The following is a 56,470-nucleotide window of genomic DNA, read 5'->3' as shown; positions in this document are numbered from 1 at the left end:
GCCATCCTGATCGCCGACAATTTCTGGTCGGACACGGTCATCCAGTGGGCCGCCGTCGTCTACGTCCTCGCCATGGGTCTCGTCTCGACGATCTGGTTCATGACCAAGGTCAACACCGCTCGCGGCGGCGATCGTCAGTAAGGCGTGCCGTCCTTGCGGGTAAAGGCGATGCGGCCATCGCCCGGCGTGTTGGGCAGGTGCATGTCCACATCGGAATAATGCACCGCGTCCTCCGCCTCGCGGCTTGAACCGACGACGAGGAAGACCGCATCCCGGTCCGAGCGATTGATCAGGTGGTGACCATCTCCCGAGCCGGCCGGAAAGCCGGCGAAATCACCCGGCCGCATCGTCTCCTCGCCCGCATCGGTCACCAGCACAACCTCGCCCTCGACGAGATAGACGAACTCGTCCTCGTGGCTGTGCCAGTGCCGCTGCGACGACCATACACCCGGCTTCAGCCGTACCAGATTCACGCCGAATTGGGTCAGCCCGGCGGCCTCGGCCAGACCCTGCCACTCGCGCGCCTTGCAAGGCTGGTCATAGGGCACGGGATAGCTCGATCCGGATTTCACCTCGACGTCGCTCACACTCGAACGGGGCATGGCGTTGCTCTTTCAACCGGGGAATTCCAAGACTGGAAACCTAGCCGCCCGCCATATCCGGTCATCCAGGATCCGAGGCGCATCGCGAAGCCCCGCCCACGGCTCATAGCTGAGGACCCACGCCCCGCCCCACGCCTGCCGCCCGACGACCACCGCCCCACGACCACCGCCCCACGACCGCCGCCTCAGGACTGCCGCCTCAGGACTGCCACCCACGTCACACGATCCTCTGCGGAACTTTACGATAACCTTATAAGGCTTATAAGGCATCCGGAGGCACAGTGTGCAAAACCCGGGCTGTGATGAACCGGGGCTGTGGGCTGTGATGAACCCGGGCCGTGATGAACCCGGGCGGTGCAGAACCCCGGCCGTGATGAACCCGGCACTCGAGATCGGGGCGCGCAACTCGGAGGCGGCTTGAGCCAGCGCACGCCGCGCATCGGCCCATTCGCGCGAACAGGATCGTGAGGACCTCGCCATGACCCGCGTCATCGAGATCGATCTGGAAACCCACCAGCTGATCGAGGCCCAGCGCCAGACGCTGGAGGAGAAGCAGCTGGACATTATCAAGCGCGCCCTGCGCGCGGCGGCCCGGGAAGCCCTGTCCTCCGGCACAGGATCACCGCGCCCGAACGGTCCCGCGCGCGAGCGGCGAACCGGCAACTACCCCGTGTTTCTGGACGGGAGACGCTGGCTCGCCGGCAGTCAGAAGGCCGCCTACAAGCAGGCCCTCATCTGGCTCGCCGAACGCGATCCCTCCCTCCTGCCCCGCCTCTCCCGGGAGATGGCCGGCGCCCGCCGCATCGTCGCGCGCAGCCATGCCGCGCTCTATCCGCGCAAACCCGGCCTCGCCGCGACGCTTGTGCCGGAAATTCTGTGCGACGGATGGTATGTCGACCTCAACCTGTCTAAGGATCAGAAGGTCAAGCGGTTAATGACCGCGTGCGCGCTGGCGGGACTGGAGTACGGCAAGGATGTCGTCGTCGAATTCGATTGAGCAGCTTTCCGATCCGATCCCGCTCGCCCGTGCGCTGATCCGCGCGCCGTCCGTGACGCCGAAGGACGAGGGCGCGCTCGACCGGCTGCAGGCCGCGCTCGAAGCGCTCGGCTTTACCTGCCGGCGCTATCCCTTCGGCGATGTCGACAATCTCTATGCCAGGCGCGGCACGGCGCGTCCGGTGATCGCCTTTGCCGGCCATACCGACGTCGTCCCCGCCGGACGGGAAGCCGCCTGGACCAACCCGCCCTTCGAGGCGACCGTACGCGACGACATGCTGTGGGGGCGCGGCGCGGCGGACATGAAGGGGGCCATCGCTGCCTTCACCGCCGCCATTGCCCGCTTCGATACGGCGGGCGGTGACGCCAGGGGCTCGATCGCCTTCATCATCACCGGCGACGAGGAAGGCCCGGCCATAAACGGCACCAAGCCGCTGCTTGAGGCGCTCCACGCCGAAGGCGAACGCTTCGACCATGTGATCGTGGGCGAACCGACCAATCCGCACACGATCGGCGACACGATCAAGATCGGCCGCCGCGGCAGCCTCAACGGCGTCATCACCGTGACCGGACGGCAGGGCCATGTCGCCTATCCGGAAAAGGCCGAGAATCCGATCCCGGTGCTGATGGATCTGCTCGCGCGGCTGAAGGCGCGCACGCTCGACAATGGCGCGCCGCATTTCCAGGCGAGCAATCTCGAAATCACCTCCGTCGATGTCGGCAATCCGGCGCACAACGTGATCCCGGAGACCGCGACGGCGAAGTTCAACATCCGCTTCAACACGGCTCACAAGGGCGACGATCTGAAACGCTGGATCGAAGACGAGGCCAAGGCCGCCGGGCTCGGCTGGCGCGGTCAGATCGCGCTCGACCTGAAAGTCACGGGCGACGCCTTCCTGTCGACGCCGGACTGGTTCACCGACCTGTTGTCCGACGCGGTCGAGGCCGAGACCGGGCATCGCCCGGCGCGCACGACCGGCGGCGGAACGTCGGATGCCCGCTTCATCAAGGACTATGCAGCAGTGTGCGAGTTCGGCCTCGTCGGCGCGACCATGCACCAGGTCGACGAGCGCGTTCCGGTCGCCGATGTCGAGACGCTGACGCGAATCTATACGCGCCTGCTGGAGGGCTATCTGCGCGGAGGCAAGGCATGATCCGCCTCCTCGCCGAAGCCGCCTTCGCCATGGCCGGGATCGGCCGCATCCTCCTGTTCCGCCCGGACTGGCACGAACGCTTCAACCTCACCGAGGCGGGCCTCTACCGCAGCTTCGGCGCCATCCTGATCGGTCTGCCGGTCTACGTTCTGATGCAGGCCTTCTTCGCCCGTCTGACAGCAGCGGCCCAGATCGATCTGCCCTTCTGGTATTACCTTGTCGATCTCGCCAGGCTCTGGCTCGTCTTCCCGCTGGTCGCCGCCATCGCGGTATCCGTCACGGGCACGAAGCAGCATTTCGCCGCCTGGCTGACCGTGCGGAACTGGTCGGTTCTGGCGCAGACCATCCTTGTCATGCTCATCGCAGCGAGTGCCGTCGCCGGAATCACCGACCAGACCTTCCTCGGCATCTTCTTCCTGATCTTCTACCCGGCCTTCCTGACGGCCCTGCATCTCGCGATCGCGTTTGCGGTTCTGAAAGGCCCATGGGAACGCGTGGCCGGAGCCGGCGTCATCGTGGTGCTGGCGGATTTCCTCAGCCGCGAAGGCGTTCAGGCCCTGGCCCAGGCCCTCGCCACGTCTCAGGCCTCGTAATCCACCTTCGTCAGGTAGAGCCCGTCGGGCGGGGCGACCGGGCCGCAGCGCTGGCGGTCGGCAGCGTCGAGCACGGCCCTGAGGTCGCGCGCCGACCACTTGCCGCTGCCGACCTCGACGAGACTGCCCGTCATCGAGCGCACCTGCCGGTGCAGGAAGGAAATGGCGCGGCAGGTCAGGTGAATCTCCGCGCCTACCCGGCTCACCGAAATGGCTTCCAGCGTCTTCACCGGGCTGTCGGCCTGGCACTGGCTGTCGCGGAAGGTGGTGAAGTCGTGCTGGCCCACGAGAACCTGCGCCGCCTGGTGCATCGCCTCGGCGTCGAGCCGGTAGGGCACGCGCCAGACATGACCCTTGTCGAGCGTCAGCGGCGGCCGCCGGTCGACCAGACGATAGAGATAATGCCGCTTCTTCGCGGAAAAGCGGGCGTGGAAATCCTCGCCGACGCGTTCCGCCTCCAGCACCGCAACCGGATGGGGGCGCATATGCTGGTTCAGCGCATCGCGCACCGTATGGGTCGGGAAATCCTTCTCCAGATCGAGATGCGCGACCTGCCCCAGCGCGTGGACGCCTGCATCTGTGCGACCGGCCGAATGAGCGGTCACCGGCGCGCCATTGATCGCCTCCGCCGCGGCCTCGAGCACGCCCTGCACGGTCGGCACGTCGTCCTGACGCTGCCAGCCGGCGAACGGTCCGCCGTCATATTCGAGGGTCAGCTTGTAGCGGGGCATCAGTGCGCCCCTCGCTCACGAACGCGCTCATGACTCCCTCCCCCTCCGGGGGAGGGTCGGGGTGGGGGGGGGGAGTTGACGAGGTGCGCACCCCACCCCTGCCCTCCCCTCAAGGGGAGGGAGAAGGAATGCGTGCTGGTTTCAACGATCAGAGGCATCAGCCCAATACCGTCCCGGCGGGGATCGTCGTACCGCGCAGGAAGTCCGCCGCGTCTATCGCGCCCCTGCCCTCGCGCTGCAGCCGGGTCAGACGCACCGCGCCCTCGCCGCAGGCGATCAGCAGCGTGTCGTCGAGCGCCGTGCCGGGCACGCCCTCGCCCTCCTCGGCCTTGGCGTTCAGCACCTTCACCCGCACCGGCTTGCCGCCGGCATCCAGCGTGAACCACGCCCCCGGGAAGGGCGACAGGCCGCGAATGTGACAGCTGAGTTCGTCGGCCGGGCGGGTCCAGTCGATCCGCGCCTCTTCCGGCGTGATCTTGGCGGCATAGGTGACCCCGTCCTCGCTCTGGGGCTGGGCTTCCAGAGATCCGCGTTCGAGCGCGGCGAGCGCGCGCGGCCACATCTGCGCGCCCGTCGCCATCATCCGGTCGTGCAGGCTGCCCGCCGTGTCGGTGGGGAAGATGCGCAAGGTTTCGCTCAGGAGGATCGGCCCGGTATCGAGCCCGGCCTCCATCTGCATCACCTGCACGCCCGTGCGTTCGTCCCCAGCCATGATGGCGCGCTGGATCGGCGCCGCGCCGCGCCAGCGCGGCAGGAGCGAACCGTGCAGGTTGAGACAGCCGAAACGCGGCGCGTCGAGCGCCGCCTGCGGCAGGATCTGGCCGTAGGCGACCACGACCGCGGCATCGAGGTCGAGTGCGGCGAAGTCCGCCAGCACGCCGGGGTCCTTGAAGCTTTTCGGCGTCTCCACCGGAAGCCCCAGCGTTTCGGCCAGTTCGTGGACCGGCGTCTTCCTCTCCTCATGTCCCCGGCCCTTCGGACGCGGCGGCTGGGTGTAGACGCGGACGATGTCATGGCCCGCCGCAGCGATCTCGGCGAGCGAGGCAGCGGCGAAGTCGGGCGTTCCGAGAAAGGCGAGGCGCAATGTCATGAGCGGGTTTGAGCGCGAAGCCGCGCGCCGATCAAGCCCCCAAAGCGTGCCCTTGCGCTCGTCGTTGCCGGTTAGTCCTCGAACCCCCAGGGCGCGGGCGGCGGGTCGACCGGTTCGCTGAGGTCGAACACGGCCCGGAAATTCCGGTCCGGACGGGTCAGGCCATAGGTGAAGGTCTCGCCCTCGATCTGCATCAGCCAGACATTGTCGGCCGAGACCGGAATGTCTTCGCGCACGAAAAGGTCGCGACTGAATTCATCGGCGGGGAATTCTGCCATCAGGCCGGTGACCGCGCCTTCCGTGTCGCCGCCATACTGGGTCAGCACGTCCTCGCTGCCGTCTTCGTGGCGGTGGTCATGCTTCAGGCGCAGCCCCTCGCCCTGCCGCGTCACCACCCAGGTGCGCGAGCGGTTCTCCCCGACATGCAGCGGGATGCGGATCTCGTCATCGCCGCATTCGCGGATGTGCATGACCAGCGTTTCCGACCGCCAGTCGGCGTCGCGAGGATCGTCGCCGAGCACCCGGCCCTCATAGGCCTGGCCGCAGCGCGCGCTGAGTGCGGAGAACAGGTCGGTCCCGGCGGCGGCTTCGGGAGCGGGTTCGGAATTGCCGCAGGCCGCGAGCGCGGCGGCGGCAAGAAGGGGAGCGAGAGCTTTCATGGACCGTACTCGACCCCGGTCCGGGCAGGCGGTCAAGCGGCGGATTGGTCCGCCGTGTCGACAATCACGGCGCAGGCCCGCAATTCCGCGATCCAGCGGCCGCCATCAGCCGCGCATTCCCGCGCGGCAAACCATGCCTCGATATGCGGTTGCAGGATGACGAGCGTCGTGAACAGCAAGAGCGCCGCGGTCGCGGCGCGAATCAGGACGGCGTTGCGGCTCACCCGGCCGCCGGGACCTTTTCCAGCCCCAGCTTCTTCACCCGCTTCACCGCCCGGTCACGCTTCAGGCGCGAGAGGTGGTCGATGAACAGCACGCCTTCGAGGTGATCCATCTCGTGCTGGATGCAGACCGCGTAGAGGCCCTCGGCGTCCTCAATCACTTCCTTGCCGTTGTAGTCGAGATATTTCAGGCGGACGTGATCCGGGCGCTCGACCTCGTCATAGACGGACGGCACCGACAGGCAGCCCTCCTCGTAGGGCAGCTTCGATTCCGACGCGTCGAGGATTTCCGGGTTCACGAAATAGCGCGGCTTGCGCTCGCCCTTGCCCCAGTCGAGGTCCATCACGATGACGCGCACCGGCTCGCCGATCTGGATTGCGGCGAGGCCGATCCCGTCGGCGGCATACATGCTCTCCAGCATGTCATCCATCAGATCGCGAAGCGCGTCGTCGACCTTGTCGACGGGCTTCGACACCTGTTTCAGGCGCGGATCGGGAATGGTGAGGATGTCTCGGACTGCCATGGGGTTCAGCTAGGGTCAGCGCTCTCTCGCGTCAAGCATGCCGAATCGGTGATACAAGGGGTTTGACTGCGGAACAATTAAGGAACCCCGCCCGATGGACGGCCTCGATACGACAACTCTCGCCATCATTGCCGGTATCGTGATTCTCGGCATCCTGGCCGGCCTTGGCCTCGGTGCTCTTCTGCTTCGCCGCAAGCCCGACACCAGCGAGAGTGCAGCCATTGCCGCGCAACTCTCGCAACTGCAGGGCCGCCTCGACCAGTTTGCCAGCTCTGCCACCTCGGGTCAGGAAGGGCTCCGCAAGGCGATGGATGAACGCCTCGATGCGGTGACCAAGCGGGTCGGGGATTCGCTGGGCGAAAGCGTCGAGAAGACCCAGGGCGCGCTGCGCCATCTTTATGAGCGTCTCGCCCTGATCGACAGCGCGCAGAAGAACATTTCCGAACTATCAGGCGAGGTAACCGGCCTGAAGGCGATCCTGTCGAACAAGCAGGCACGCGGAGCTTTCGGCGAAGTGCAGCTGAAAGACGTTGTCTCCAGCCTGCTTCCTCCCTCGGCGTATGATTTTCAGGCGACGCTATCTTCCGGTGTTCGCCCGGACGCCCTGATCCGGATGCCGAATCCTCCCGGCTCGGTCGCCGTCGACGCGAAATTCCCGCTCGAAGCCTATCGCGCGCTGGTCGATGCCAGCGACGACGCGGCGAAACTGACCGCTCAACGTGCCTTTGTTTCCGACGTGAAGAAGCATCTGAGCGCGATCTCTGAAAAATATCTGATTCCGGGTGAGACCGCCGAACACGCATTGATGTTCGTCCCGTCCGAGGCCGTCTATGCGACGATCCATGCCGACTTCCCGGACCTTGTCGATGTCAGCCTGTCGAAGAAGGTTCTGATCGTTTCACCGACCACGTTGATGGCGATCCTCAACACGGTTCGCGCCGTTCTCCGCGATGCGGAGATGCACAAGCAGGCCGCGGAAATCCAGAAGGCAGTCGGGCTGATGCTGCGGGATGTCGAATTGCTCGGAACGCGGGTCGACAAACTGCGAACGCACTTCAATCAGGCCAACAAGGATATCGACGACATCGAGACATCCGCGAAGCGGATTACGTCACGCGGCGAACGTATCGCCGAAGTCGAACTTGAAGACGAGTCCTCCGCGCCCCGCGCTCTCCCTGGTGGGGAAAATTAACCCTCGATCAACTCTCAAGGGAAACTGGCCCGGCCATTGCTCGGTCTCGTCTCCGAACAGGGAGACCGGCAGTGATGCGTACGGAAACCGTTTCGATCCGGGACTTGACCCAAGCCGATGTGCGGCGCTGGAACGCCTGGGCCGCACCGGGCGGTCAGCTGACCAGCCCCTATCTGCTGCATGATTTCGCCGAGGCCGTGGACCGGGTCCGCCGCGATGTCCGCGTGACGGTGATCCGCGATGGCGGCGAGGCTGTCGGCTTCTTCGCACACCATACGCCCAAGGGCGGCGTCGTCCGCCCGGTCGGCTCACCGATGTCGGACTATCAGGGGGTCGTCTCGGCCCCGGGGGTCCGCATCCATCCGCGCGACGTGCTGTCCGGAGCCGGTGCTTGCGCGCTGGTCTACGACAACTGGCTGACCAGCGGCCTCAACCTGATCCGCGAATGCCGCGAACGCGACGGCTCGGTGATCTGCGATGTCAGCGAGGGCGGTGACGCCTGGTTCGCCGCGCAGAGCCTTCTGCACCGCGATCATTTCAAGAAGATGGCGCGCCGCTTGCGCAAGGCGGAACGCGACTTCGGTCCGGCTCAGTTCGTCTTCGGCGATCCGACCGGCGACCACTATGCCGCGCTCAAGGCCTGGAAGGGCCAGCAATACCGCGCCACTGGCAAGCTCGACGTGCTGTCTGTCGGTTGGGCCGACCAGCTGCTGGCCGATCTGCGCCGCCGTGAGGGCAGCCCCTTCGGCACGCTGACCGCCGCGCTCTATTTCGGAGACCAGCTCGCCGCGGTGGAAATCGGCCTGATGGCCGGCGGCGTCTACCATTCCTGGTTCCCCGCCTATGACGCGAAATTCGCCTGCGCTTCGCCGGGCCTTTTGCTGATCCACGGCCTGATCGAGAACGCGCAACGTCTCGGCATGTCGCGGATCGATCTCGGCCGCGGGCACGGCCAGTACAAGAAATATTACGGCAATTACGAGGTGCCGCTCGATACCGGCCGCGTGCTGGATGCGGGCCTTGCCGCCTTCATGATCCGAGGCTGGGAAACCGCCGAGGCCTGCGCCCGCATCCTGCCGCCCAATGTCGCCGAACTCCCGGCCCGGGTGCGCCGCCGCTGGGCCCAGATCAGCGCCTTCGAACCGCACCTGCCGGCGCGTCTCGGCACGCTGGCGAAATCGCTGCGCTCCGACCCGCAGGTCGCCTGAAGCAGGACCACGCCCCAACGGAACTTGCCGCCGGACAGGCGCGTACTAACCTCGTTCCCGTATCCGGATTCGAGGTTGTCCATGCTCCGCGCCCTGCCCGCCCTGCTTCTCCTCTCCGCCGCGCCTGCCATGGCGCAGGACTATGCGATTGAAGCCGAGACCGTCGTCGACGGTCTCGACCATCCCTGGTCGCTGACTTTCCTGCCCGACGGGGCGATGCTGGTCACGGAGCGCGCCGGACGCCTGCGCCTCGTCCGTGATGGCGCGCTGGCCGACGCACCGATCGGCGGCGTGCCGAACGTCTTCAACAACCGCCAGGCCGGCCTGTTCGACGTCGTCCTGCACCCGGATTTCGCCGAGAACCGCCTCGTCTATCTGTCCTTCGCGCAGGGCAATACCGTGATGAACCGGACCGCCATCGCGCGCGGCCGGCTGAGCGAGGACGCGACACAGCTTGAAGACACGGACGTCATCTTCCGCGCCGAAGCGGCAAAGCCCGGCGGCGCGCACTATGGCGGGCGGATGATCTTTCTCGACGACGGCACGCTGCTCCTCACCATCGGCGAGGGCTTCATCCGCATGGACCAGGCCCAGGACCCGACCAATCATTTCGGCACGATCGTGCGCCTGACCGAAGACGGCGAACCCGCTCCCGGCAATCCCTTCGCCGATGGCGAGGAGGGGGACGAGGCGGTGTGGAGCTATGGTCACCGCAATCCGCAGGCGATCGCCATCGAACCCTTCAGCGGCGATGTCTGGGAGATCGAGCACGGCCCGCGCGGCGGCGACGAGATCAACCGCATCGTGGCCGGGGCCAATTATGGCTGGCCGCTTGCCTCCAACGGCGACCACTATGACGGCGAGGTGATCCCGGACCACGCCGAGGGCGACGGCTTCGAGGCGCCGCTGCTGCACTGGACCCCGTCAATCGCTCCGTCCGGCATGGCTTTTTATGACGGCGCGGATTTCCCGGACTGGCAGGGCGATCTGTTCGTCGGCGCGCTCGCCGGGTCGCATCTGCGCCGGGTCGATCTCGAAGACGGTGAAATCGCCGGCGAAGAGGAATTGCTCGGCGAGCTAGGCGTGCGCATCCGCGATGTGCGGATGGGGCCGGACGGGTCGCTCTATATCCTGACCGACGAGCCGGAACCCGATGGCGCGCTGATGCGGATCGTTCCGGCCCGGTAGGCCGCGGAAGCTAGCCCCGGAAGTCGAGCAGTTTCCGGCCCGTTGCCAGGTTGCGCAGGACATAGACGAGCGGCGTGTCGAGCCACGCCGTCAGGATCTTGAATGCCACCTGGCCGAGGATCAGGCTGAACAGCGCCGCCATCGACACGACACCGCCGAAGGCGACCGTGATGAACAGCACCGAGTTCACGATCTGCGCGATGATGGTCGAGACATTGTTGCGCCACCACAGCCGGTTCTTGCCGCGGTCGCGCTCGCGGAAATAGTGATAGATGAAGACGTCGGTCAGCGCCGACAGGCCGAAGGCCACCATGCCGGCGAAATTGATCCGGTTCGATCCGGCCAGCACGAATTCGAACGCCGCATCATTCTCCGCCGTCCAGTAATCCGCAGGCCCGGCCCAGGGCACCCAGGTCTCGATCGTCATCCCCATCGCGAAGAGGCCGAACACGATGACACGGATCAGAAGGCCGGAGACGACGACATGGGTCGCCATCGTCCGCCCCCAGACTTCGCTGATCACGTCGGTAGCCGTGAAGGTCAGCGCGAAGGCGAACGTCCCCACCGGCACGAGCAGTCCGAAACCCAGCAGGTTGAACGCGATCGGCTTCACCGCGAGCACCGCCGCGCTGATCAGGCAGGCGATGAACAGGCTGACGCAGAAAATGAAGACGAAGGCCGCTCGCCCGCTTCCAGGCAGGACCGGATTGTCCGCGGGCCGCGAACCGTCACTCATCGATAATCTCGAACGGACAGCACCACCACATCCCCCAAGGCCCTGCAGAAGGAAGTGAATCGGGAATTATTGCAAGGCGATGCCCGGTCAAGCCGGGCGCCGGCTCCGGAAGGCGGCGGCCAGCGTGCCGTCATCGAGATAGTCGAGCTCGCCGCCCACCGGCACGCCGCGCGCCAGCGAGGTGACCGACACGCCGAGCGGGGTCAGCTTGTCGGCGAGATAGTGGGCGGTCGTCTGGCCATCGACCGTGGCGTTGAGGGCGAGGACGATCTCCTTCGCCTCCTCGCCCGACGCGCGTTCCAGCAGTCCGGATATGTTCAGGTCTTCCGGGCGGATCCCGTCGAGCGCCGACAATGTCCCGCCGAGCACGTGATACCGCCCGCGGAAGGCGCTGGCGCGTTCCAGCGCCCAGAGATCGCCGACCGTTTCCACCACGCAGATCACCGACGGGTCGCGGCCCGGCGCGGCGCAGATGGCGCACGGATCGGTGACGTCGAGATTGCCACAGGTCGAGCAGGCGCGGATCTTGTCCGCCGCATCGGCCAGCGCCTCGGCCAGCGGCCCCATCAGCGCCTCGCGCTTCTTCAGGAGGTGCAGCACCGCGCGGCGCGCCGAGCGCGGCCCCAGCCCCGGCAGCTTGGCCAGAAGCGAGATCAGGCGCTCGATTTCGGGTCCGGCAGTGGCTCGGCTCAAGATTTCAGCTCACGCGAATCGGCGGCAGGGACACGCAGCATAGCCGCGCTTCACATCCCCGGCAGGCTCATGCCCGGCGGCAGTTGCAGCCCGCCGGCGGCTTCCTTCATCACGCGCTGCTGCACGGCTTCGGCCTTGCGGCGCGCATCGGCGCTCGCCGCGACGATCAGGTCTTCCACGACTTCGACTTCAGATGGCACCATCATCGAGGGATCGAGCTTCACCGACTTGATTTCGCCCTTCGCCGTCATCGTGACGGTGACGAGACCCGCGCCGGATTCGCCCGTGACCTCTTCGCGGTCGAGCTTTTCCTGCGCCTCGGTCATCTTCTGCTGCATTTCGCGGGCCTGTTTCATCAGCCCCATCAGATCGGCCATGTCAGGACCTTTCCTGTCTCTTTTCGCCATTGCCGGCGAAGTCTTCCTCATCTTCCGAAGCGCTGCGCACATCGACGAGTTCTGCGTCCGGGAAATGCTTCAGCACCTCGGCCACGGACGGGTCGCGGCGGGTCACTTCGAACAATTCGCGGCGTTCGCGCTTGCGCCGTTCGGACCAGGTCTCCCCGCCGCGCGAATCCTTCGACGGCAGCACCGCCCAGGTCGACCCGGTCCACTCCGTCAGCGCGCGTGCGAGACGCTGCGCCAGGTCCGGCGGGCAATGCGCCTCCGGCTCGAACACCAGACTGCCGGGCTTGTAGCTGACCGGACGCACGAAACGCTCGACATCGGATTTCAGACGGATATCGCGCTTGCGCTCAAGAAGGCCGATCAGCGCCTCGAAATCCTTCGGCCCTTCGACCGGGGCTTCGGCCTCTGCAGGCGCGTCAGCTTCCGGGTCCGGTAGATCGTCCTCATAGGCGGACAGCGGGGGCGCATCATCACGAACGTCGTCGCGAACGTCGTCGCCAATGTCCCCGTACGCGTCGTCCTGCTCCGCGCCCGAACTCTCCGACCTGGGAGCTTCCGCCCCCTTCGGGGCGTCAGGCTTTGGGGCGGGCGTTGTCTCCTTCGCGGGACCGCCTTCGGCGATCATCCGCGCCGCATCTTCCGGCGAGGGCAGCGAGGCTGCCGAGGACAGGCGCAGCAGCGTCATCTCCGCCGCCGACAGCGGCTCGGGCGCCTGACGCACATCGTCGAGCCCGGTGAGCAATATCTTGAACAGCCGCGTCAATTGGGCGAGCGACAGGCCCTCGGCGATCGAGGCCAGACGGGCGACCGTCTCCTTCGCCTCGGCCAGATCGGCGTCCTCGCCAACCACCTTCACCCGCGTGATGGCGTGCACGAAATCGAGGCAGTCGCGCGTGATGACGGCGGGATCGGCCCCGGCATCGTAGAGCTCGGCAATCTCGGCCAGCGCCTTGGCGTGATCGCCCGACAGCGCCGCTTCGAGCAGGTCCAGCACCCGCGCCCGGTCCGCGAGGCCCAGCATGTCGCGCACCTGCAGCGCACTGACCGGCGCATCGCTGTCGCCACCCTGAACAATGGCCTGGTCGAGCAGGGACAGCGCATCACGCACCGAGCCTTCCGCCGCGCGGGCGATCAGGGCGAGGCCGTCGTCCTCGATCTTCGCGCCTTCCTTCTCGGCAATGCCTTTCAGGTGCGCGGCGAGTTCGTCGCGGTCGACACGCTTCAGGTCGAAGCGCTGGCAGCGCGACAGCACGGTGACCGGAACCTTCCGGATCTCCGTCGTCGCGAAGATGAATTTCACATGCGGAGGCGGTTCTTCGAGCGTCTTCAGGAGCGCATTGAACGCCGAGGTGGACAGCATGTGAACCTCGTCGATCACATAGACCTTGTAGCGCGCCGAGACCGGCGCATAGCGCACGCCGTCGAGAATCTCGCGGATATCGCCCACGCCGGTGCGCGACGCGGCGTCCATTTCCATGATGTCGACATGCGCGGATTTCTGGATCGCGGCGCAATGTTCGCCCGGCGGGTCCAGCACGATGGACGGCTGGTCGACCTCGGCCGTCTTGTAGTTGAGCGCCCGCGCGATCAGGCGCGCCGTCGTGGTCTTCCCGACCCCGCGAACCCCGGTCAGCATGTAGGCATGGGCGATCCGGCCCGAGGCGAAGGCATTGGTGAGCGTTCTCACCATCGCCTCCTGGCCGATCAGGTCTTCAAAACGCGACGGACGGTATTTGCGGGCGAGCACCGTGTAGCCGGCCCTGGAGGACGGCGTGTCCAGTCCAAGGGGCGGGCCTTCCGCATTTTCCGGCATGTCGGGCGGAGCGTCGTCCATGGACCTTTAGGGAGCTGGTGCGGCGTTAGGTGGAAGACCGGACAGCGACCCGGAGCGAAACTCGTTACGGCTGCTTCCTTCCGGACCTGACCGGGTTGGCGAGGGCTCCGTCCGCGCCGGCCTTCCACCCCCAATATCGCGTGCCGGGGCGGCGGGTGCAAGGCGCAGGAGTCAGCCGTCCTGCGCTTCGCGGTCCGCGACGGCCTGTGCATGCGCCAGCACCGCGCCGCACGGCGCATCCTCGCCGAGGCCGGGCTGGGTGAAGGGCAAGGCCGCCAGCGGCCCGGCCACGCCGGACAGGAGCGCCGCCGCTCCGCCCTGCAGAACCGTTGCCACCGCATTGATGTCGACGGAGGGGTCGCGCAGCGTGCCGCCAATGCTGACGCCACCGAGAAGACTGCCCCAGGACACGTCCTTGGCGTCGGCATCCACGTCGAGCGTGATGATCTCGGTTTCCAGCGAAACCTCGCCGTCCATACGGATCAGGCTGTCCTCGGTGTCGAGCACGACCGGGCGGGCATGCGCGACCCCGTCCGCGACCTCGAACCGCGCCGCGCCGCAGCGCACCGGCACGTATTCCGCATTCTCGTTGTCCTCGGTGAGGATCAGCAGAAAGACCTCCCCGAGATCGAGCCCGGCGCCTTCGACCGCGAGACTGCGCAATTCGGCGTCCGCACCGGTCCAGAGGGAAATCTCGCCATCCGCCGAGGCGAAGGCGGAGCGCAGGTCCGATCCGGTCAGGTTCAGCAGGAATTCGCTGGTCATCGGCCCGCGTGCCAGCCTCCCTTGCGCGATCTCGCGCAGGTCGAAGCCCTCCAGCCGGCCCTCCGCGCGGCTGCGCACCGTGTCGGACCGCGCGTCGATATCGATCCGCCCGTCGAGCGTACCGCCGAGCGGCGCTTCGAACACAAGGGGATCGATCGTCATCACGGCTTCTCGCAGGACGAGATCGAAGCTGATCGACCGCAGGGGGAAGGGACCGGCCTTCACTTCGCCCGCCTCGAAATGCACTTCGGCGTCGGCGGCCCGGAAACGGGTGAAGTCGAGCTCGGCATCGGGGATCAGGCGCGGGCTGGCGGCATAGGCAGCGTTGATCGCCGCCTGCTGTGCATTCTCCTCGCCGGTCTGCACGTCCGATGGCGCACCGATGATCACGCCGAGATCGTCGAGATCGAGAAGATCGGAACGCAGATCGGCGGTCAGCAGAGGACGGTTTCCCGAAAAGTCCGCCGCCATCTCGCCCGACAGATCGCTGTCGCCCACCGTCCCGTCGAACGGGGCGAACCGCCAGACATCGCTGTCATGGCTCAGCCCGCCCGACAGGGTGAAGGGCGGCGTGTCGGGGGCGGACAGGCCGAACAGGGCCGCGAAGTCGGCGAAATTGTCGCCCGAGACCATCATCTCGCCCTCGAACCCGTCAAGCGACAGGCTGGCCGCACGGCCGGACAGGGTCAGGTCGGCCCCTCCGCCGCGCCCCTCGGCTTCGAAATCGCCGCTGCGCAGATCGCCCGTTCCGCGCGTGATGTACAGGCGCGAGACGGGCCGGTTCGGGCGCGCAATGTCGAGCCGGACCTGCCGCATCTCGACCGACGCCACCTGGTCCAGAAACCCGGGCGGTCCGGACCCGCCGCTGCCGAGCGTCGTGCTGTAGGCGGCCGCCTCGATATCGGCGTGCTCCACCACGCGTTGCCCGACAAGAAAGCCGAAGGGATCAAGCCGCAGGTCGAGAATGCCGGCATCGGCCTTGCCCTCGAGCCCAACGGCGCGCAGCCGCAGCACCGGCTTCCAACCCCAATCGACCCAGCCGGCAGAGAGCGACACCTCGCGCTCGGTCCGCAAAGCGATCTGATTCCGGATGAAGCCGGTCGCCCGGTCCGGGCTCGAGAGATACCACATGAAGGCCGCCGCGCCGGTGATCAGCCCGGCGAGCACGACCCCGGTCGCGGCCAGGCTCCAGACGGTTCGACGCTTCACGGCCACTTGTGGATCTCGACTATCGGCACGGGGTCGGAACGCCGGGCATTCGATGCGGTTCCCTCGATCGGGACTTCGACCCCGATCACCCGGGTCGAGGCCGGAATGTGGAGTAGCAGCGCCCTACCCTCCCCTTGAGGGGGAGGGACGCGAGCGGCTTGCGTCAGCAAGACGGGAGCGGGGTGGGGTGACGTTCAGCGACTGATTGACGTTTCCCGGACGGCGACCTCCGCCTCCGCGAGGGCAGGCGCCGATCCGGGATCCAGGCTGGACCCCGGTCTTCGCTGCGCGAAACCGGGGAGCGTCGGAGTAAATCGAGCCGCCCTTCGAGACGGCCGCTTTCGCGCCCTCCTCAGGACAGGCTCGAACTCAATGACCTGTCCTGAGGAGCGACCGAAAGATCGCGTCTCGAAGAGCGGTTATTGAGATTCGAATTTACCCCGCCGACGCGCCCCGCAGGAATGCCGCATGGTCGTCGAGCGCTGCGACGAGGTCGGGGTCACCACCCGACTCAACCAGCAGATCGCGCCACCAGGTCACCACGCGCGACTGGGTTTCCAACCAGTCGCGCACCGCGCGGTCGGAGGCGCTTTCCTGCACGGAATTCAGTGACAGTGTCTCGCTGAAAGCATCAAGATCATTGGCGGCCCATCGCATCGCTCACTCCCCGGATTACGGCCTCGCCCGCAATGAAACGGCGACACCACAATCCGAGTTTATGCGACTCGTTCTTAATTGCAATAACTGAAGATCGTCTCACCGCCCCCAGCGGACGTTGAAGCCGCGCTCGTCGATATGGACATAGGGACCGTGATAGCCATTGGCCCGGTATTCGCCGAGCCCGCCTGCGAGACCGTTTGCCTCGTCTTCCATCAGGGTATGGATGAAGTCGAACAGGACGGCGGCGTCTTCCTGGTTCTGCTGGCCGTCGCCATTGAGATCGTCCATCACCTTGTCGCCGTCCTCATCGATGAAGATGTCCGCCGCGCCGCCATAGACGTGGCGCGAATGCTCGCCATTCCTGAGGTTGCGATTGTAGTCCGGCGTGCGATAGCCGCTCATCACGACGAAGCCGTCCGTACGCCAGCCGTTCTCGTTGACGCGTTCGAGGATGTGTTCGAGCGACAGGAGCAGGTCTTCACGCACCACCGCGTAGCGCGGCCAGTCCGCGTCCTGCTTGCACAGGAACTGGCCCAGCGTGAAATGCGGTGCCACCTCGATCTCCAGCATGTCCTGGGTGACTTCGATATAGCCCTCGGGTGCGCGGTAGGTGTCGAGCCCGCGATAGGGTTCGCGCGGATAGTCGCCGATCCGGTAGCCGGACAGGTGGCCATCGCGCATCTCGTTCGCCGGACGAAGGACAAAGACGTTCAGACGAATGGTTTCGCCGTTCTCGGCGACCGCCTCGATCACGTGATGTCCGGGCTGCTCGGGCGCGAGCCAGATCGCGCGCTCGCCCAGACCTTCCGCAAAGGGACGCTCGGACCGCCAGTCGACCGCCCGGTCGGCGGACAGCATCAGCATCTCGCCCGGCATGACCGACAGCGCGAACACCCGGTAATCGACAGACAGGCCGTCATTCACCGAAACCGTCAGGCTGGTGCGGCCATTGTCATAGGCCTGGATATCGACCGGCTCGCGAACCGGTGCCATGTCAGAGGCCGAGGCCGCACTCGCTGCTGCCGTCAGCCAGAATAAACCCGTCAGTATCGACTTCATCGTCAGGACTTTCCGTTTCAGGCACACCCCCGAGTGCCTCGATCAGTCTCTCGTCGAGACCATACACATCCGGCACGAAACGCACGCCGCCCGCCCCGTCTGCGACGGCGGTGAGATAGAGGAAACGCACATCGATCGGCCGGTTCAGATCGATGCGGGTTTCCGCCCCGCTGTCGAGGGCGTCGTGCAAACGCTCGTTGTCGGTATCGCTCGCGAGTGCGGCGACCCATTCCGCCAGTGCCACAGCATCGCGCACCCGGACGCAGCCGGAGGAGAAGGCCCGCGACGGCCGGTTGAACAGCGCGCGGGCGGACGTGTCGTGCAGGAAGGTCGAGAACGGGTTGGGAAAGATGAATTTCACCACGCCCAGCGCGTTGAGCGGGCCGGGGCGCTGGCGGAGGCGGTAGGGAAAGTCGCGCGCGCTGACCGTGGTCCAGTCGATCTCCGACGCGTCCACGGCCTCACCCGTCTCCCGGTTGAGCACGACGAAGCCGAGCCGCTCGACAGCTTCCGGATCGCGCCGGAACAGCGGCAGCTCGTCGAGGACGGCCAGACGGTGCGGCGTCTCCCACCACGGATTGAGGATCATGTAGCGCATCTGCGCGTGCAGCTGCGGCGACGGCCGGCTCGGCCGCCCGACGATCACGTCGTAGCTCCGGACCAGGCCTGCGTCTCCGTACACTGCGAGGCGGTAATCGGGCAGATTGACCTCCACCCGCGGCGAGGCGGGCTCACGCGGCAGCCAGCGCAGTCGCTCCAGATTCGCCTCTATCTGCGCAATGCGGTGTTCCACGGGAATGTTGAGCCACTCGATCGTGTCTGCCCCGGCGACACCGTCTGCCTCCATGTGCCCGGAACGCTGCACGTCCATGACAGCGGCCTCGACCGCCTCGTCATAGGTCATCATGGCGTCGATGAAGTCGGGAAACGCTTCGGGCACAGGCCAGGGGAGGGCCGGCATCAGGCCTTCCGCCTGCAACCGGTCGCGCAGATAGAGCACCCGGACATCGCGGTCACCGGGATGCAGGGCGGGGCCAGCCTCGATCGCGCGCCAACCGCCCTGTTTTGCGATCTCGCGATAGCGCTGCAGCGCAGCTTGCAGCGCCCGGTAGTCGGGGCGCCGCGGCGCCAGCGCCTCAAGGCTTGTGGCAACCTCGCCCGCCGCGATCATCAATGCCAGCGCGTCTGCGGGATTGGCCAGCGGTTCGGGGGCATCGAATTCCGCCCCGTAGTCGCGCGGATGGACCCGCCCTGTGGCCAGATCGTCGGCCAGCGACATCCAGCCTTCGGTGGCCAGGCGCTCAAGCGCCGGATCAACCTCGCCCGGACCAGCAACCAGCAATGCATCATAGCCATAGTCGGCGGGATCGAGACCGTGGTGAGACGCCGACGCGAGCGCAGCGAGCAAGTCGGCGCGGTTCTCCCGGTTGGCGTCCCCGGTCCAGACCGGCGCACCGGCGCGCGCAGCGTAAAATGCCTCGACCGGGTCGGCCTCGATGGGCGTCCCGGCGAGTTGAAGCGACATCGCGATGGCGAACAGCGTGTTCAGAACCGATCCCAGTTTGTTCAGCTTTTCCTTAAATAGAGTGTGGGCATCACCCGGCCGGGTTTCAAGTCCGGTTGGCAACGCCGCCGACTGGCAGTAGCACGGCACCAACGCTTGAAGGATGGCGACCATGCCCGATACCGGCCTCCCGCCCCTCGCCTTTTCGGCCTGTCCGCTGGATCGCGGCGAGGCGGTGCGACGTGATGCCACCACGCTGGCGGCCTTGCAGGCGGATCCCGCCGGCCGGCGCATCGTGCTGCGCGGCGGCGAGCCGCTGATCTCGCACAATGGCCAGCTGATCCGCTTCCCGCTGAACGATCCCCGTTTCGCCCCGGACCGCGAGCTGATCTTCCTCGGCTTCGAGGACGGTACCGCACTGTTCGCCGGCGAGACGGCGGATTCCAGCGACCCGTTCGAGGATTCCCGCTTCTCCGATCCGCGCGCCGCCGGGATGCGGCTGGAGATGGGTGAAGCGGGGATTTTCGCCTTCGCCCGCTCGCTGCTGCTGTGGCGCGAGCGGCGCAGCTTCTGTTCGAGTTGCGGGGACCGGCTGAAAGACGGCTGCGGCGGGTTGAAGCGCGATTGCATCGCGTGCGGCGCGGAGCATTTCCCGCGCACTGATCCGGTCGTTATCATGCTGCCGGTCGACGGAGACCGCTGCCTCCTGGGCCGTCAGGCCGCCTGGCCGCCCCGCATGTGGTCGGCACTGGCAGGCTTCATGGAGCCCGGCGAGACGATCGAGGAGGCCTGCGCCCGCGAAACCGCCGAGGAAACCGGCATCAAGGTCGATCATGCCCGGGCCGAATATATCGCCTCCCAGCCCTGGCCCTTCCCGTCCTCGCTGATGATCGGGCTGATCGTTCCGGCGATCTCGCGCGACGTGACGATCGACACCGCCGAGCTGGAAACCGCCCGCTGGTTCACGAAGGCCGAAATCGCCGCCATGCTGGCCGGTGAACATCCCGACGCCGATGTGCCACCGAAGATCGCCATCGCCCGGCGGTTGCTGGAAGTCTGGGCGGCGCGCTGACCCTTACGCCAAAGAAAAAGGGCCCCGCCGGAAGCGGAGCCCTCTTCTTTTCGTTCAGTCGACGCGATCAGCGCGTGCCGAAACGGCGGACGTAGGAGATGCCGACGGCGTCGGACTCGCCTGCGTTGTCGAATTCGGTGCGGGTGATGTCGAAACGGACACCGTTCACACCATCGAAGAACCATTCGCCACCGACGCCGTAGGACCAGCCATCGTCATCGTCACCGAAGGTCACGCCAGCGGCCGACGCTTCCGCGGAAGCCGAGGTGTAACCGGCACGGGCGAACAGGTTCGCGTTTTCGGCGACCGGCAGACGGCCGACCACGAAACCGCCGATGGAATAGTCGAGTTCGACATTCACCGGGGTCGCACCGACAAAGACGGTATCGTCGTTAACACCGATATTGCCTTCGCCTTCGATGCCGAAATAGTTGGTGAAGTCGTAACCGGCACGGAGCGTCACCGCGCCGAGGTCGACCCCTTCTGCGTCGAAGTGCGTGTAACCGCCCGACAGGCGGACATCGCCGGCATCGGCGGCAGCGACGGATGCGAACGCCAGCGTCGCGGCGGAAGCGGAGAGGAGCATACGGATCATTTTTGAACCCTCTTTCTTGTTAGTTGACCAACCTGCGGGACGCTTCGTGCCGCCCGCGTTGCCGATCTGAGCAGGCCCGGAACCCGCCGCAAGAGGGATGTTTCCGTGAAAACAGCAGTTCGCTGTGCCGCAATCTGCGGGTGAGGCCATTGCGCAACGCTGTTTGACCGCGAGGTGTCCCGACTGTGGCGGCGATGTGGCGAAGACCGCAGACCGCGACCCTTCGCCGCTGGACGCAGGCGCATACGCAGCGTAAGTGACGGTCAGAACTGCCGCCTTGCGCGGTTGCCACTCCCGTTGGCGCGTGCCAAACACGCTCGCGCTCTCAATAGCATTGCCTGGGGACGAGAATGGGCGATCTCTTCTGGAACAAAATTGCAGGCGTGGTGATTGGCACCATCCTGGCGGTCATGGTCATCGGCATCATCGCCGAGGGCCTTTTCCCGAAACACGGGGAAGAAACCGAATTTGCCTACCCGCTGGACCTGGCATCGCTGGGCACCGGATCGGGCCCTGCCGAGGAAGAGCCGGAGATCGATCTCGGCACGCTGCTCGCCAATGCGAGCGCGGAAGCCGGCGAACGCATCGCCCGCCGCTGCGTCTCCTGCCACACTTTCGAGCAAGGCGGTGCCAATGGCACCGGCCCGAACCTCTGGGGCGTGGTCGGCGCGCCGAAGGCAGCCCATGCGGGCTTCAGCTACTCCGCTGCGCTGAGCAGCATGGAAGGCAGCTGGACCTACGAGAATCTCGACGCCTTCATCGAGAATCCGCGTGGTTACGTGCCGGGCACGAACATGTCCTTTGCCGGTCTGCGCGGCGAGGAAGACCGGGCCAACCTGCTCGCCTACCTCCAGACGCTGTCGGACAACCCGGTTCCCTTCCCCGCTCCGGCCCCGGCCGAAGTGGAAGCTGTTGAGGGCGAAGCGGACGTGAACGGCGATGTCGGCCTGGAATCGCTCGACGATGCCGTTTCCTCCGGCGTAATTGAAGATGCCGCACCGACTCCGGAAGTGGGGATCGAATCGGAAGCGGCTGCCGGTGATGAGGACCTGTCCGAAGAACCCGAGGGTTCCGATCCGGCGGTCGATCCGGCCGAAACCGCTCCGGGTACGCCCGATCCGGTAACCCCCGAAGACGAAGACAATGGAGACGGCGAGGAATAATCCTCGCCGAAACTCCCTAGCGTGATCGCCGCAGGACCGATGTCACCGGTCCTGCGGTTTTTTCTATCCGCTCGACCGCGTCGGCGAGGGTCTCCAGCTCCACAGCCATGTGATACGCGTTGGCGTGCAGCAGCTGTTCGCCATCGGTCATGATGCCGACATGGCCCTTCCAGAAGACGAGATCGCCGCGCCGTTTCGGGGCGTCCGCCTCGACATGCCGCCAGCGCCCGCCAAGCTCGGCCTCCTGCAAATCGGTGTCACGCGGTGCGGGAATGCCCGCCGCTTCGAGCGACAGCTGCACCAGCGCCGAACAGTCGAGCCCGACGCTCGTCTTGCCGCCCCACAGATAGGGTACGGCATAGAAGCGTTCGGCGACGGCAACAAAGTCGGGTTCGGTCGCGCTGACCGGCGCGATATGGAATTGCGGCACCCAGCCGGTTCCGATCACCTCGACATAATTGCCCTCGCGGCGGCCCGCGGCGATACGCGAATTGAGGCTGATCAGTTCGGCCGGAGGTGATTTGAGATCCGGCTTCGACAGCACATAGGTCCGGAGCGCCGACACGCGGTGACTGGCCATGTGGACCTCGTCATCGAGCGCGTCGGATGGCACATAGCCGGTATAGCCGTCATTGCGGGCAAAGCCCCACGCCCAGCCATCCTTTTCCTCCAGTACGGCAAAGACTTCGCCGAACAGAAGCTCGGTATCGACCGGTGCGTCGTCGCGCGGGCCGGACCGCAGCCAGACATTGGCGTGCCCGACCTGCTTGTCGACGGGTTCGACGAAGCGCTCCGCCTCGACCTGGCCTTCGAGATGCGCGGCGGCGAGATCCGGACGCGCGGGTGTGGTGCGGCGATCCATGATCTACTTCCCCTTGCCGTATTGCTCTTTCAGCATCGCCCAGGCCGCGCGCGAGCCGAGCATCTCGCCGCCCTTGGGCCGGGCGGGCCGGTCTTCCGGATTCCAGGCGAAGATGTCGAAATGCGCCCAGCGCGTCTTGCCGACGAAGCGCCGCAGGAAGAGCGCGGCCGTGATCGAACCGGCAAATCCGCCTGACGCGGCATTCTTCAGGTCCGAGATATTGCCGTCGAGCCAGCTGTCGTAATTGTCCCAGAGCGGCATCTGCCAAACCGGGTCGTTGGCCGTGACCCCGCCGCGCGAGATCGCTTCGGCCAGTTCCATATTGTTGGAGTAGAAGGGCGCGAGATCGGGGCCCAGCGCGACGCGCGCCGCCCCGGTCAGCGTCGCGAAATCGAGCAGCAGGTCCGGCTCGTCCTCGACCGCGCGGGCGATCGCATCGCCCAGAACCAGGCGGCCTTCGGCATCGGTATTGTCGATCTCGACCGTCAGCCCCTTTCGCGAAGGCAGGATATCGCCCGGGCGGAAGGCTCCCGGGCCGATCGCATTCTCCGCCGCGGCGACATAGAGCTTCAGATGCACTGGCAGTTTCGCGTCCATGATCAGGCGCGCCAGGCCGATCGCATTGGCCGCGCCGCCCATATCCTTCTTCATCAGGCGCATGCCGACCGCGCCCTTGATGTCGAGTCCGCCGCTGTCGAACGTGATACCCTTGCCGACCAGCGCGACCAGCGGATGGGACGGGTCGCCCCATTCCAGCTCGATCAGGCGTGGCGCCTCGTGCGCGGCCCGGCCAACCGCATGAATCATCGGGTAGTTGTCTTTCAGAAGCTTGTCGCCCGTGGTCGATTTCGACTTCGCGCCGAATTCCTTGGCCAGCGCCGTGACCGCATCCTGCAGCGCGTGCGGCCCCATGTCCTGCGCCGGCGTATTCACCAGATCGCGCACCAGATGGATCGACTTGGCGACGCGTTTGGCTTCGGCCATGTCCGCCCCGTCGACGGGCATCAGCTTCGCGGGCTTGCGCGGCCAGGTCTTGTAGCGCGCGAACTGATAGCCGCCCATCGCCCAGGAAATCGCCAGCAGGGTCGGGTCGAGACCGTGCAGCGGCCCTTCGAGCCGCCACGTCCCTTCCGCGAGGCCCAGCGCCGCCGGGCCAAAGGCCTGCGGGTCGTTGGCCAGACCAACCCCGGCGACGGCATCCGCACCGGAACCTTCCGGCAAGGACGCGATCTGTCCCGGCCGGCCGGAAAAGCCGCCACGCTTCAACAGGTCGCGCGCGCCTTCGCCAAGCGCGGACAGATCGTCCTCGAGATGGCTGGCGCGGATCAGGCGGACGCTTCGATGCTTGGACTCGCGCGACGTCGCGAACAATTCGGACACGGATGGCTCCCTTCAGGGGCGGGTGAATACCGGAAAGGCTTTGTTAAGGCATTTTTGACGGGCTGGCCCGACGATCAAGGGCCTGAATGGCGCGATTCGCACCTCCGAAAGAGGAAAGCCCATGCTTCGCTTCTTTTCCGTTACCCGTTTCAGCGTCTTGACGCTCGCCGGTCTGACCCTCACCGCCTGCGCGACCTCGCGCACCGCAGAAGAGCAGGAATTGGCCACGGCGATGGAGGCCCGGGCGACGATCGTGCCCGCCGGCCAGGCCGAACGCGAGGCGATCCGCACGCAGGACCTCCTGACCCAGGCCGCCTTCTGGGCAGAACAGCACGACCTCAATCCCGGCGACCGCGAAGCCGCCGTCGAATTCGTCCGTGTCCTGCGCACGCTCGGAAACGACCAGCGCGCCGCGGAAGTCGCGCGCCAGTCGATGGCGCTCTACCCCGACGACGCCGACCTTCTCTATCTCTACGGCCTGTCTCTGACGACGTCCGGCCGCGGCGGCGCGGCGATCGAGCCCCTGTCGCGTGCCCGCGCGGCGCGGCCTGGCGACTGGCGGATCATCAATGCACTTGGCGTCGCCTATGAGGTCGCCGGCCTGTCCGAGGAAGCACGCAACCGCTTCCGCGAAGCGCTGTCCGTCGCGCCCGGTGAAGCCGCCATCCTGTCCAATCTCGCCCTGTCCTACGCCATGAATGGCGAGGCCGAGCAGGCCGAACGCATGCTGCGTGAAGCCATCGCGCGGCCCGGCGCGGGGGCTCAGGTGCGCCAGAATCTGGCGCTGGTGATCGCGCTTCAGGGACGCTTCGACGAGGCCGAACGTCTCGCCCGCACCGATGTCAGCGAGGAAACTGCCGAGGCCAACATGGCCTATGTTCGCTCCATGCTGACCACCCAGCGCCGCTGGGATGCCCTCCGGGGTGATGGCGCGCGGTAGAGCTTCGCTCTGCAAGATTGAGATCGACTACATCTACCGGGGTTCCCGCGAACGCGGGAATCCGAAACCGGCCTCAAGCTTCGGGTCCCGATTTTCATGGGGACCCCAGAGAAATCTCGGCTGACGCTTCCCGGACGGCGCAGCCGATCCGGGATCCAAGTTTTCCGACTTTGGGCCCCGGTCTTCGCTCCGCGAAACCGGGGAGCGTCTCTCTAGCTTGATACCCCCACCCCGGTCGGCTGGCTGACGCTCAGCCTCCCGGCCCTCCCCTCAAGGGGGAGGGCTAGATGCTTTTCCCTCCCCTTGAGGGGGAGGGACGCGAGTGGCTTGCGCCAGCATCACAGGAGCGGGGTGGGGTGAACCCCGAACAGTCTAAAACTCGATCTCGCCGGACGAGCGCGGAGGTGGCGGCGGGTCGATCGGTTTGTCCTCGACCTTTTTCAGCGGGAAGTCGGCCTTGATCTCCGGATCGATCAGCGTCTGGTCGAAGCGGAAATGCTCGACCCGTTCGCGCAACGAGGCCGGTGCGCGCTTGTCCTTCGAGGCTTCCGACGCCCGGTACAGCGCGAACAGCCTGAGATAGCCCTTGTCGTCGCGGCTGAGGTCGGTCTCGTCGAGCCGGTCGATGACCTTTTCCAGCGCCGTGACGCCGGACTTCACCTTGCCGAGCTTCAGGTCCACCAGCGCCGAGACCAGCGCCACGCGCCAGCCGATTTCGGCGAAATCGAGCTTCTTCGGCGCCGCCGTGAGCTCGGTCTTCGCCCGTTTGGCATCATCCTCCCACAGGGCACGCATGGCCTCCTGAGAGGCGCGGCGCGCCGTCTCCACCGTTTCCCTGTGCTTGTCTGGCGATGAGCGCCGGAGGATCATGAATACCTTCTCCTGCGGCCGGATTGGCCGCCTGACCTGTCTGTCTAACCCGAATGTGAGGCGACGTCACAGACCTTGGTAACGAAGATAGGCCGGTCCGAGAATGACGACGAACAGTACCGGCAGGAAGAAGACAATCATCGGGACTGTCAGCTTGGCTGGCAGCGAGGCGGCTTTCTTCTCGGCATTGGCAAGGCGCATGTCGCGGTTTTCCTTGGCCATCACACGCAGCGCCTGACCCAGCGGCGTACCATAACGTTCCGCCTGGATGAGCGCCGTCGCGACCGCCTTCACGCCGGGGTGGTTGGTCCGCTTGGCGAGATTTTCGTACGCCATGCGGCGGTCCTGGAGATAGGACAGCTCGGCCGTCGTCAGCGACAATTCCTCGGCCAGTTCGATCGACTGACTGCCGATCTCGCCCGCCACCTTCTGGAAGGCCGCTTCGATCGACATGCCTGATTCCACGCAGATCAGCAGAAGGTCGAGCGCGTCCGGAAACGAGGTCATGATGGAATCGCGGCGTTTCTGGGCGGCGTTGGTCACATAGAGGTTCGGCGCGTAATAGCCGAGCATCCCGAGGCCCAGTGCGGCGCACCAGCGGGTGATGTTCGGCAGGCCGAAATCGTTGACGAACATCAGGTAGAGCGCGGCCCCGATGAACAGGAGGATCGGCGCAGCCAGCCGGAAGAAATAGAAGGTCATGACCGGCCCGTTGCCGCGGAAACCGGCCTGGGTCAGCTTCTCCTTGATCGCCGGATCCTCGAACAGCTTCTGCAGGTTCAGGCTTTCCACGACCTGCCGCGTCAGCGTCCGCTTTTCCTGACCGCGAAGTTTGGACGAGCCCTTCTCGATCGCCTCGCGCGACTTGCGGCGCAATTCCTCTCGGCGATTCTGGACAGACTTGATCCGCTTGTCGAGCTTGTCCGCGCCCATCATCGGCACGGTCAGCGTCACGATCGTGGCGAACACCATGATCGCGGCAATCGACGCCCACAGGAAGCTGGGATCGGTGACGAGTTCGGCAATGTCGTCCATGGCCCCCTCGTCAGTGCTTGAAGTTGATCATGCCGCGCATCATCAGGATGCCGAGGCCCATCCATAGCGCCCCGCCCAGCAGCATCAGTTGCCCCTTCGGCTCGACGAACATCGCATTCATGTAGGACGGCGTCGTGAAATAGACGATGCCGAGAACACCCGGCGGCAGCGCGCCGATGATCATCGCCGAGGCCTTCGCCTCAGACGACAGCGCGCCGATCTTCTCGCGCATCATCTTCCGCGCGCGCAGCACGGCCGACAGGTTCGACAGGGCTTCGGCGAGATTGCCGCCCGACTTCTGCTGGATCAGCAAGACGGTGGCGAAGAAGTTCAGTTCCGGCAGCGGCATGCGCTCGACCATCTTCTTCATGCCGTCCTCGATCGAAACGCCCATCGACTGGGCCTCGACGAGGCGCGCGAATTCCGGCCCGATCGGATCGGGGGATTCGCGGGCGATGATCTTCAGACACTCGTTCAGCGGCAGGCCGGACTTCACGCCGCGCACGATGATGTCGAGCGCATTGGCAAACTCGGCGGTGAATTTCTTCTGCCGGCCCTTGCAGCGCATGCCGAGAAACCAGCGCGGCATGCCGAGACCACTGCCCACGCCGGACGCGAGCGACACCAGCAGGGACTGGCCGAAATAGAGCGAAACGCCGACACCCACGACGCCGACCACGAGCGAGGCGATCCAGAACGTCGTCGGCGTGAAGCTCATCCCCGCCTGCTCGATCTTCGCCTTCAGGCTCAACGTCTTCTTGCGCTGGTCCTTCTGGCGTTTCTCGAGCTCCTTGAGGCTGTCCTGGACCTGCTTGCGGCGCTGCTGCGTCTGGTCGACGACCGTCGCCCGGCGCACGCCGCCGCGTCCCGCCGCTCCGCCGATCGCGACGGCCTTGCGTTGACGCGCCGTCCGGCTGTCGCCCATGGCGCCGGTCGCGACCCAGCCGAAGCCCCCGACCGCGATGAAGGCGGCGATGGCGGCGGCGATGAGGATGGGATCGGGACCCATCTCTAGCCCTCCGACTCGTCGAGAGCCTGCGCCAGTTCGCGTTCCAGACCGTAATAGCGGGCGCGGTCCCAGAATTTCGGACGCGCGATACCGGTCGAGACGTGCTTGCCCTTGATCTTGCCGTGCTCATCCTCGCCCTCGATCTCGTAGACGAAGAGATCCTGGGTCACGATGACGTCGCCTTCCATGCCCATCACCTCGGTGATGTGCGTGATCTTTCTGGTGCCGTCGCGCATGCGCGCGGCCTGCACGATCACGTCGATCGAGCCGGAGATCATCTCCCGGATCGTCTTGGACGGCAGGTTGTACCCGCCCATCGTGATCATGGATTCGATACGCGACAGGGCTTCGCGCGGGCTGTTGGCGTGCAGCGTGCCCATCGAACCGTCGTGACCGGTATTCATCGCCTGCAACAGGTCGAACGCTTCCGGTCCGCGCACCTCGCCGACGATGATGCGTTCGGGGCGCATCCGCAGACAGTTCTTCACGAGATCGCGCATCGTGACCTGGCCGGAGCCTTCAAGGTTCGGCGGCCGGGTTTCGAGGCGCACCACGTGCGGCTGCTGCAGCTGCAGTTCCGCCGCGTCCTCGCAGGTGATGATCCGCTCGTCTTCCTCGATGAAGGCGGTCATCGTGTTGAGGAGCGTGGTTTTACCGGAACCGGTGCCGCCGGAGATCAGCACATTGCAGCGCGACCGGCCGATCACGCCCAGAACGCGCGCGCCGGCGGGGGTGATCGAGCCGAACTCGACGAGATTGTCCATGCGCAGCTTGTCGCGCTTGAACTTGCGGATGGTCAGGGTCGGACCATCGAGCGCCAGCGGCGGGGCGATGACGTTCACACGGCTGCCGTCGGCGAGACGCGCGTCGCAGATCGGGCTCGATTCATCGACCCGGCGGCCGACCTGGCTCACGATCCGCTGACAGATATTCATCAGCTGGCCGTTGTCGCGGAAACGGATATTGGTCTTCTCGACCTTGCCGTTCACTTCGATGAAAACGTCGCCCGCGCCATTGACCATGATGTCGGCGATGTCGTCGCGCGCCAGCAACGGCTCGAGCGGGCCATAGCCCAGAACGTCGTTGCAGATGTCCTGGAGCAGCTGTTCCTGCTCAGCGATCGACATCGCGACATTCTTGATCGAGATGATTTCGGTGACGATGTCGCGGATTTCCTCCGCCGCGGTCTCGGCATCGAGCTGCGCCAGCGCGCCGAGATCGATCGTGTCGATCAGCGCGTTGAAGATCGTCGTCTTGATGGCGTAATATTGCTCGCTCGGCCCGCTGACCTTGCCCGCCTTCGCCGGAGCGGTCCGGCTCGCAGGCGCGGCAGCAACCGCCGGCTTGGGAGCCGGTTTCGGGGCAGGCGCGGCAGGCTTCGGCGCCGGCCGGGGTGCGGGCTTTGGCGCGGGCGCAGCCGCCCGGGGCGCCTCGTCCTTCGGGGCAGGCGTCGTCGGCGCGGGGGCCGGGGCGGGCCGCTGGATCGTCGAAGCGTCGCGTTTACCGAACATGGTCCGGGTCTATCTCCCGAACAGTTTCGAAATCATGGATTTGCGCGGCGGCGTGGAAACGCGCCCGGAAATCAGCGAGGCCAGGTGGGCAAAGCCCTCTGCCGCCTTCGACTTCGGGTCCACTTCCGCGATCATCTGGCCGTTATTGGCCGCCTTGCCGAACAATTGCGGCTCGAAGGGCAGGACCAGGGCCGGCGGCGTACCGAGCGCTTCGGCGAAATCCTTGATCGGGATTTCGGGCCGCTTCGGCACGCCGGCCATGTTCACCACGACCTTGGGCAATTCGTCATTCGGCCGCGCGGCCGCAACAAGATCGAACAAATTCTTGGCATTGCGCAACGAGGCGAGATCCGGCGTCACCGTGACCACGACCTGATCGGCACCCAGCAGCGTGTGACGCACCCAGGGCGACCAGGTGTGTGGCAGGTCGAGCGCCATGAAAGGCGCCTGACGGCGCACTTTGTCCAGTACCATGTCGTAGACGTCGGGCGTGAAATCCCAGTCCTTGTCGAGCGTCGCGGGCGCCGAGAACAGCGACAGCTTGTCGGTACAGCGCACCAGCAGCCGGTCGAGCAGCGCATCGTCGAGACGATCGGGCTCCAGGAGGGCATCGCCGAGCGTTTGCGCCGGGTCCTGGTTGAAATCGAGACCGGCCGTGCCGAAGGACAGGTCGAGATCGACCAGCACGCAATCGCTGTCGAGCCCTTCCGACACGCACCAGGCGGTATTGTGCGCCACCGTCGAGGCTCCGACCCCGCCCTTGGCGCCGATGAAGGCGACCGACTTGCCGGCGAACGGCGCTTCGGGATCGAGATAGAGCGAGGAGATCGCCCGGATCACGTGCAGCGGCGTCATCGGCGGGACGAGATACTCGCTGACCCCGCGCTTCATCAGCTCGCGGTAGAGCGCGATGTCGTTCGCCGCACCGATGATGATGACCTTGGTATCGGGGTCGCAGACGCTGGCAAGTTCTTCCAGCTGGTCAAACAGGCCCTGTCCGCGCATGCCGGATTCGACGATCAGCAGGTTCGGCGTCGAGGCATCGTGGAAGCGTTCGATCGCCGCCGGCAGACCGCCCAACTCGACCTCGACATGCGCCTTCTGCATCCGGCGGTCCCCCGCCGCGTGATGCATCAGCGCGCCGGTTTCGGGGCGCTCGCAAAAGGCGTGGATCGCGATCCGCGGAACGGGCTGATCCGAAATCGAGGCATCGATCTCGCCATAGGCCGCATCGCCGGCCACCGGCGACAGCGGCACATCCATCTCGTATTCGCTGGCGTCGAAGGCGCGCGACGGGCGAGCGGGTTCTTCGCGCACCGGTTCGGCCCGCGTGTCGTCGAACTCGAAATCGTCATAGCGCTCGGCTTCGCGGCCGCCAGTTTTGGGGGCCTGCGCCGCACCGAAGGGGCGCTGGCCGCCGGACGGGCGCGCCGGTTCGGCGAAGTCGTCCTCGGCCGGGCTGGAATCGAGCTCACCCAGAATGCGGCGCTCGATATCCTCCGCGTCGACGAATTCGTCGTCGCCGCCCAGGAAATCGTCCTCGTCTTCGTATGCGTATGATTCAGCCATCCGATTGCCTGCCATCAACCTATTCCGCCACCTGGCTGACCGCGCCGCTTTCGTCTTCGCTCCGCTGCGACGAGGTCGGCTGCCCGGCCCGCCAGCGGTCCATGATCGTTGCATTGCGCCCGGCATCGGCCGGGGCCGAGCTCGACGGTCCCACGAGATCGTAGGCATGGCCGACCATCGCGGCATAATTCGCCGCCGTGGCGCAGCCGAAGCGCGGATAGGCGCGGTTGTCGAACTCTCCGGCCAGGTTGGACCAGCCGAGATTCTCGCATTCGCGCGGCGCATGGGCCGCATAGACCATGTAGCTGACGATGATCGGCGCGACCGGAGAACCTTGCGCGTCATATTCACCAAGCGCGACAGCGTGGGAGGCAATCCCCCGCCCGTCGAGATAGGCGAAGAGCTCGCTCATCGCGCTGTCGGCCATGTCCATGTCCGCGACCCGGTCGGGAACGGTGACGGCCAGCCGGCTGGCGCCATCCGACCGGTAGCCATCAATGAAGGCCGAGAAGGCGCCCATTTGCGACCAGGCCAGACCGCCTTCGTCCGGGTTCATCGCCAGCTCGAAGCGCGCGGTTTCCTGCGTCACATAGGGCTGGGGACGGTCGCCGGCGCGATCGCTCGGCATGGTGTAACAGCCCGACAGGGCCAGACCGGCGGCTGACAGAAGCAGCATCGTGATGCGGGTCATCCTTGTCTCTCCCTAGTCGAGAATGAAGCCGATCGGACCGCGCCAGGAGCGCCCGTCCGTGTCGGCGCCGGGCACGCCGTAGGCGCGATTGATGTGGCCGAAGAACATGGTCTCGATCTCGCTCGCCGTGGCGTATCCGTCCGCCGGGGTCGAGATCGCCGCGTCATTGGTCGGATCGACCAGATACGGTGTGACGATGATGACCAGTTCGGTTTCCTGGTTCTCGAAGTCACGGGACCGGGCGAGCGCGCCCAGCACCGGAATGTTCTGGATGCCCGGAATGCCGTTCAGATTCTGCCTCGTTTCTTCCTGGATCAGGCCGGCGAGGACGAGGCTGCCGCCCGACGGCAGTTCCACCGTGGTTTCCGCCCGCGTCACGTTCAGCGCGGGAATGGTGACGCCCGGAACCGTGCCGATCACATTGCCCTCGTCGTCGCGGACGACGGTCTCGCCGAGCGACAGCGCGCCCTGGCTGGACAGTTCGGACACCTCGGTCGAGATGCGCAGCGAGATGCGGCCTTCTGACAGGACCAGCGGCGTGAAGCCGAGCCCGACACCGAATTGCTTGTACTCGACCATGATATTGCCGTCGCGGTCGCGCCCGGTCGGGACCGGGAATTCGCCGCCGCCGGCGAGGAAGTTTGCCGCTTCGCCCGACGTCGCGGTCAGGTTCGGTTCGGCCAGCGTGCGCACGAGGCCAATCTGTTCGAGCGCACGGATCAGGCCGCCGGCGCTGGAAATGTCACCGCCGCCGCTATTCGTGTAGTCGAGATTCGCAGAGAAGCCGCCGAGCGAGCGTCCGACCAGCGAGAATTCGTTCGCCGTCGCAACCGAAACCGCGAGATCGTCGAGCTGGGCGACCGCCGACAGATCGATGCCGAGCTGGCGCACGATGGTGCGCTGCATTTCCACGATGCGGACGCGCAGCATCACCTGCTGACGGCCTTCGACCGCGATCATCGACAGGACGTGTTCCGGGTCATCGACCCATTGCTGGGCCAGGCGGCGCGCGGCATCCGCAGACGCGGCGTCCGGCGCGGAGCCCGACAGAACGATCCGGTTGTTCATCGCATCGACTTCGATGCGCGAGTCCGGCAGGAGGCGCGCAATCTGGTCGCGCAGCGCCCCGAAATCCCGGTCGACGCGGATTTGCAGGTCGAGGATCAGTTCGCCATTGGCATCGAAGAAGAAGGCATTGGTCGAGCCGGTCGTCAGGCCGAGCAGATAGGCCCGCCGCGGCGTGCGGATCACTGCATCGGCGACTTCCGGATTGGTGACCAGCACGTCTGCAGCATCGACCGGCAGATGCACGATCGCCGCCTGCGAGGCCGGCAGGTTCAGCGTTTGCGCGGCCGGGCCGTCACCCGACGACACGATATGCACCTGGCGCGTCGAGGTCTCGCCCGATTGAGCGGCGGCCATCGGCGCGAAGGCGACAAGCGCGGAAGCAAGAAGGAGGCGAGCGATCATGGTCCTAGCCCCCGTCACCGAGCGCCACATCCTGGCGCTGGCCATAGCGGTAGACCGTCATCGTGTTGCGGCCCCGGTCGCGGTCATCATCGGCTTCGTCGCGCGCCACCACTTCCGGCGCGGAAAGCCGGGGGCCGCCATCCCCGTCCGTCAGGCTGCGCAGCGCCAGCGACACCTCGCCGCGCGCGACCGCCAGGGTGACGGCGCGGGCCTGATCGGGGGTGAGTTCGAGCGTCGCGGTCGAGCCCACGACCGCGCCTTCTTCCTCGTCCTCTCCGAAAATCTGGTCGATCGCGAGGACACGCGTGTTTTCAACGACGGTCTCGGCGACGAAGCCGCCGCCGCGGCCGTAGGATTCGCGGCCGTCCTCTTCATAGGTGACGATCACATCGACGCGGTCATTCGGCAGGATGAAGCCCCCCGCGCCGGTTTCCGCCGACAGCGGAACGGCGACCGCCCGCATGCCTGGCGTCAGCACCGCCGACATGAAGCCAGCCTGACCGGCGGGAACCAGCTTGCGCGGCGTGATCGGCTCGCCCTGGGCGATCGAGGCGCGCACGATCGCGCCGACGAATTCCTCGATCGCGTCGGGGGAGCGTGATTCGGTCACATAGGCCGGGCTGACCGCTTCTTCCGGCCAGGGCTGCCAATAGAGGTCCGAAGCGCTGATGCGTTCGCCGGTTTCCAGATCGCCACGCGCCGCAAGGACCCGGACAGCAGGCGCTCTTTCCACAGGCCGTTCAACGACTTGCGGCTCCGGCGTGCCGGATCGGCTGTATACGAAATAAGCCGCCGCGGCAGCCGCGACAGCGGCCAACGCGAGGATCAGGATCCGGGCTGAATTCATCGCGGCACGTCCCCTCGGATAAAGGTCTCCGTGTGCGATCAGACCGCCAATTTCTCAAAGGGGCGTTAAGATTTACGCCGCAATGCCGCAGGCCTCGCGACTTCGCGCAGCTAGCCCAGAGCCAGCGTTAACAGCGTGCTACCCGGAAGCGTCCAGAATGCACCGGCGGCGAGAGCAATTCCGTAAGGGGCTGGGGCGCCTTCTGCCAGCGGCGTCTTCGCGACCCAGCCTGCCGACAGATTGGTGGCCGGCACCATCCGGCGCAGCATCAGGAGAATGACGGCCAGCGCCCCGCCCATCAGCGCGGACTTGGCGAGGAACATCCCCGCATCCGGCCAGCCAAACCAGAGCGCGGCCGCCGCGATCAGCTTGGCGTCGCCGCCGCCGATCCAGCCCGGCGCGAACAGCGCCATCCCCAGAACCAGTGCCCCGGCCCCGACCGCCAGGTGAAGGCCGAACTCCGCCCAACTCATGCCGAAGGCGATGGCGGCCACCGGAAACAGGAGAACGATGGCGCCGTTGAGCCAGTTGGGAATGGTGAAGCTCATCGCGTCCTTGATCGCGGCGAACGCCATCAGGAAGACGAAGACGAGAAGCATGTATTGCGCGGCCACGGCGTCACTCCGGCATTGTTGCGGCGCGTGTTCTACCCCGGCGCCTCTTGCCTTTGGCTTAACGCGCAAAGGAAAAGGGCCGCCCGGATGTCTCCAGGCGGCCCGTTTCTTTGACTGCAGTCAGTGTTGTCGCGATTAGATCGCGTCGGCAACCGTCTGCAGGTTGTCACGGACGCCGGTGCCCAGCGCCGTCACGGCACCGATGATCACCACAGCGATAAGAGCCGCGATCAGACCATACTCGATGGCCGTGGCACCCGACTCGTCCTTGAAGAAGCGCGAAATCATTTTCATTTGGGTCTCTCCCGTGTTGCTAGCACACATCCACCCGGGTCAGTCCGTCCCGACATCTCCCGAAGTGACGCCATCAAACACGAAGAGCCTTTCAGCCACGTTAAAGCGCATGCTTAATTATGTCTTTACATGGGGGAACCCGGAATATGGTTAAAGAAGACTAACCAAGAATATTCAAAAAGAATTGGTAACTTCCCTCGCCCTCCGTTTAGAAAGTCTTCACGCGGGCGCGCTTTCCTGTCAGGCGGATCCAGACCTGCGGAGGACGCCATGCGTCATCTCGTTCTCGCCTCTCTCGCCGCGCTGGCCCTTTCGGGCACGGCTGCCGCGCAAGAGCGCTATCTCGAAGCCGACCACGCGGACGTCGTCCGCCTGCCCGCCCCCGCCTATACGGTGGTGATCGGCAACCCGTCGGTCGCCGATGCCGTGATTCATGATCGCAACACGCTGATCCTGACCGGCCGCCTACATGGCCGGACCAATATCATCGCGCTCGACGCGCGCGGGCGCGTGATCTACGCGCAGGACGTCGTCGTCGGCGGCACGCCCGACGGCGGCGTGACTCTCTATAGAGGGGCCAACCGCACGACCTTTGCCTGCGGCGCGCAGTGCGAAGCAATCCCGGCCATCGGCGACGATCCGGAGCGCTTCGACGCTCTGTCCAACCAGGGCAACACACGGCTTCAGTCCGCGGCCCAGGCCGTCGCGGCCGGAGACGGCGGCAGCGCCCCGCTCGCCGGCGGCCGGGAATAATCCGTTAACCACGCGATTTTACGCGGACTTAAGCGAGATGCGCGACAGTCACCGTGAAGGATGACGGTTGGACCCATGCATCTCGCGCGTAAACTCAGGACATTCCGGCGCGACCGGAAAGGAGCGACAGCGGTCGAATTCGCGCTGATCGCCGGTCCCTTCTTCTTTTTCCTCATGGCGCTGGTCGAAATCGCGGCGGTCTTCTTCGCGTCCACCGTGATCGAAAATGCCGTGCTGGAATCCGCCCGCGAAATCCGCACAGGCCAGGTTCAGGCCGGCGGCATGGACGCCGACGGCTTCCGCGACGCCGTGTGCGAACGAATCGAGGTCATCGCCGATTGCGCCCGGCTCGACTTCGATGTCCGCGTCTTCCAGGACTTCGACAATGTCGCCGTGTCCGATCCGGTCAATGAAGACGGCGACCTGCAGACCGACGATATGGGATTCGATCCCGGCGACGCCGGCGACATCGTGATGGTGCGGGTCTTCTACCGCTGGCCGCTGCTGATGCCGAACTTCATGAACTCCATGTCCAACATGTCGAACAATGAGCGCCTGATCACATCGGCGACCGTCTTCCGCAACGAGCCGTGGGACTGAGGATGCGCGCCATGATCCGCTTCATCCGCAGCCTCGTTCGCCGTCAGGACGGCGTGTCGGCGGTCGAGTTCGCCCTGATCGCACCGGTCATGATGCTCTTCTATCTCGGCGTTGTGGAAGTCAGCCTCGCGCTCGGTGTCGACCGCAAGGTCACCTCCACGGCCAGCGCCCTCGCCGACCTTGTGGCGCAGGACGACGTCATTACCGACGACGAGATGGAGCAAATCCTCGCCGCCGGAGCGGTTCTGGTCGCACCGAACCCGGGCAATCTCCTGCAGGTCCGGATCTCTTCGATCACGATGAATCTGAGCGGTGATGCCCAGGTCGACTGGAGCGATGCGACCGGCATGACCCCGCTCGGCGAAGGCACGCGCTACACCACGCCGGCGGGCATTCTGACGCCGGGCCGCTCGGTCATCATGGTGGAAGTGCTCTACCCGTACGAATCCGCCTTTTCCGAAATCGGCGTCGGACGGTTCGACATCGAGGAAACCTTCTACCTGCGCCCGCGCCGCTCGCTCGTCGTCAGCCGGCAGTAGACACCGCTTCGCTGAGGCGCAGCATCGCAGGATGGCTTGCCGGGACCGTCCGGCCGTCGATCCTGCGCACCGGCACCACACCCATCGCGGCATTGGTCACGAAAACCGCCCCGGCCGACAATAGGGCCGCTGGCGGAAACACGTGCTCGCGCACCATCAGACCCGTATCTCTCGCCTTAGCCATCACCGCCTCGCGCATCACGCCCGGCCGGATCGCGCAACCGGGTAACGGCGTGCAGAGCACATCGCCCTTGATCCAGAACAGATTGGCGCAGTCCGCCCCCGAGACATGCCCTTCCGTCGTCAGCAGCAGCGCCATGTCGGCCCCGGAAGCCACCGCTTCGCGCCGGGCGGCCGCATTGTCGGCATAGCTCAGCGTCTTGTACCGGCTGGCAAGGCTGCTCGGCGATCGGCGGATCGACACGGTGCAAAGTGACACCGGTTCCGGCGGAGATACGGGCGGAAAATCCGCCAGAAAGAGCCGCGGTTCCGGCTCCGTGACCGGGCCGATCCCGCGCGGCCCCGGCCCGCGCGTCAGCGTCAGGCGCAGAATTGACCCATCCGGCAGCCCCGTGGCGGCAGCCTCGACTTGGCCCCACTCCGCCGGACAGTCGAGATCGAGCGCGGCGCACGCCGCTTCGAACCGGTCGCGGTGGGCGTCGGAATGGCGAATCCGGCCACCGGCCACGCGCATCGTCTCGAACACGCCGTCACCGATGAGGAAGCCGCGGTCCTCCGGCGCGATATCGCCCGGCTCGAACGTCCGCCAGCCCTGTTCGTCCCAGCTCCGCATCATCCGGCCACCGCCCGCTTCAGCGCCGATGCCTTGGCGAGCGTCTCGGCATATTCGGCCTCCGGGTCGGACCCGATCGTGATCGCGCCGCCCGAACGCCCGGACACGCGCCAGCCGTCCGCGTCGGCGTCGAGGGTCAGCGTGCGGATCATCACGTTGAAATCCATCGATTGCGCCTCGTCCCCGATCCAGCCGAGCGCCCCGCAATAGGCCCCGCGCGCCTCGCCCTCCTGCTCGCTCAGAATATCCATCGCGCGCAGCTTCGGCGCACCGGTAATCGACCCCGGCGGAAACGCCGCCGCGAGCAGGTCGAGCGCATCCTTGCCCTCGGCCAGCCACCCCGTCACAGCCGAGACGAGGTGGTGGACATTGGCGAAGCTCTCCACCTTGAACAATTCCGGCACCGCGACCGAGCCGGGCGCGCACACGCGTGACAGATCGTTGCGCATCAGATCGACGATCATCAGGTTTTCCGCCCGGTCCTTCGCACTGGCCGCCAGTTCCGCCTTCAGCGCCGCATCCTCGTCCGGGGTCGCGCCGCGCGGACGGGTTCCCTTGATCGGGCGGGCCTCCGCGACACCCTTTTCGAGCTTCAGGAAGCGTTCCGGGGAATTCGTCACGACCACCCGCTGCGGCGACAGCCGCAGCCACGCCCCGTGCGGCGCCGGACTATTCGCGGTGAGGCGGCGGAACAGGTCGAACGGCGTATCGCCCTCCCCGAGCCTGCCGGCAAAGGGCTGGGACAGATTGGTCTGATAGATATCGCCGGCGCGAATGTGCTCGAGGATGGCGCGGCAGGCCTCGATGTAGCGCGCCTTGCTCCAGACCGGCGCGAACGATCCGGACGGTTCAGCCACCGCTGCCCTGGGCTTCGCCTCCGCCAGACAGCGCGCGACGTCGCGCGCCGCCGTCTGCGAGCCCTCGAGCGTGACACGGCGGTCGATCGGGTCGAAGCGCAGCCAAGCGCGGTAGGCGAAGAGATGGATCGGCGGCCGGTCGGGCGACCCGTCCGGGGCGTTGAAACTCCGTGCCGCCTCGTATTCGAAAAGCCCCGCCACCCGGTCGCCGGCGGCCGTGGCATTGCGCGCCGCGCCCATCGCGTCGAACCAGCCCAAGTCCTGCAGGCCAGCCTTTCCGATCGGAAAGGGCGTGGCGGGACCGGGAAAGAGAAAGGATTGCGAGTTCGGCCCGCCGCTGAGCAGCAGGGTACCGGTATGCGCCTGAAAAGCGGAAAGGGCGTCGAGAGGGTCGATCCAGTCCAGCGACCGGACCGTCCGGGCGGCGGTGGTCACCCCCGCACCAGCGCGGTGCGCAGCCGGGTGATCTCGTCGTCGGACAGGCCGAGCTCGGTGCGCATATAGGCGTCCGCACTGCCCATCACACCGAAGGCTTCGTTGAGATAATCGCCATCGACGCCAAGGAAGATCCGCATGGACTCCTCCTCGACCGCGCGGCCCGTGCGGTCGGCGATATTCGCGGCCACTTCCGGGACGAGACGGTCGTAATCGACCGCCGTATTCGTCATCAGATAATCCTCGACCACGGTGTCGCGGTCGACGCCGGACAGTTCCAGGGCCATGGCGCAGAACAGGCCCGTCCGGTCCTTGCCCGCGGCACAATGCACCACGAAGGATTCGTCCTCGGCATGATCGGCCAGCGCCCGCAGGCCCGCGGCAAAGGCCTGCTTGTTGCCCGGATCGGTCGGCAGCCGGCGATAGGTCGCCAGCATGAAATCGCGGATGCCCTTCGCACTCAGATCGCCTTCACGCAGGAAGGCCATGTGCGGCGGCTCGGCATGGCCGGCGATATTCGACGCCAGCACGCGCGGATTGAGCACATCGTCCCAGCGCGACGGCTCGCGGTCGCGCTCCAGCGGCCGGCGGAGGTCCGTGACCACCGTCAGGCGCATCTCGGTCAGGCGCTCGATGTCCTGGCCCGACGCCCGGGCGAAATGTCCCGAACGGTAGAGGCCGCGGCGGACTTTTCGCCCGTCACGCGTGTCGTACTCGCCGAAATGGCGAAAATTCCGAATCCCGTCGAAGGCGATCACGCGGCTCATGGCGCATCACCTAAATCGCGGGGGCGCAGGGGGCAAGCCGCGAAACGAAACAAGTCTGCAGGGGGCGTATGCGAGGTCACTCCAGCGCCGCGCGGACATCCTCGATCTGCCGGTCGTAGAGACCGATCAGGTATTGCTCCTGCGCAACGAGTTCCGAGAAGGACGCCTGCATCAGCCTGAGCTTCGGCAGAAGCGGTCGCCGCTCGAGCGATTCCGTCGACAGGAAGAAGGTTTCCGCGATCGACCGCCAGGTGGAATCTGCCCCGCCCGACTGCGCGCTGTAAATCAGCGCGATGTCCGACATCATGCGGTAGTCGACCGGGTCGAGATCGCCGCGCTCCCGTGCCAGATCCCACGCCACCGTCGTCAGGCGCGGCTCCTGGATTCCGCGCGGCATGATCGGTGGCAGGACATTGAACAGCACGCCCTCCTCGGACGCTTCGCCGCGCTCGATCCGGGCAATCGCCTCGCCGAGATTGTCGGCCACCATCTGGTGATAGCCGACGACCTGCCGCAGCGCGGCGGCATTGGCCTCCATCTCTTCGGCGATGCGTTCCAGCGCCGTGTCCGAAGCCTGCCGCGTCTGCACGCCTTCGCGCCATTCATTCACGATGAAACCCAGAACGACGGCGAAGACGATCAGGATCGCCTCGATCGCGGCACGTCCCAGCCAGGCGTATTTCGGTTCGGCGGTCGTGCTCATCGGAAGGGCGGCTCGTCGAAACTGCGCAATTTGCGTGAATGCAGCGCAGCGGCATCGTCGCGCTTCAGGATCTCGATCGTCTCGATCCCCGCCATCAGGTGTTCGCTGACCGAGCGCTGATAGAAGAGATTGGCCGCGCCGGGCAGCTTCAACTCGCCGTGCAATGGCTTGTCCGAGACGCACAGCAGCGTGCCATAGGGCACACGCAGGCGGAAACCATTGGCCGCGATCGTCGCCGATTCCATGTCCACCGCGATGGCCCGCGACTGGTTGATCCGGCGCGCCTCGGCGTGGAAACGAAGCTCCCAGTTCCGGTCGGCATAGGTCGCAACCGTACCGGTGCGCAGGCGGCGCTTCAGATCCTCGCCGCTATCACCGCTCACCGCCTTGACCGCATCGGCGAGCGCGATCTGGATTTCCGCGATCGGCGGCACCGGGATTTCCAGCGGCAGGTCGCGGTCGAGCACCCGGTCATATCTGAGATAGGCGTGGGCCAGGACATAATCGCCGAGCCGCTGCGAATGCCGCAGGCCGCCGCAATGGCCGATCATCAGCCAGCATTGCGGACGCAGCACGGCCAGGTGATCGGTGATCGTCTTCGCATTCGACGGGCCGACGCCGATATTCACCAGCGTGATGCCCCGCCCGCCCGGCGCCTTGAGGTGATAGGCCGGCATCTGGAAGCGCCGCCAGGGCGCGCCCTCGACCGCCGCGCGCGGATTGCGCGTCCTGGCATCGACCGTGACGAAGCCGGCCGCCGACAGCGACTCGTACTCATTGTCTTCCTTCAGCTGGCGGATCGCCCAGGCCACGAAGGCGTCGACATAGCGGTGGTAATTGGTGAACAGGATGAATTGCTGCACGTCCTCATAGGGCGTGCCGGTATAGTGCCGGATGCGCTGCAGCGAATAATCCACCCGCGGCGCGTCGAACAGGGCCAGCGGCCGCGGCTCGCCCGGGACCGGGCTGCGCTCGCCATTCGGTACCGCATCATCGATCCGCGCCAGATCGGCATAGGGAAAGTGGCGGACGAGATCGGCGGCGCTCGCCTTGTCGAGATCGATCTCCTGCGAGCCGTCGAGCACGTAGGAGAAGGCGATCTCCTCGTCCGACGGGCCGGTCTCGATCGTGATCGGATACTGGTCCTGCAGGATCGAAAGCTGGTCTTCGAGATAGTCCCGGAACAGCGAAGGCTGGGTGATCGCCAGGCGGTAGACGCCGGGCTCGGAGAATTTGCCGAAGGCCCGGCTGACTGGCGGGGGCGACCCTTCGGTCTCATAGGTCACGCGCAGTTCGGGATAGGCGAAGGCGTGCTTGGCGCGGGCCTTGGGATCGGGCGGTGTCCCGTCCTCGATATAGGCCTTCAGCGCCGTCTGCAGGCGTTCGGTCGATGCGTCGTAAATGCTCTGGAGGCGGTCGATCGCCTCCGCGGGTGTCTTTGCGGTCTTGAATCGGTTTTCCATCGACCGCTTCTAGACTCGCCGCGCTGCGCACGTCCAGAGGATTAAGGCTTGGCGGGCCGTTTGTTGCGCACGCCCAAAGCGTGTAGCCTGACGATGCTCAACTGGGGATGACGTGATGATCCGGGCCTTGTTGACCAGCCTGCTGCTTTCAAGCATCGCCGGGCCGATCGCTCGCGCCCAGGATGAAGCACCCGTCGTGCGGTTCTCCATTCTGCCAAGCGTTCGCGGACCCGCGGACCAGTTTGACGGCGGGGATGACCGGACCGGCCAGACCACCGTTCTGGCGGCCCTGACCTATACGGGTACAGAACCGGTCGAGGGATGCTGGATCACGGATTGGTCCCACTCTTATTTCGCGCCGAACCCGCCCTTCCCGGCGCTCCCCCCGTCGGCGCGGGTGTGGATCGAACACCGTGAAATTGACAGCGCAGGAAACTTTCTGGCGGATTGGACCGCGGAGTTCGACATGGCGCCCGGACGAACCCGCTTCTTCGTCCTGCGAGCCGCCAACACCGATTGTGAGTCGAGCACCTGCTTTGCCGTCCCCAGGCTGAATTGCGCCGACCCGAATGGCGCAGAAGGACGGCACAACGCGCTTCGATTGAGCAGCCGCGGCCTGCCGGTCGAGCAGTTTCAGTTCAACATCCGCCCACGGCCAATGGCCGACGTCATCCCGGTGATGGTGACGCCGAGCGGCGACGGCTTCCTCCGGATCGCCAATGAGGGCGGCGTGGCCGCAGCCGCCGTGGCGGCGGTGAATATCGGCGCTTCGAGTGAGATTACGGTCGTGGCGACGGCCAGCGGCGGTACAGCGGCCGATGTCTGCGAGACGGACGGGAACGGCCAATGCCTCGGGCCACGCGCAAACACGATCTCGGTACAGATGGACCGGGATGCGATTCACCTGTTTTCCGTGCGCGTCCGGGACGATGCTGGTTACTCACTGCCCCGTGCTCCGGCATTCCGGCGGGTTTTCTTGCGTTTCATCGAGGAAAGACGCGGCGATCATAGCCTTGCATGGACCCTGGTTGGCGACGCGAGCACCGCAATCGACGAACCCGCCAGCGCTCAACCCGCGCCAAGCGATCTTGTCGGCGTCTGGCGGTTTGACCGCTGCCTGACCCAGCAGAGATCGACGCGCCACTCCCATCCGGGCGACGCGACATCCGGTGACCGCATCATGATCGGCTCGAACCGCCTCGCCTTGATTGCCGGCCGCGGCCTGCACGGCGAGGATCTGTGCACCAGCCGCACTTCGGTCCGATTGGCCCGGCTGAACTCCGTCGACCAACCAGGTCAAGGCGAGATCTCGGGCGAACTCCTTGTATCAGCTTCAACCGATTACACAGGTGAATGGGAAACCGGCGAGTATTCGGGACCTCAGGTAGCGATCGACATCCGCTCGGAAGACGGTGGCGGCTCGCTGACCTTCGGCGGCAGAATCCTCACTTTCGCCTTCGAACCGGACGACGAGGACGAGCCTTTCCCGCATGCCGTGCGCGACTTCAACACCGCCTTTGTCCCGGCGCCTGTCGGATCGTTCGTGATGGATTATGTCATGAACGGTGCACCGCTCTCGATCGGACTATCGATCGACGAGACACTGGCTCTGAGCACAACGCAAACCAATGGATGCGTACTGAGTGGTCAGTTGACGCCGGAGTCCGGGTCCCCCGGCACCGCGGGCCTGCATCAGATCACGTTGACCGTCAGAAGCTGCCCGCCGCCCGTCGCCAACATGAATGGCAGCTTCCAGGGGCTGATCCTGGTCGAGCAGACCGAGGAAGGCCTGTTCTGGGCTGGAGGTGCGTACAAGGAGGTGTCGCTGGGGGGACGCCACTTCTTCCTGCTGCGCGCCCGTCAGACCGACGGCTGAACGCTGAACTCCCTACTCCGCCGGCAGGGAGTTCCGCGCCTTCATCTTGTCGAAGCTCGCCCAGACGCCGTCCGCTCCGTGCCAGTCGCCCTTGGTCGCGCCCTTGGAGTATTCCGTCGCGCGCGCTTCGAAGAAGTTGGCGTGCTCCACCCCGTTGAGAATTTCCGTCAGCCAGGGCAGCGGGTGCTCCTTCGCGCCGTAGAGCGCCGGCAGCTTCAGCTGGCGCAGGCGCCAGTCGGCGATGTAGCGGATGTAGGACTTGATATCGGCCGCATTCATGCCCTCGACCTCGCCCATCTCGAAGGCGAGATCGATGAACTTGTCCTCCAGCATCACGACGGTGCGGCAATTTTCCACGATGTCGTCCTGCACGGATTTGGTCAGCGCGCCGGTCTCGTTCGAAAACTCGTGGAACAGCTTGATCATGCCTTCGCAGTGCAGCGACTCGTCGCGCACCGACCATGACACGATCTGGCCCATCCCCTTCATCTTGTTGAGACGCGGGAAATTCATCAGCATCGCGAAGCTGGCAAACAGCTGCAGCCCCTCGGTGAAGGCGCCGAACATGGCCAGCGTGCGCAGGATGTCGGCATCGGTCTCGACCCCGAAGCGCTGCATGTAGTCATGCTTGTCGCGCATCGCCTCGTAATCCATGAAGGCCGAGAACTCGTTGTCCGGCATGCCGATGGTTTCGAGCAGCAGCGCATAGGCGGCGATATGGATCGTCTCCATGTTGGAGAAGGCCGACAGCATCATCTTCACTTCTGTCGGTTTGAAGACGCGCGCATAGCGCTCCATGTAGTTGTCGTTCACTTCAACGTCGGACTGCGTGAAGAAGCGGAAGATCTGGGTGAGCAGATTGCGCTCATTGTCCGACAGCTTGGTCGCCCAATCCTTGCAGTCCTCGCCGAGCGGAACCTCTTCCGGCATCCAGTGGACCTGCTGCTGCTTCTTCCAGAATTCGTACGCCCACGGATAGCGGAACGGCTTGTAGGAATGGCTGGCGGTCAAGAGGCCCGGAAGCAGCGATTCGGCGGACATGGACGCGTTCCCCTTCGGCGATGCGGTGTTAGGCGAGCGGGCCGGCGGCCCGACACTCGATTAACAACATATTGGGGTTAATGGCACCCAAACGTCTAGGGGTGGGGGCATACGGAATCGAGTTTTCAACCGGTGGAGTCAGGGTCAGTGGATAAGTGGCTGAATTACCAGCGGCGGCTGATCGACACCGCGGCGAAGTCCTCGTGCGCGTCGTAATCCTCTGTCCCGGCGGTGAATTCCCGCTCGCGGCGGACATAGGCGAGCGACAGATCGGCACTGCCGAAGCGCATCGCGACCCCGGCCTGGGCGTCACCGACCACGGCATAGGGCTGCAGCGACATCGCGTCGCGCATGTTGAAACCGGCGCTCGGGTCATAGAGCAGCGCGCTGCGCTCCGCTCCGGCGAACACATACCAGGACGGACGCACGCCATTGGCGTCATCGAGATACTGGCCGAGGCGGACTTCCGCGCCGGCTCCCGCCGCCGTGCCGTCCGGTCCGAAACTCACCCCGGCGCGCGGGCGGATACCGAAATCGAGCTGGCCTTCACCGCCGGGCGTGTCATAGGCCATCACATAGCCGACCGAGACACTCGACCGGGCCGTTTCGCCGGTATGCACCAGCGCGCGGTCTGCCAGCGCGTCGGCCGCGAACAGGACATTCGCGATGGAAGCTTCGTAAGGGTCGTAGACCCGCACCTCGATCGCCCCGGCCTCACCCAGCGGCGTCGAGGAAATCCCGGTTCCGTTGAAGGCGGTCACGCTGCCCGGAAGGCCGGAGCGCACCGACAGCGCAGTGGCCGCAACATCGGCGGCTTCGCGGGAGAGCGTTCCTGGGCGTTCCTGGAGCAGAGGGGCACGGACCGATTCGAGCGCATCCCATTCACCCGATTGGGCGAACGCCGGCGACGCGGCGGCGACAGCCGCCAACCCGCTGGCAAGAAACGCAATTTTCGAAATCCGGCACATCAAGGCACCCGTCTCCCCGTAACGGTCGCGAAGCACACAATAGCATGCTTCGCTTCGCGTCTCGCGGGAAAAAGGGTTAACCGGGCGCAGATTTCGCCAGTGCGGTAAAAGCGGGGTTACTGCGGACAAGAGCGATCCGCCGCGTCAACGCCCATGGAATCCCCGTGAAAACGCGGGTCTGAATATCGCAAGGTGTTGAGAGAATTCGGATCCCCGCTTTCGCGGGGACCCCCAAACCGCATGCGCAGCGAACCCGCCTACTGGCAGGCGAGGCACTCGTCATAGTCGGTCTTCGCGGCCGCCTCCATCGAGACTTCGGCGTCCGATTTCGTGCCGTTTGCGAAGCCGACCCGCTGTACCGATTTCGAGCGGCAATAGTAGAGCGACTTCATGCCCCGCTCCCATGCCGTCCAGTGCAGCATGTGCAGGTCCCACTTATCGATATCGCCCGGCAGGAAGATGTTGAGCGACTGCGACTGGCAGATATAGGGCGTGCGGTCGGCCGCCAGCTCGATCACCCAGCGCTGGTCGATCTCGAACGCGGTCTTGAAGATCGCTTTCTCGTTCTCGCTGAGGCAGGCAAGGTGCTGGACCGAACCCTCGTGCTCCAGGATCGACGCCCAGGTGGTCGGCGTATTCTGGCCCTTTTCCTCCAGCAGCGCTTCAAGCTGCGCATTCTTCACCGGGAAGGAACCCGACAGCGTCTTGTGGACGTAGTAGTTCGCCGGGATCGGTTCGATGCCCGCGGACGTGCCGCCGCAGATGATCGAGATCGAGGCGGTCGGCGCCACGGCCAGCTTGTGCGAGAAGCGCGCCTTCACGCCGGCCTTCTCCGCATCCGGGCAGGCACCCTTCTCTTCCGCCAGCGTCACCGACGCCGCGTCCGCGGCCTGACGGATATGCTTGAACATCTTCATGTTCCAGGATTTCGCCAGCGCACTTTCGAACGGCGCGCCCTGGGCCTGAAGGAAGGAGTGGAAGCCCATCAGGCCGAGGCCGACCGAGCGCTCCTGCAGCGCGGAATAGACCGAGCGGTCCATCTCCGGCGGGGCGCGGTCGATGAAGTCCTGCAGGACGTTGTCGAGGAAGCGCATCACGTCCTCGATGAATTGCTTGTCGTCCTTCCACTCGAGGAATTTCTCCGCATTGAGCGAGGACAGGCAGCACACCGCCGTGCGCTCCTTGCCGTTCTGGTCAATGCCGGTCGGCAGGGTGATTTCCGAGCACAGATTCGACTGGCGGACCTTCAGGCCCAGCTTGCGCTGGTGCGCCGGGAGCGCCTTGTTCACCGTGTCGGTGAACAGGATGTAGGGCTCGCCGGTCTGCAGGCGGATTTCCAGGATCTTCTGCCACAGCTTGCGCGCATTGACCGAACGCACGACTTCGCCGGAGCGCGGCGACCGCAGATCGTAATCCGCATCGTCGCGTACGGCTTCCATGAAGTCGTCCGTGATGTTGATGCCGTGGTGGAGGTTGAGGCTCTTGCGGTTGAAGTCGCCCGACGGCTTCCGGATTTCCAGGAATTCCTCGATCTCCGGGTGGTGAATGTCGAGATAGACCGCGGCCGAGCCCCGGCGCAGCGAGCCCTGGCTGATCGCAAGCGTCAGCGAATCCATCACGCGGATGAAGGGAATGATGCCGCTGGTCTGGCCGTTCTGACCGACCTTCTCGCCGATCGAACGGACATGACCCCAATAGGTGCCGATACCGCCGCCGTTGGAGGCGAGCCAGACATTCTCGTTCCAGGTGCCGACAATGCCGTCGAGGCTGTCATCAACCGAATTGAGGAAGCAGGAAATCGGCAGGCCGCGCGTCGCGCCGCCATTCGACAGGACGGGCGTCGCCGGCATGAACCACAGGCGCGACATGTAGTCGTAAAGGCGCTGGGCGTGCTCGGGATTGTCGGCATAGGCATTCGCCACACGCGCGAACATGTCCTGATAGGATTCGCCCGGCAGGAGATAACGGTCGGTCAGCGTCTTCTTGCCGAATTCGGTCAGCAGCGCGTCCCGCGACGGATCGGTCTTCACCGATTCGACGATGCGCAAATGGTGCGCCTTCGGTTTCCCGCGCTGGATGCTTTCCGCGTCCGACATCGATCCCTTTCGTGCCACGTTCGTAGCGGAATCGTAAGGCGTCATGACGTTACTCCCCCGGTGTTCACGGCGCGCACCTTAGCTGTGCGCGGAGGCACGGCCTCGCGCTGCGAACCTGTTAAAAGCCCTTGATAGTGTGTCCGGCCCCGTGAGCCGACCCAACATATAGTGATCAAGGCAGCGGGAACGGTCAACGCCCCCGGAGGGCTGAAACGCGATTTTTTGGTTAACGAATTCCTAATCGCCTGCTGTGCCTAGTGATATTTGTTAGGGGTTTTTCAGTACGCCTCGAACTCGCCCCCGGCGGGAAAAAATCCCGCCGCTTTCCCCTAGAGATTCAGCAGTTCCGGGTCGCCGCCCTGGGCCGAGATATTGACCGTGATCGTCCTTTCCGCGGCGAGGCGTGCCAGGTAGTGCGGGCCGCCCGCCTTTGGTCCGGTCCCGGACAATCCTTCGCCGCCAAAGGGCTGCACCCCGACGACCGCGCCGATCATGTTGCGGTTCACATAGACATTCCCGGCCGGCACCGCGCGGATCACCGAATCATGGAAACCGCCGAGCCGCGAATGGACGCCGAGCGTCAGGCCATAGCCCTTCTTCGCCAGCTTGCCGGCAATCTCGGCCAGGTTCTTCCGCTTGTAGCGGTAGACGTGGAGCACCGGGCCGAACACTTCGCGGTCGATCAGGTCGAGCGAGGGCAGTTCGACCAGCGCCGGGCCGAAATAGCTGCCGCGGCTGGCGAGCGATCCCGTCTCCAGCTGCTTGAGGACTTTCGCCTCCTTGCCCATCCGCTCCATGTGGCGTTCGAGCAGCGAGAGCGCGTCCTTGTCGATCACCGGACCGACATCGGTGAAGGGGTCCGACGGATCGCCGAGCGCCAACTCGTCCATCGCGCCCTTCAGCCCCTCGATGAAGCCGTCGGCGGTGTCTTCCGGCAGGAAGATGATGCGCAACGCCGAACAACGCTGACCAGCCGACCCGAAGGCCGACATCACCGCATCGTCGATCACCTGCTCCTTCAGCGCCGAGGTGTCGACGAACATGCCGTTCAGCCCGCCCGTCTCCGCGATCAGCGGCGCGATCGGTCCGTCGCGCTGGGCCAGCGTCCGGTTGATCAGCTTGGCGACCTCGGTCGAGCCGGTGAAGACGACGCCGTCCGTGCGCTCGTCCTTCGTCAGCGCCGCGCCGACCGTCTCGCCGCGCCCGGGCAAGAGGTGCAGCACCTCTTTGGGCAGGCCGGCTTTCAGGAAGATCTTCACCGCCTCGAACGCGATCAGCGGCGTCTGCTCGGCCGGCTTCGCCAGAACGGTGTTCCCGGCCGCCAGCGCAGCCGAGACCTGACCGGTGAAGATCGCCAGCGGGAAATTCCACGGGCTGATGCACACGATCGTGCCGCGGCCTTTCAGGCCCAGATGGTTCGTCTCCCCCGCGGGTCCCGGCAGGCGGTCCGGCGCGGCGAATTTCTGTTCGGCTTCCGCCGCGTAATAGCGCAGGAAATCGACCGCCTCGCGCACTTCGGCGATGCCGTCTGGCAAAGTCTTGCCGGCTTCGCGCGCCATCAGCGCCAAGAGGCGGTCGGTCTCGCCCTCGAGCGCATCGGCCATGTCGCGAAGGATCGCCCCGCGCTCCACCCCGCCGCGGCGGTCCCAGTCGCCCTGCGCCTTCGCGGCGACGGTGAAGGCGCTGCCGATCGCCTCTTCGCTCGCCTCGGCGACCGTGCCGACGACACGGCTGCGGTCGGCGGGAGAGGTCACGTCCTCGGCCTTGCCGCCCATCTCCTTGCCATTGACCAGCGCGCTCGCCTTGATCGGGCGCGCCTTGTCGAAATCGGCGATGGCCCTGGCGATGCGTTCGCGCACCGGGACCTGGCTGAGATCGGTGCCCGCCGAATTGGTCCGGCGCGAACCGTAGAGCTTCGGAGGAGCCGGGATGAAGGGGTGGCGGTCGATCGAATCCGCACCCTCGAACGGGCCGCGCGCCACGTCCTCGGCCGGAACGGTCTCGTCGAGGAAGGAGTGCACGAAGGACGTGTTCGCCCCGTTCTCCAGAAGACGGCGCACCAGATAGGGCAGCAAATCCTCATGGCTGCCGACCGGCGCATAGATACGCACCGGGAAGGCGCCGAACGCGTCGTGCGCCGCGTCGTAGAGCGGCTCACCCATGCCGTGCAGGCGCTGGAATTCGTACCGTTCCACGCCCGCTTCTGCGGCCAGCGTGCGGATCGCCGACAGCGAGTGCGCATTGTGCGTCGCGAACTGGGAATAGATCGCGTCCGGCGCGCCCAGCATCATGCGCGCGCAGGCGAGATAATTGAGATCGGTCGCCGGCTTGGTCGTCCAGACCGGGAAGTCCGGCCAGCCATTCTGCTGCGCCCATTTCACCTCGCTGTCCCAGTAGGCGCCCTTCACCAGCCGCACGAGGAAGCGCCGCCCGGTCGCCCGGCCCAGCGCGATCAGCCCTTCGATCACCTTCTCGCAGCGCTTCTGATAGCCTTGGATGGCGAGGCCCAGCCCCTGCCACGCCTTCAAGGACGGCTCCTGCGCGAGGCGCTCCAGCAGTTTCAGCGAAATGACCAGCCGGTCGCTTTCCTCCGCGTCGAGGCAGAGGCCGATATCGGCCTTCGCCGCGGCTTCGCACTGCTCAAGCACCATCGGATAGAGCTCGTCGAAGACGCGGCTTTCCTTCACCGCCAGATAGCGCGGATGCAGGGCCGACAGCTTCACGGAGACGCCGTCAACGCTTTCGATCGGCCCCGCGCCGCGCGCTTTCCCGACCGCGGCGATCGCATCCATGTAGCGCTTGTGATAGCGCGCCGCGTCCTTCGCGGTGCGTGCGCCCTCGCCCAGCATGTCGAAGGAATGCAGCGCGCCTTCCCGCTTGTGGCCGCGCTTCAGCGCCGCCTCGATCGTGCGGCCGAGCACGAATTGCTCGCCCAGGATCCGCATCGCCTGCATCACGGCGGCGCGGATCACCGGCTCGCCCATGCGCTGGGTCAGATTGCGGAAATAGACGCCCGGTTCGGCGCGCGCCTCGTGATCGACATCGACCAGCTGGCCGGTCAGCATCAGGCCGAGCGTCGAGGCGTTGACCAGCCAGTTCTCCGACCGGCCGATATGCTCATTCCACTTCCCCGAGGAGATCTTCTCCGCGATCAGCCGGTCGGCGGTCTCCGCGTCCGGCACGCGCAGCAGTGCCTCGGCGAGGCACATCAGCGCCAGGCCTTCCTTGTTGGACAGGCCGAATTCCTGGAGGAAGCTCTCCATCAGGCCGCGCTTCAGCGTCATCTTGCGCGCGCGGTGCACCAGGTCGATGGCCGAGTCGCGGATCGAGGCCTGCGCCTCGGCGTCGAGCGCGATGCGGCCGATCAGGCCGCGCGCCGCTTCGGTCTCGTTGCGGAACTTCACCGCATCGATGGCGTCCCAGTCGACAATGCGGCGCGGTTCGGATGACGACATGGATGAGGCTCCGTCACATGGGGGCTGCGTCGGGCCGATCCATAGTCATTCAGGCCGTGAAAATCGACGGTTATTGGCTGTGCGCGGCCGGTGTTTCTGCGCTGCACCGCACAATCACGCCGGGCAACCGCCCGCCCCTCTTCGCCAAGCGCCGCGAATGGTCTAGGAAAGCGCCATGACCGACACGAACACGCCATCCGCACCCGCCGAAACCCCCGTTTCCGAGGCTCCCGAATCCGAAGCCCCCGAATCCGAGGCAGACGACCGGCCCCAGCGCATCATGCTGGTGACGGACGCCTGGGAACCGCAGGTGAATGGCGTCGTGCGCACGCTGACCCGCGTGACCGAGGAATGCCGCGAGATGGGCCACGAGATCGAGGTGATCCATCCCGGCCTCGGCTTCCGCACCATGCCGCTGCCGACCTATCCGGAAATCCAGCTGGCGCTCGGCGCGCGCAAGCAGATCGAGGAACGCTTCAAGGAATTCGAGCCCGAGGCGATCCACATCGCCACCGAGGGCACGCTCGGCATGGCGGCGCGCGCGGTCTGCATCAAGTGGAAGCTGCCCTTCACCACCAGCTATCACACGAAATTCCCGGAATATGTGAACGCACGCTTCCCCTTCATCCCGGTGAAAGCCGGCTATTCCTTCATGCGCTGGTTCCACGACGCGGGCGGCCGCCTGATGGTCGCGACGCCCTCGATGCGCGAGGACCTCGAAAAGCGCGGCTTCAAGAACATCACGCCGTGGGCGCGCGGTGTGGACACCGAGCTCTTCCACCCGTCGAAGCGCGGCATTGATGGCGGCGTCTTCAAGGACATCGAAGGCCCGGTCTTCCTCTATGTCGGCCGCGTCGCAGTGGAAAAGAACATCGAGGCCTTCCTCAAGGTCGAACTGCCCGGCACCAAGGTGGTGATCGGCCCCGGCCCGCAGCTCGAGGAATTGAAGAAGAAATACCCCGAGGTGAAATTCCTCGGCGGCATGTATGGCGACGAGCTTGCCCGCCATTTCGCCGACGCCGACGTCTTCGTCTTCCCCAGCCTGACCGACACGTTCGGCCTGGTGATCCTCGAATCCATGGCCACCGGCACGCCGGTGGCCGCCTTCCCGGCCCCGGGTCCAAAGGATCTGATCCCCGGTTCCGGCGCCGGCGCGGTCAGCGAGGATCTGCGCGAGGCCTGCCTCGAAGCGCTGAAATGCTCGCGCGAGCGCTGCCGCGAATACGCGGAGGGCTTCTCCTGGCGCTCGTGCGCGGAGGAGTTCGTGAAGAACCTCAAGCCGCAGCCGAAGCCGGAACGCCGCAAGATCTGGCGCCGCATCCGCCGCCTCGGCCGCCCGGAACGCAAACCGCTGTTCTAGGGACAAGTATTCTCCTCATCCTGAGGTGGCCGCGTCAGCGGCCCTCGAAGGGCGAGGAGAATTTCCCGCCATCTTCCCCCTCGCCCCCATTTGGGGGAGAGGATGGCGCGAAGCGCCGGGTGAGGGGGACAGCCACTCACCGCAATTTCGGAGCAGAACCCCTCATCCGCCCTTCGGGCACCTTCTCCCCTTCAAAAGGAGAGAAGGGAATCCAGGTCGCGCAACTGCCAGCTCAGGCGGCCATCAGCAAAAAAGAACCCCGGCGCGCTTGGCGAGCCGGGGTCCAATCATTCCAACAAGACCGAAGGCCTATTCCGGGGCGCCGTCCATGACGCGCAGATTGGCGGCGCGGTCGGCGACGTCGCGGCGTTCGCCTTCGTGCAGCGGGATCAGGCCGCGATCGGCGAGATAGCCGAACTCGCCCCACGCATCGTCCGAGGTGAACTCGGCGAGATATTCCTCGATGCCCGGCACGAGGCCGACATGCTGGCGCTTCACATAGACGAAGAGCGAGCGCGAGATCGGGTATTCGCCCGACGAGATCGCGTCGAACTGCGGCTCCACGCCTTCCACGCGTGCCGCCTGCAGGCGGTCGGAATTCTGCGCCAGGAAGGAATAGCCGAAGACGCCATAGGCCGACGGCGTGTTGGCCAGCGTCTGGACGATCGCGTTGTCATTCTCGCCGGCGTCGATCCAGGCGCCGTCCTCGCGGATGCGGGCCATGGCCATTTCCGGGATCTCGCAGCCGGTTTCCTCGTGCACTTCTTCCGCGCCGGCTTCGAGGCCGAGTTCGACGAAGGCATCGCGCGTGCCGGAGGTCGGCGGCGGGCCGAACACTTCGATCCGCAGATCCGGCAGGGACGGGTCGATGTCCGACCAGTTGCGGTTCGGATTGTCGATCATCGTGCAATCCTCGGCCGGGACCTGGGCCGCGAGGGCGCGCCACAGCTGACCGCGATTGAGGTCGAGTTCCGGACCGGTGTTCACATTGGCGATGACGATGCCGTCATAACCGATCGGCATTTCCACGATGTCGGTCACGCCATTGGCCTGACACATCTCGAACTCGCTGGCCGTCATGCGGCGCGACGCGCCGGTGACGTCGGCATTCTCGCCGCCCACGCCCTGGCAGAACAGGCGCATGCCGCCGCCCGTGCCGGTCGATTCCACGACCGGGGTGGAGAATTGCGTGCGCGCGCCGAAGGATTCGGCGACCGCCGTGGTGAACGGAAACACCGTCGACGACCCGACGATGCGGATCGGACGTTCGACCGCGCCCGGGGTCGCCGCAGCGCCGGTATCGGCGGCGGTGTCATTGCCGCCCGCGGGGGCGGAGGTGTTCTCGGCGGGCGAGCAGGCGGCGAGCGCCAGCACGGCCAGCGAAACCGAAGCGATACGGATCATGTCTTCACTCCTTCGTCAGCCCGCCTCGCGGGCGATTTTCCGGCCCCGGAATAAGCGCCCGGGCGGCCGGTTGCGTGTGAATTTTTTATTACCAGTCGACCTGGAAGCGGGCCTGGATGGCGTTCATCTCGCCCTCGCCGAAGCGTGCACCGGCGCCGTCGGCCTCGGCATGGATCGCATTGACCATGACGCGCACGGTCTCGGCCGGATACCAGTTCAGCCCCAAGGCGATGGCGGTCTGCGTGCCATCGACACCGGCATCGAAGCGGTCGGCCCGGAAGGCCAGCTCCCACGCGCCCATGCCGCCTTCGGTGACCGGACGCGCCGGCGCGGTGCGGCGGAACTCGCCGGTGGAGGCCCGGTAGGCGCGCTGCTCGCCGGTGATGAACCAGCCCGCAGTCAGCGCCGCCGTGTTCACGGCTTCGCCGCCTTCGGCATCTTCCACTGCTGCCTCGACGAGGGCGTGGAAGGGGCCTTCGATCCAGGCCGCCTCGACGCCGAGCAGGGTCGCGGTTTCGCCAGCCGGGTTCGCCGCGACATAGCGGTCGGCCATACGCACGCCCGGACGGGCCCGTTGGCGCAGCGATTCGCTGCCATCGTCGCCTTCGTCATAATAGCGGGCATGGACGCCGAGATGCACGAAGCGGTCTTCGCTCTGCACCGGCAGGAAGGTCGCGCGGCCGGCGACCACCATCGCGTCGGAAATGTGGAAGCCGGTCGAATCGTCGCCGATCGTGCCGCCGAACACGCCGCCGGTCAGCGTGTAATTCCCTCCGGCGCGCGCCACCGTCGCCCCGACACGGCGAACATAGCGGAAGGCGTCCGTCGCCTGCGCCCGCTCCAGAAAGGTGGTGAACCGACCGGACGTGATCGCCTCGATCGAGTTGGGCGGACGGAAATGACCCGCGCGGAAGGTGAAGCCGTCGCGCGACCACGACACAGACACGTCGTTCAGCGACACCGAATCGCCGGCGAAATCCGCCTCGGCAACATAGGACCAGTCGCGCCAGCCGCCCTCGACGCCGATGCGCGCGGTGCGCACCTGGCTGTCGCTGTAGTCGTCGTTGAGGCCGGTGAAGTCCTCGTCGATCTTCGCGATGTCCAGCAGCAGCCGGCCGCGCAATTCGATCTCGAAACCGCTGTCGTCCTGGGCGGCGGCGGGGGCCGAAACGGCAAGGGCGAGTGCGGTCAGTCCAAGGGGAAAGCGAAACATGCGAAGCGTCCGGTTCTCGTACGCCGCGGGCCTTGTGTGACAACCACGCAAAGCTTTCGCGACAATCCGGGCGCGGAGGTATGACGCTTCCGCCGCAGTTCAATGACGGTTCGGCGAAGCTTTTGTGAAGTGTGAAGCTTCGCTGTCAGTTCTGTGACAGCGAAGCTCTCCGTAGACGGATTACATCAGGCGCTTGCGCAACACCTGGGACATCATGTCGACCAGCGTCACCGCGATGATGATCATGCCGATCACCACGGCGGTCTTGCCGTATTCGAAGCTGCGGATGTTCTCGTACAGCACCTGGCCGATACCGCCCGCGCCGATCAGGCCGAGGATGGTCGCCGAACGCGTGTTCGATTCGAAGCGGTAGAGCGCATAGGACGCCCACAGCGGAATGACCTGCGGGATCACTGCCCAGGTCACCTCGTTCAGCGGCCCCGCACCGGTGGCGCGCACGCCCTCGACCGGGCCTTCCTCGATCGCCTCGACGGCTTCGGAGAACAGCTTGCCGAGCACACCGGCCGTGTGGAAGGCGAGCGCCAGCACACCGGCGAAGGGGCCGAGGCCCACCGCGGCCACGAACACCGCTGCGACGACCAGTTCGTTGATCGCCCGCAGGCCGTCCATCACCCAGCGCACCGGGCGGCGGATCCAGAACGGCGCGATGTTCGACGCGCCCAAGAGGCCGAGCGGGATCGCCAGGATCACCGCGAAGAACGTGCCCCACAGCGCGATCTGCACCGTCACCACGATCTGCCGCAGATAGTTTCCGGCTTCCGAGAAATCGGGCCGCGCGAAACCGGCGACATATTCGCCCATCCGGTCGGCATTCTCCGCCAGCAGCGGCAGCTTGAACACTTCCGCGGGCCAGAAGCTCCAGACCAGCAGGCCGACGAGGCCGCCCCAGATCGCCGCGTCGATAATCCGGTCGGACGGCATCCGCGCTGGCGAATATTTCGGCGGCTTCGACGTCACGAACAGGCCGATGGCGACGATCAGGCCGACGATCAGGCCGATCATCATCCGGCCAATCTGGCCGGTCTCCGGACGGCGGTTGATCTGCGCGGCGCGGCCCTCGGGGCGCGGCGAGTCCTGCAGATAGGTCGTGACCAGATTGGTCACCTGGTCCTGCGGACCGTCCGGGTTGGCGACCATCTCGCGGCGCGCCATCGCGATGTCGGCGGACAGGTCGCGCGC

Annotated in this window: 54 protein-coding genes and 1 other RNA gene (2 of these 55 only partly in view); 15 read left to right on the top strand and 40 right to left on the bottom strand. The window is 65.9% G+C overall.

Annotation, left to right across the window (positions count from 1 at the left end; genetic code table 11):
* On the top strand, window positions 1–141 hold the 3' portion of the coding sequence (locus tag L5876_RS07415) for a hypothetical protein (RefSeq protein ID WP_236955540.1). It extends 66 nt beyond the left edge of the window; the window shows 141 of its 207 coding nt (coding positions 67–207); the start codon falls outside the window, past its left edge; the stop codon is at window positions 139–141.
* Here L5876_RS07415 and L5876_RS07410 read toward each other — a convergent pair.
* Window positions 135–602, bottom strand: a complete 468-nt coding sequence (locus L5876_RS07410; RefSeq protein WP_236955538.1) for a cupin domain-containing protein — start codon at window positions 600–602, stop codon at window positions 135–137. The two genes, L5876_RS07415 and L5876_RS07410, sit on opposite strands and share 7 nt — an antisense overlap.
* Window positions 603–1,080: 478 nt before the next feature.
* Here L5876_RS07410 and L5876_RS07405 point away from each other — a divergent pair, with 478 nt between their 5' ends.
* Genes L5876_RS07405 through L5876_RS07395 form a run of 3 tightly spaced genes read left to right on the top strand, consistent with a single transcriptional unit; the run spans window position 1,081 to window position 3,345 of the window.
* Window positions 1,081–1,599, top strand: coding sequence for a hypothetical protein (locus tag L5876_RS07405; protein ID WP_236955536.1), 519 nt, complete (start codon window positions 1,081–1,083; stop codon window positions 1,597–1,599).
* Entirely contained in the window at window positions 1,577–2,752 is a 1,176-nt protein-coding gene (dapE, locus tag L5876_RS07400; RefSeq protein ID WP_236955535.1) for a succinyl-diaminopimelate desuccinylase, read from the top strand. The genes L5876_RS07405 and dapE overlap by 23 nt, the downstream gene beginning before the upstream one ends.
* On the top strand, window positions 2,749–3,345 hold the full coding sequence (locus L5876_RS07395; protein WP_236955534.1) for a hypothetical protein: 597 nt from the start codon (window positions 2,749–2,751) through the stop codon (window positions 3,343–3,345). Before dapE ends, L5876_RS07395 begins: the two co-directional genes overlap by 4 nt.
* Here the strand turns inward: L5876_RS07395 and truA are convergent.
* The 5 genes from truA to def form a co-directional block, all read right to left on the bottom strand.
* A complete protein-coding gene (truA, locus tag L5876_RS07390; RefSeq protein ID WP_236955533.1) occupies window positions 3,333–4,076 on the bottom strand; it encodes a tRNA pseudouridine(38-40) synthase TruA in 744 nt (247 codons plus the stop codon). The genes L5876_RS07395 and truA overlap by 13 nt on opposite strands.
* Window positions 4,077–4,233: 157 nt before the next feature.
* Entirely contained in the window at window positions 4,234–5,160 is a 927-nt protein-coding gene (gene fmt / locus L5876_RS07385; RefSeq protein WP_369281023.1) for a methionyl-tRNA formyltransferase, read from the bottom strand.
* A 77-nt stretch (window positions 5,161–5,237) separates the two neighbouring features.
* Window positions 5,238–5,825, bottom strand: coding sequence for a hypothetical protein (locus tag L5876_RS07380; RefSeq protein ID WP_236955531.1), 588 nt, complete (start codon window positions 5,823–5,825; stop codon window positions 5,238–5,240).
* 32 nt (window positions 5,826–5,857) lie between these two features.
* Complete coding sequence (locus L5876_RS07375) at window positions 5,858–6,049, bottom strand: hypothetical protein (protein ID WP_236955530.1); 192 nt, start codon at window positions 6,047–6,049, stop codon at window positions 5,858–5,860.
* Window positions 6,046–6,570: a peptide deformylase gene (gene def / locus L5876_RS07370; protein WP_236955529.1), complete on the bottom strand. Its 525-nt coding sequence runs from the start codon at window positions 6,568–6,570 to the stop codon at window positions 6,046–6,048. The genes L5876_RS07375 and def overlap by 4 nt, the downstream gene beginning before the upstream one ends.
* 94 nt (window positions 6,571–6,664) lie before the next feature.
* On the opposite strand from def, the gene L5876_RS07365 reads away from it, so the two are divergent.
* The 3 genes from L5876_RS07365 to L5876_RS07355 all read left to right on the top strand — a co-directional run bounded on the left by L5876_RS07365 (window position 6,665) and on the right by L5876_RS07355 (window position 10,158).
* The gene (locus L5876_RS07365) at window positions 6,665–7,762 is read left to right on the top strand and encodes a DNA recombination protein RmuC (RefSeq protein ID WP_236955528.1); all 1,098 of its coding nucleotides are present in this window, start codon (window positions 6,665–6,667) and stop codon (window positions 7,760–7,762) included.
* 74 nt (window positions 7,763–7,836) lie between these two features.
* Window positions 7,837–8,970: a GNAT family N-acetyltransferase gene (locus L5876_RS07360; RefSeq protein WP_236955526.1), complete on the top strand. Its 1,134-nt coding sequence runs from the start codon at window positions 7,837–7,839 to the stop codon at window positions 8,968–8,970.
* Window positions 8,971–9,051: 81 nt separating this feature from the next.
* Window positions 9,052–10,158 carry a PQQ-dependent sugar dehydrogenase gene (locus tag L5876_RS07355; RefSeq protein ID WP_236955525.1) on the top strand — a complete coding sequence of 369 codons (1,107 nt, stop codon included), beginning with the start codon at window positions 9,052–9,054 and terminating at the stop codon, window positions 10,156–10,158.
* A 10-nt stretch (window positions 10,159–10,168) separates the two neighbouring features.
* Here L5876_RS07355 and L5876_RS07350 read toward each other — a convergent pair whose 3' ends face one another.
* From L5876_RS07350 to L5876_RS07310, 9 genes are all read right to left on the bottom strand, one after another.
* Window positions 10,169–10,894: a queuosine precursor transporter gene (locus L5876_RS07350; protein WP_236955524.1), complete on the bottom strand. Its 726-nt coding sequence runs from the start codon at window positions 10,892–10,894 to the stop codon at window positions 10,169–10,171.
* A gap of 87 nt (window positions 10,895–10,981) precedes the next feature.
* Entirely contained in the window at window positions 10,982–11,587 is a 606-nt protein-coding gene (recR, locus tag L5876_RS07345) for a recombination mediator RecR (RefSeq protein WP_236955523.1), read from the bottom strand.
* A gap of 50 nt (window positions 11,588–11,637) precedes the next feature.
* A complete protein-coding gene (locus L5876_RS07340; RefSeq protein WP_039710699.1) occupies window positions 11,638–11,964 on the bottom strand; it encodes a YbaB/EbfC family nucleoid-associated protein in 327 nt (108 codons plus the stop codon).
* 1 nt (window position 11,965) lies between these two features.
* A complete protein-coding gene (locus tag L5876_RS07335; RefSeq protein ID WP_236955522.1) occupies window positions 11,966–13,828 on the bottom strand; it encodes a DNA polymerase III subunit gamma/tau in 1,863 nt (620 codons plus the stop codon).
* A gap of 28 nt (window positions 13,829–13,856) precedes the next feature.
* An RNA gene (gene ffs / locus L5876_RS07330) (signal recognition particle sRNA small type) lies at window positions 13,857–13,954 on the bottom strand.
* A gap of 45 nt (window positions 13,955–13,999) precedes the next feature.
* Window positions 14,000–15,808 (bottom strand): AsmA family protein, encoded by a 1,809-nt coding sequence (locus tag L5876_RS07325; protein ID WP_236955521.1) that lies wholly within the window; start codon window positions 15,806–15,808, stop codon window positions 14,000–14,002.
* Between the two features lie 429 nt (window positions 15,809–16,237).
* Entirely contained in the window at window positions 16,238–16,459 is a 222-nt protein-coding gene (locus tag L5876_RS07320) for a hypothetical protein (RefSeq protein ID WP_236955519.1), read from the bottom strand.
* A gap of 99 nt (window positions 16,460–16,558) precedes the next feature.
* Entirely contained in the window at window positions 16,559–17,521 is a 963-nt protein-coding gene (locus tag L5876_RS07315) for a D-Ala-D-Ala carboxypeptidase family metallohydrolase (RefSeq protein WP_236955517.1), read from the bottom strand.
* Entirely contained in the window at window positions 17,457–19,199 is a 1,743-nt protein-coding gene (locus L5876_RS07310; RefSeq protein WP_236955515.1) for a murein L,D-transpeptidase, read from the bottom strand. Before L5876_RS07310 ends, L5876_RS07315 begins: the two co-directional genes overlap by 65 nt.
* On the opposite strand from L5876_RS07310, the gene nudC reads away from it, so the two are divergent.
* Window positions 19,198–20,097, top strand: a complete 900-nt coding sequence (gene nudC / locus L5876_RS07305) for an NAD(+) diphosphatase (RefSeq protein ID WP_236955514.1) — start codon at window positions 19,198–19,200, stop codon at window positions 20,095–20,097. The genes L5876_RS07310 and nudC overlap by 2 nt on opposite strands.
* Before the next feature lie 67 nt (window positions 20,098–20,164).
* On the opposite strand, the gene L5876_RS07300 is transcribed toward nudC, so the two are convergent.
* Complete coding sequence (locus tag L5876_RS07300; RefSeq protein WP_236955513.1) at window positions 20,165–20,692, bottom strand: porin family protein; 528 nt, start codon at window positions 20,690–20,692, stop codon at window positions 20,165–20,167.
* 350 nt (window positions 20,693–21,042) lie between these two features.
* Here L5876_RS07300 and L5876_RS07295 point away from each other — a divergent pair, with 350 nt between their 5' ends.
* A complete protein-coding gene (locus tag L5876_RS07295) occupies window positions 21,043–21,855 on the top strand; it encodes a cytochrome c family protein (protein ID WP_236955512.1) in 813 nt (270 codons plus the stop codon).
* A gap of 16 nt (window positions 21,856–21,871) precedes the next feature.
* On the opposite strand, the gene L5876_RS07290 is transcribed toward L5876_RS07295, so the two are convergent.
* The gene (locus tag L5876_RS07290; RefSeq protein ID WP_236955511.1) at window positions 21,872–22,717 is read right to left on the bottom strand and encodes a C40 family peptidase; all 846 of its coding nucleotides are present in this window, start codon (window positions 22,715–22,717) and stop codon (window positions 21,872–21,874) included.
* Window positions 22,718–22,720: 3 nt separating this feature from the next.
* Window positions 22,721–24,097 carry a leucyl aminopeptidase family protein gene (locus L5876_RS07285; RefSeq protein WP_236955510.1) on the bottom strand — a complete coding sequence of 459 codons (1,377 nt, stop codon included), beginning with the start codon at window positions 24,095–24,097 and terminating at the stop codon, window positions 22,721–22,723.
* 121 nt (window positions 24,098–24,218) lie between these two features.
* Between L5876_RS07285 and L5876_RS07280 the strand changes: the two genes are divergently transcribed.
* Window positions 24,219–25,037: a tetratricopeptide repeat protein gene (locus L5876_RS07280; RefSeq protein ID WP_236955508.1), complete on the top strand. Its 819-nt coding sequence runs from the start codon at window positions 24,219–24,221 to the stop codon at window positions 25,035–25,037.
* Window positions 25,038–25,409: 372 nt separating this feature from the next.
* Here L5876_RS07280 and L5876_RS07275 read toward each other — a convergent pair whose 3' ends face one another.
* The 10 genes from L5876_RS07275 to L5876_RS07230 all read right to left on the bottom strand — a co-directional run bounded on the left by L5876_RS07275 (window position 25,410) and on the right by L5876_RS07230 (window position 34,947).
* Window positions 25,410–25,907 carry a hypothetical protein gene (locus L5876_RS07275; protein ID WP_236955507.1) on the bottom strand — a complete coding sequence of 166 codons (498 nt, stop codon included), beginning with the start codon at window positions 25,905–25,907 and terminating at the stop codon, window positions 25,410–25,412.
* A 66-nt stretch (window positions 25,908–25,973) separates the two neighbouring features.
* The gene (locus L5876_RS07270) at window positions 25,974–26,942 is read right to left on the bottom strand and encodes a type II secretion system F family protein (RefSeq protein ID WP_236955506.1); all 969 of its coding nucleotides are present in this window, start codon (window positions 26,940–26,942) and stop codon (window positions 25,974–25,976) included.
* Window positions 26,943–26,952: 10 nt separating this feature from the next.
* Window positions 26,953–27,951 carry a type II secretion system F family protein gene (locus L5876_RS07265; RefSeq protein ID WP_236955505.1) on the bottom strand — a complete coding sequence of 333 codons (999 nt, stop codon included), beginning with the start codon at window positions 27,949–27,951 and terminating at the stop codon, window positions 26,953–26,955.
* Window positions 27,952–27,953: 2 nt separating this feature from the next.
* Window positions 27,954–29,462: a CpaF family protein gene (locus L5876_RS07260; RefSeq protein WP_236955504.1), complete on the bottom strand. Its 1,509-nt coding sequence runs from the start codon at window positions 29,460–29,462 to the stop codon at window positions 27,954–27,956.
* A 9-nt stretch (window positions 29,463–29,471) separates the two neighbouring features.
* Complete coding sequence (locus L5876_RS07255; protein WP_236955503.1) at window positions 29,472–31,031, bottom strand: AAA family ATPase; 1,560 nt, start codon at window positions 31,029–31,031, stop codon at window positions 29,472–29,474.
* A gap of 19 nt (window positions 31,032–31,050) precedes the next feature.
* The gene (locus tag L5876_RS07250; protein ID WP_236955501.1) at window positions 31,051–31,722 is read right to left on the bottom strand and encodes a CpaD family pilus assembly lipoprotein; all 672 of its coding nucleotides are present in this window, start codon (window positions 31,720–31,722) and stop codon (window positions 31,051–31,053) included.
* 12 nt (window positions 31,723–31,734) lie between these two features.
* Entirely contained in the window at window positions 31,735–33,192 is a 1,458-nt protein-coding gene (locus L5876_RS07245) for a type II and III secretion system protein family protein (protein ID WP_236955500.1), read from the bottom strand.
* A 4-nt stretch (window positions 33,193–33,196) separates the two neighbouring features.
* Entirely contained in the window at window positions 33,197–34,039 is an 843-nt protein-coding gene (gene cpaB, locus L5876_RS07240) for a Flp pilus assembly protein CpaB (RefSeq protein ID WP_236955499.1), read from the bottom strand.
* Between the two features lie 110 nt (window positions 34,040–34,149).
* Window positions 34,150–34,653: a prepilin peptidase gene (locus L5876_RS07235; RefSeq protein ID WP_236955498.1), complete on the bottom strand. Its 504-nt coding sequence runs from the start codon at window positions 34,651–34,653 to the stop codon at window positions 34,150–34,152.
* Window positions 34,654–34,788: 135 nt separating this feature from the next.
* Window positions 34,789–34,947, bottom strand: a complete 159-nt coding sequence (locus tag L5876_RS07230; RefSeq protein WP_039712958.1) for a Flp family type IVb pilin — start codon at window positions 34,945–34,947, stop codon at window positions 34,789–34,791.
* Window positions 34,948–35,217: 270 nt separating this feature from the next.
* On the opposite strand from L5876_RS07230, the gene L5876_RS07225 reads away from it, so the two are divergent.
* The 3 genes from L5876_RS07225 to L5876_RS07215 all read left to right on the top strand — a co-directional run bounded on the left by L5876_RS07225 (window position 35,218) and on the right by L5876_RS07215 (window position 36,839).
* On the top strand, window positions 35,218–35,700 hold the full coding sequence (locus tag L5876_RS07225; RefSeq protein WP_236955497.1) for a pilus assembly protein N-terminal domain-containing protein: 483 nt from the start codon (window positions 35,218–35,220) through the stop codon (window positions 35,698–35,700).
* Between the two features lie 75 nt (window positions 35,701–35,775).
* Complete coding sequence (locus L5876_RS07220) at window positions 35,776–36,300, top strand: TadE/TadG family type IV pilus assembly protein (protein ID WP_236955496.1); 525 nt, start codon at window positions 35,776–35,778, stop codon at window positions 36,298–36,300.
* 11 nt (window positions 36,301–36,311) lie between these two features.
* Window positions 36,312–36,839: a TadE/TadG family type IV pilus assembly protein gene (locus tag L5876_RS07215; protein WP_236955495.1), complete on the top strand. Its 528-nt coding sequence runs from the start codon at window positions 36,312–36,314 to the stop codon at window positions 36,837–36,839.
* Here the strand turns inward: L5876_RS07215 and L5876_RS07210 are convergent.
* The 5 genes from L5876_RS07210 to L5876_RS07190 form a co-directional block, all read right to left on the bottom strand.
* Window positions 36,826–37,635 carry an aminotransferase class IV gene (locus L5876_RS07210; RefSeq protein ID WP_236955493.1) on the bottom strand — a complete coding sequence of 270 codons (810 nt, stop codon included), beginning with the start codon at window positions 37,633–37,635 and terminating at the stop codon, window positions 36,826–36,828. The two genes, L5876_RS07215 and L5876_RS07210, sit on opposite strands and share 14 nt — an antisense overlap.
* A complete protein-coding gene (locus L5876_RS07205) occupies window positions 37,632–38,924 on the bottom strand; it encodes an anthranilate synthase component I family protein (protein ID WP_236955492.1) in 1,293 nt (430 codons plus the stop codon). The genes L5876_RS07210 and L5876_RS07205 overlap by 4 nt, the downstream gene beginning before the upstream one ends.
* Window positions 38,921–39,691: a tyrosine-protein phosphatase gene (locus tag L5876_RS07200; protein WP_236955491.1), complete on the bottom strand. Its 771-nt coding sequence runs from the start codon at window positions 39,689–39,691 to the stop codon at window positions 38,921–38,923. The genes L5876_RS07205 and L5876_RS07200 overlap by 4 nt, the downstream gene beginning before the upstream one ends.
* A 76-nt stretch (window positions 39,692–39,767) precedes the next feature.
* On the bottom strand, window positions 39,768–40,394 hold the full coding sequence (locus L5876_RS07195) for a hypothetical protein (protein ID WP_236955490.1): 627 nt from the start codon (window positions 40,392–40,394) through the stop codon (window positions 39,768–39,770).
* The gene (locus L5876_RS07190) at window positions 40,391–41,857 is read right to left on the bottom strand and encodes an AMP nucleosidase (RefSeq protein WP_236955489.1); all 1,467 of its coding nucleotides are present in this window, start codon (window positions 41,855–41,857) and stop codon (window positions 40,391–40,393) included. The genes L5876_RS07195 and L5876_RS07190 overlap by 4 nt, the downstream gene beginning before the upstream one ends.
* A 112-nt stretch (window positions 41,858–41,969) precedes the next feature.
* On the opposite strand from L5876_RS07190, the gene L5876_RS07185 reads away from it, so the two are divergent.
* Entirely contained in the window at window positions 41,970–43,733 is a 1,764-nt protein-coding gene (locus L5876_RS07185; protein WP_236955488.1) for a hypothetical protein, read from the top strand.
* Window positions 43,734–43,745: 12 nt separating this feature from the next.
* On the opposite strand, the gene L5876_RS07180 is transcribed toward L5876_RS07185, so the two are convergent.
* The 4 genes from L5876_RS07180 to putA form a co-directional block, all read right to left on the bottom strand.
* Window positions 43,746–44,774, bottom strand: coding sequence for a ribonucleotide-diphosphate reductase subunit beta (locus L5876_RS07180; RefSeq protein WP_236955486.1), 1,029 nt, complete (start codon window positions 44,772–44,774; stop codon window positions 43,746–43,748).
* Window positions 44,775–44,938: 164 nt separating this feature from the next.
* Window positions 44,939–45,742, bottom strand: a complete 804-nt coding sequence (locus L5876_RS07175; protein ID WP_236955628.1) for a lipid A-modifier LpxR family protein — start codon at window positions 45,740–45,742, stop codon at window positions 44,939–44,941.
* A 257-nt stretch (window positions 45,743–45,999) separates the two neighbouring features.
* Window positions 46,000–47,883 carry a ribonucleoside-diphosphate reductase subunit alpha gene (locus L5876_RS07170; RefSeq protein ID WP_236955485.1) on the bottom strand — a complete coding sequence of 628 codons (1,884 nt, stop codon included), beginning with the start codon at window positions 47,881–47,883 and terminating at the stop codon, window positions 46,000–46,002.
* A gap of 284 nt (window positions 47,884–48,167) precedes the next feature.
* The gene (gene putA / locus L5876_RS07165) at window positions 48,168–51,293 is read right to left on the bottom strand and encodes a bifunctional proline dehydrogenase/L-glutamate gamma-semialdehyde dehydrogenase PutA (RefSeq protein WP_236955484.1); all 3,126 of its coding nucleotides are present in this window, start codon (window positions 51,291–51,293) and stop codon (window positions 48,168–48,170) included.
* A 280-nt stretch (window positions 51,294–51,573) separates the two neighbouring features.
* Here putA and L5876_RS07160 point away from each other — a divergent pair, with 280 nt between their 5' ends.
* A complete protein-coding gene (locus L5876_RS07160) occupies window positions 51,574–52,653 on the top strand; it encodes a glycosyltransferase family 4 protein (RefSeq protein WP_369281021.1) in 1,080 nt (359 codons plus the stop codon).
* Window positions 52,654–52,962: 309 nt separating this feature from the next.
* Here L5876_RS07160 and L5876_RS07155 read toward each other — a convergent pair whose 3' ends face one another.
* The 3 genes from L5876_RS07155 to phnE form a co-directional block, all read right to left on the bottom strand.
* Window positions 52,963–54,057 carry a substrate-binding domain-containing protein gene (locus tag L5876_RS07155; protein WP_236955482.1) on the bottom strand — a complete coding sequence of 365 codons (1,095 nt, stop codon included), beginning with the start codon at window positions 54,055–54,057 and terminating at the stop codon, window positions 52,963–52,965.
* An 88-nt stretch (window positions 54,058–54,145) separates the two neighbouring features.
* Entirely contained in the window at window positions 54,146–55,270 is a 1,125-nt protein-coding gene (locus L5876_RS07150; protein WP_236955481.1) for an OprO/OprP family phosphate-selective porin, read from the bottom strand.
* Window positions 55,271–55,450: 180 nt separating this feature from the next.
* Window positions 55,451–56,470, bottom strand: partial view of a phosphonate ABC transporter, permease protein PhnE gene (gene phnE, locus L5876_RS07145; RefSeq protein WP_236955480.1) — the 3' portion only. 990 nt of this gene lie beyond the right edge of the window; only the last 1,020 of its 2,010 coding nucleotides appear in the window; its start codon lies beyond the right edge, outside the window; its stop codon occupies window positions 55,451–55,453.

Origin of the sequence: Hyphobacterium sp. SN044, from assembly GCF_021864465.1 — a bacterium.
Classification (GTDB): Bacteria; Pseudomonadota; Alphaproteobacteria; order Caulobacterales; family Maricaulaceae; genus Hyphobacterium.
Note: the sequence above shows the minus strand (reverse complement) of the source record. Positions and strands in the feature narration are given on the sequence as shown.

Bases quoted from the DNA above. Each gene is read 5' to 3' on its own strand.
- L5876_RS07410 (WP_236955538.1), bottom strand. From the start codon at position 602: ATGCCCCGTTCGAGTGTGAGCGACGTCGAGGTGAAATCCGGATCGAGC.
- L5876_RS07405 (WP_236955536.1), top strand. From the start codon at position 1,081: ATGACCCGCGTCATCGAGATCGATCTGGAAACCCACCAGCTGATCGAG.
- dapE (WP_236955535.1), top strand. From the start codon at position 1,577: ATGTCGTCGTCGAATTCGATTGAGCAGCTTTCCGATCCGATCCCGCTC.
- L5876_RS07395 (WP_236955534.1), top strand. From the start codon at position 2,749: ATGATCCGCCTCCTCGCCGAAGCCGCCTTCGCCATGGCCGGGATCGGC.
- truA (WP_236955533.1), bottom strand. From the start codon at position 4,076: ATGCCCCGCTACAAGCTGACCCTCGAATATGACGGCGGACCGTTCGCC.
- L5876_RS07380 (WP_236955531.1), bottom strand. From the start codon at position 5,825: ATGAAAGCTCTCGCTCCCCTTCTTGCCGCCGCCGCGCTCGCGGCCTGC.
- def (WP_236955529.1), bottom strand. From the start codon at position 6,570: ATGGCAGTCCGAGACATCCTCACCATTCCCGATCCGCGCCTGAAACAG.
- L5876_RS07365 (WP_236955528.1), top strand. From the start codon at position 6,665: ATGGACGGCCTCGATACGACAACTCTCGCCATCATTGCCGGTATCGTG.
- L5876_RS07360 (WP_236955526.1), top strand. From the start codon at position 7,837: ATGCGTACGGAAACCGTTTCGATCCGGGACTTGACCCAAGCCGATGTG.
- L5876_RS07355 (WP_236955525.1), top strand. From the start codon at position 9,052: ATGCTCCGCGCCCTGCCCGCCCTGCTTCTCCTCTCCGCCGCGCCTGCC.
- L5876_RS07350 (WP_236955524.1), bottom strand. From the start codon at position 10,894: ATGAGTGACGGTTCGCGGCCCGCGGACAATCCGGTCCTGCCTGGAAGC.
- L5876_RS07340 (WP_039710699.1), bottom strand. From the start codon at position 11,964: ATGGCCGATCTGATGGGGCTGATGAAACAGGCCCGCGAAATGCAGCAG.
- L5876_RS07335 (WP_236955522.1), bottom strand. From the start codon at position 13,828: ATGGACGACGCTCCGCCCGACATGCCGGAAAATGCGGAAGGCCCGCCC.
- L5876_RS07320 (WP_236955519.1), bottom strand. From the start codon at position 16,459: ATGCGATGGGCCGCCAATGATCTTGATGCTTTCAGCGAGACACTGTCA.
- L5876_RS07315 (WP_236955517.1), bottom strand. From the start codon at position 17,521: ATGAAGTCGATACTGACGGGTTTATTCTGGCTGACGGCAGCAGCGAGT.
- nudC (WP_236955514.1), top strand. From the start codon at position 19,198: ATGCCCGATACCGGCCTCCCGCCCCTCGCCTTTTCGGCCTGTCCGCTG.
- L5876_RS07310 (WP_236955515.1), bottom strand. From the start codon at position 19,199: ATGGTCGCCATCCTTCAAGCGTTGGTGCCGTGCTACTGCCAGTCGGCG.
- L5876_RS07300 (WP_236955513.1), bottom strand. From the start codon at position 20,692: ATGATCCGTATGCTCCTCTCCGCTTCCGCCGCGACGCTGGCGTTCGCA.
- L5876_RS07295 (WP_236955512.1), top strand. From the start codon at position 21,043: ATGGGCGATCTCTTCTGGAACAAAATTGCAGGCGTGGTGATTGGCACC.
- L5876_RS07290 (WP_236955511.1), bottom strand. From the start codon at position 22,717: ATGGATCGCCGCACCACACCCGCGCGTCCGGATCTCGCCGCCGCGCAT.
- L5876_RS07280 (WP_236955508.1), top strand. From the start codon at position 24,219: ATGCTTCGCTTCTTTTCCGTTACCCGTTTCAGCGTCTTGACGCTCGCC.
- L5876_RS07275 (WP_236955507.1), bottom strand. From the start codon at position 25,907: ATGATCCTCCGGCGCTCATCGCCAGACAAGCACAGGGAAACGGTGGAG.
- L5876_RS07270 (WP_236955506.1), bottom strand. From the start codon at position 26,942: ATGGACGACATTGCCGAACTCGTCACCGATCCCAGCTTCCTGTGGGCG.
- L5876_RS07265 (WP_236955505.1), bottom strand. From the start codon at position 27,951: ATGGGTCCCGATCCCATCCTCATCGCCGCCGCCATCGCCGCCTTCATC.
- L5876_RS07260 (WP_236955504.1), bottom strand. From the start codon at position 29,462: ATGTTCGGTAAACGCGACGCTTCGACGATCCAGCGGCCCGCCCCGGCC.
- L5876_RS07255 (WP_236955503.1), bottom strand. From the start codon at position 31,031: ATGGCTGAATCATACGCATACGAAGACGAGGACGATTTCCTGGGCGGC.
- L5876_RS07250 (WP_236955501.1), bottom strand. From the start codon at position 31,722: ATGACCCGCATCACGATGCTGCTTCTGTCAGCCGCCGGTCTGGCCCTG.
- L5876_RS07245 (WP_236955500.1), bottom strand. From the start codon at position 33,192: ATGATCGCTCGCCTCCTTCTTGCTTCCGCGCTTGTCGCCTTCGCGCCG.
- cpaB (WP_236955499.1), bottom strand. From the start codon at position 34,039: ATGAATTCAGCCCGGATCCTGATCCTCGCGTTGGCCGCTGTCGCGGCT.
- L5876_RS07230 (WP_039712958.1), bottom strand. From the start codon at position 34,947: ATGAAAATGATTTCGCGCTTCTTCAAGGACGAGTCGGGTGCCACGGCC.
- L5876_RS07225 (WP_236955497.1), top strand. From the start codon at position 35,218: ATGCGTCATCTCGTTCTCGCCTCTCTCGCCGCGCTGGCCCTTTCGGGC.
- L5876_RS07220 (WP_236955496.1), top strand. From the start codon at position 35,776: ATGCATCTCGCGCGTAAACTCAGGACATTCCGGCGCGACCGGAAAGGA.
- L5876_RS07215 (WP_236955495.1), top strand. From the start codon at position 36,312: ATGATCCGCTTCATCCGCAGCCTCGTTCGCCGTCAGGACGGCGTGTCG.
- L5876_RS07210 (WP_236955493.1), bottom strand. From the start codon at position 37,635: ATGATGCGGAGCTGGGACGAACAGGGCTGGCGGACGTTCGAGCCGGGC.
- L5876_RS07200 (WP_236955491.1), bottom strand. From the start codon at position 39,691: ATGAGCCGCGTGATCGCCTTCGACGGGATTCGGAATTTTCGCCATTTC.
- L5876_RS07195 (WP_236955490.1), bottom strand. From the start codon at position 40,394: ATGAGCACGACCGCCGAACCGAAATACGCCTGGCTGGGACGTGCCGCG.
- L5876_RS07190 (WP_236955489.1), bottom strand. From the start codon at position 41,857: ATGGAAAACCGATTCAAGACCGCAAAGACACCCGCGGAGGCGATCGAC.
- L5876_RS07180 (WP_236955486.1), bottom strand. From the start codon at position 44,774: ATGTCCGCCGAATCGCTGCTTCCGGGCCTCTTGACCGCCAGCCATTCC.
- L5876_RS07175 (WP_236955628.1), bottom strand. From the start codon at position 45,742: ATGTGCCGGATTTCGAAAATTGCGTTTCTTGCCAGCGGGTTGGCGGCT.
- L5876_RS07170 (WP_236955485.1), bottom strand. From the start codon at position 47,883: ATGACGCCTTACGATTCCGCTACGAACGTGGCACGAAAGGGATCGATG.
- putA (WP_236955484.1), bottom strand. From the start codon at position 51,293: ATGTCGTCATCCGAACCGCGCCGCATTGTCGACTGGGACGCCATCGAT.
- L5876_RS07160 (WP_369281021.1), top strand. From the start codon at position 51,574: ATGCTGGTGACGGACGCCTGGGAACCGCAGGTGAATGGCGTCGTGCGC.
- L5876_RS07155 (WP_236955482.1), bottom strand. From the start codon at position 54,057: ATGATCCGTATCGCTTCGGTTTCGCTGGCCGTGCTGGCGCTCGCCGCC.
- L5876_RS07150 (WP_236955481.1), bottom strand. From the start codon at position 55,270: ATGTTTCGCTTTCCCCTTGGACTGACCGCACTCGCCCTTGCCGTTTCG.